The 55,371-nt window shown below is 67.4% G+C and carries 60 protein-coding genes, 1 tRNA gene and 1 other RNA gene (1 of these 62 cut by a window edge); 43 read left to right on the top strand and 19 right to left on the bottom strand.

Features of this window, described 5'->3' with window-relative positions; translation table 11 throughout:
* Positions 1 to 749, bottom strand: the 5' portion of a protein-coding gene (locus tag DAA40_RS04470; RefSeq protein WP_106849260.1) for an Mrp/NBP35 family ATP-binding protein. 391 nt of this gene lie to the left of the window's left edge; 749 of the gene's 1,140 nt are visible here — the first part of the coding sequence; it begins with the start codon at positions 747 to 749; the stop codon falls past the left edge of the window.
* A gap of 121 nt (positions 750 to 870) precedes the next feature.
* On the opposite strand from DAA40_RS04470, the gene DAA40_RS04465 reads away from it, so the two are divergent.
* Positions 871 to 1,371 (top strand): nuclear transport factor 2 family protein, encoded by a 501-nt coding sequence (locus tag DAA40_RS04465; protein WP_106848468.1) that lies wholly within the window; start codon positions 871 to 873, stop codon positions 1,369 to 1,371.
* A gap of 16 nt (positions 1,372 to 1,387) precedes the next feature.
* Here the strand turns inward: DAA40_RS04465 and DAA40_RS04460 are convergent, their stop codons facing one another.
* Positions 1,388 to 1,948, bottom strand: coding sequence for a DUF1003 domain-containing protein (locus DAA40_RS04460; protein ID WP_106848467.1), 561 nt, complete (start codon positions 1,946 to 1,948; stop codon positions 1,388 to 1,390).
* Positions 1,941 to 3,176: a magnesium transporter MgtE N-terminal domain-containing protein gene (locus DAA40_RS04455; protein ID WP_106849259.1), complete on the bottom strand. Its 1,236-nt coding sequence runs from the start codon at positions 3,174 to 3,176 to the stop codon at positions 1,941 to 1,943. Before DAA40_RS04455 ends, DAA40_RS04460 begins: the two co-directional genes overlap by 8 nt.
* Before the next feature lie 34 nt (positions 3,177 to 3,210).
* On the opposite strand from DAA40_RS04455, the gene DAA40_RS04450 reads away from it, so the two are divergent.
* The 3 genes from DAA40_RS04450 (at position 3,211) to DAA40_RS04440 (ending at position 7,904) form a co-directional block, all read left to right on the top strand.
* Positions 3,211 to 5,025 carry a serine/threonine-protein kinase gene (locus DAA40_RS04450; RefSeq protein WP_158716233.1) on the top strand — a complete coding sequence of 605 codons (1,815 nt, stop codon included), beginning with the start codon at positions 3,211 to 3,213 and terminating at the stop codon, positions 5,023 to 5,025.
* Between the two features lie 182 nt (positions 5,026 to 5,207).
* Complete coding sequence (locus tag DAA40_RS04445; protein ID WP_106848465.1) at positions 5,208 to 6,587, top strand: FAD-binding oxidoreductase; 1,380 nt, start codon at positions 5,208 to 5,210, stop codon at positions 6,585 to 6,587.
* 123 nt (positions 6,588 to 6,710) lie between these two features.
* The gene (locus DAA40_RS04440) at positions 6,711 to 7,904 is read left to right on the top strand and encodes an acyl-CoA dehydrogenase family protein (RefSeq protein WP_106848464.1); all 1,194 of its coding nucleotides are present in this window, start codon (positions 6,711 to 6,713) and stop codon (positions 7,902 to 7,904) included.
* 83 nt (positions 7,905 to 7,987) lie between these two features.
* Here the strand turns inward: DAA40_RS04440 and DAA40_RS04435 are convergent, their stop codons facing one another.
* A complete protein-coding gene (locus DAA40_RS04435) occupies positions 7,988 to 8,581 on the bottom strand; it encodes a TIGR03086 family metal-binding protein (protein ID WP_106848463.1) in 594 nt (197 codons plus the stop codon).
* A 70-nt stretch (positions 8,582 to 8,651) separates the two neighbouring features.
* Here DAA40_RS04435 and DAA40_RS04430 point away from each other — a divergent pair, with 70 nt between their 5' ends.
* Positions 8,652 to 9,575, top strand: a complete 924-nt coding sequence (locus DAA40_RS04430) for a helix-turn-helix domain-containing protein (protein WP_106848462.1) — start codon at positions 8,652 to 8,654, stop codon at positions 9,573 to 9,575.
* A 267-nt stretch (positions 9,576 to 9,842) separates the two neighbouring features.
* Complete coding sequence (locus DAA40_RS04425; protein WP_106848461.1) at positions 9,843 to 11,273, top strand: aldehyde dehydrogenase family protein; 1,431 nt, start codon at positions 9,843 to 9,845, stop codon at positions 11,271 to 11,273.
* 59 nt (positions 11,274 to 11,332) lie between these two features.
* On the opposite strand, the gene DAA40_RS04420 is transcribed toward DAA40_RS04425, so the two are convergent.
* The gene (locus tag DAA40_RS04420; RefSeq protein ID WP_106848460.1) at positions 11,333 to 11,929 is read right to left on the bottom strand and encodes a TetR/AcrR family transcriptional regulator; all 597 of its coding nucleotides are present in this window, start codon (positions 11,927 to 11,929) and stop codon (positions 11,333 to 11,335) included.
* Between the two features lie 62 nt (positions 11,930 to 11,991).
* Here DAA40_RS04420 and DAA40_RS04415 point away from each other — a divergent pair, with 62 nt between their 5' ends.
* The gene (locus tag DAA40_RS04415; RefSeq protein ID WP_106848459.1) at positions 11,992 to 12,501 is read left to right on the top strand and encodes a DUF4188 domain-containing protein; all 510 of its coding nucleotides are present in this window, start codon (positions 11,992 to 11,994) and stop codon (positions 12,499 to 12,501) included.
* A 268-nt stretch (positions 12,502 to 12,769) separates the two neighbouring features.
* Here DAA40_RS04415 and DAA40_RS04410 read toward each other — a convergent pair whose 3' ends face one another.
* Both DAA40_RS04410 and DAA40_RS04405 read right to left on the bottom strand, forming a co-directional pair.
* A complete protein-coding gene (locus DAA40_RS04410; protein WP_158716232.1) occupies positions 12,770 to 14,644 on the bottom strand; it encodes an HNH endonuclease signature motif containing protein in 1,875 nt (624 codons plus the stop codon).
* 92 nt (positions 14,645 to 14,736) lie between these two features.
* Complete coding sequence (locus DAA40_RS04405) at positions 14,737 to 15,279, bottom strand: CGNR zinc finger domain-containing protein (RefSeq protein WP_106848457.1); 543 nt, start codon at positions 15,277 to 15,279, stop codon at positions 14,737 to 14,739.
* Between the two features lie 75 nt (positions 15,280 to 15,354).
* Here DAA40_RS04405 and DAA40_RS04400 point away from each other — a divergent pair, with 75 nt between their 5' ends.
* The 4 genes from DAA40_RS04400 to DAA40_RS04385 are packed head-to-tail and all read left to right on the top strand — an operon-like array spanning position 15,355 to position 19,076.
* The gene (locus DAA40_RS04400; RefSeq protein ID WP_199849505.1) at positions 15,355 to 16,308 is read left to right on the top strand and encodes a DMT family transporter; all 954 of its coding nucleotides are present in this window, start codon (positions 15,355 to 15,357) and stop codon (positions 16,306 to 16,308) included.
* Positions 16,309 to 16,318: 10 nt separating this feature from the next.
* Complete coding sequence (locus DAA40_RS04395) at positions 16,319 to 17,377, top strand: biotin/lipoate A/B protein ligase family protein (protein ID WP_106848455.1); 1,059 nt, start codon at positions 16,319 to 16,321, stop codon at positions 17,375 to 17,377.
* A gap of 36 nt (positions 17,378 to 17,413) precedes the next feature.
* Entirely contained in the window at positions 17,414 to 18,151 is a 738-nt protein-coding gene (locus DAA40_RS04390) for an AAA family ATPase (protein ID WP_106848454.1), read from the top strand.
* A gap of 22 nt (positions 18,152 to 18,173) precedes the next feature.
* The gene (locus tag DAA40_RS04385; RefSeq protein WP_199849504.1) at positions 18,174 to 19,076 is read left to right on the top strand and encodes a rhodanese-related sulfurtransferase; all 903 of its coding nucleotides are present in this window, start codon (positions 18,174 to 18,176) and stop codon (positions 19,074 to 19,076) included.
* A gap of 20 nt (positions 19,077 to 19,096) precedes the next feature.
* Here the strand turns inward: DAA40_RS04385 and DAA40_RS04380 are convergent, their stop codons facing one another.
* Positions 19,097 to 19,555, bottom strand: a complete 459-nt coding sequence (locus DAA40_RS04380; RefSeq protein ID WP_158716231.1) for a Clp protease N-terminal domain-containing protein — start codon at positions 19,553 to 19,555, stop codon at positions 19,097 to 19,099.
* The gene (locus DAA40_RS04375; protein ID WP_106849257.1) at positions 19,552 to 19,752 is read right to left on the bottom strand and encodes a hypothetical protein; all 201 of its coding nucleotides are present in this window, start codon (positions 19,750 to 19,752) and stop codon (positions 19,552 to 19,554) included. The genes DAA40_RS04380 and DAA40_RS04375 overlap by 4 nt, the downstream gene beginning before the upstream one ends.
* A 99-nt stretch (positions 19,753 to 19,851) precedes the next feature.
* Between DAA40_RS04375 and DAA40_RS16090 the strand changes: the two genes are divergently transcribed.
* The 14 genes from DAA40_RS16090 to DAA40_RS04305 all read left to right on the top strand — a co-directional run bounded on the left by DAA40_RS16090 (position 19,852) and on the right by DAA40_RS04305 (position 30,894).
* Complete coding sequence (locus DAA40_RS16090) at positions 19,852 to 20,307, top strand: hypothetical protein (RefSeq protein ID WP_158716230.1); 456 nt, start codon at positions 19,852 to 19,854, stop codon at positions 20,305 to 20,307.
* 161 nt (positions 20,308 to 20,468) lie between these two features.
* Positions 20,469 to 21,710, top strand: coding sequence for a CpaF family protein (locus DAA40_RS04365; protein ID WP_234356235.1), 1,242 nt, complete (start codon positions 20,469 to 20,471; stop codon positions 21,708 to 21,710).
* The gene (locus tag DAA40_RS04360; protein ID WP_106848450.1) at positions 21,707 to 22,561 is read left to right on the top strand and encodes a type II secretion system F family protein; all 855 of its coding nucleotides are present in this window, start codon (positions 21,707 to 21,709) and stop codon (positions 22,559 to 22,561) included. The genes DAA40_RS04365 and DAA40_RS04360 overlap by 4 nt, the downstream gene beginning before the upstream one ends.
* Entirely contained in the window at positions 22,558 to 23,499 is a 942-nt protein-coding gene (locus DAA40_RS04355; protein ID WP_106848449.1) for a type II secretion system F family protein, read from the top strand. The genes DAA40_RS04360 and DAA40_RS04355 overlap by 4 nt, the downstream gene beginning before the upstream one ends.
* Positions 23,500 to 23,532: 33 nt before the next feature.
* Positions 23,533 to 23,736 carry a hypothetical protein gene (locus DAA40_RS04350; RefSeq protein ID WP_158716229.1) on the top strand — a complete coding sequence of 68 codons (204 nt, stop codon included), beginning with the start codon at positions 23,533 to 23,535 and terminating at the stop codon, positions 23,734 to 23,736.
* Entirely contained in the window at positions 23,708 to 24,130 is a 423-nt protein-coding gene (locus DAA40_RS04345; RefSeq protein WP_106848447.1) for a TadE family protein, read from the top strand. Before DAA40_RS04350 ends, DAA40_RS04345 begins: the two co-directional genes overlap by 29 nt.
* A complete protein-coding gene (locus DAA40_RS04340; RefSeq protein WP_158716228.1) occupies positions 24,127 to 24,588 on the top strand; it encodes a TadE/TadG family type IV pilus assembly protein in 462 nt (153 codons plus the stop codon). The genes DAA40_RS04345 and DAA40_RS04340 overlap by 4 nt, the downstream gene beginning before the upstream one ends.
* The gene (locus tag DAA40_RS04335) at positions 24,585 to 25,049 is read left to right on the top strand and encodes a pilus assembly protein TadG-related protein (RefSeq protein ID WP_106848445.1); all 465 of its coding nucleotides are present in this window, start codon (positions 24,585 to 24,587) and stop codon (positions 25,047 to 25,049) included. Before DAA40_RS04340 ends, DAA40_RS04335 begins: the two co-directional genes overlap by 4 nt.
* A 131-nt stretch (positions 25,050 to 25,180) precedes the next feature.
* Entirely contained in the window at positions 25,181 to 25,846 is a 666-nt protein-coding gene (locus DAA40_RS04330) for a hypothetical protein (RefSeq protein WP_106848444.1), read from the top strand.
* A 143-nt stretch (positions 25,847 to 25,989) separates the two neighbouring features.
* A complete protein-coding gene (locus DAA40_RS04325) occupies positions 25,990 to 26,211 on the top strand; it encodes a CsbD family protein (protein WP_234356234.1) in 222 nt (73 codons plus the stop codon).
* 76 nt (positions 26,212 to 26,287) lie between these two features.
* Positions 26,288 to 27,406 carry a peptide chain release factor 2 gene (gene prfB / locus DAA40_RS04320; RefSeq protein ID WP_106849256.1) on the top strand — a complete coding sequence of 373 codons (1,119 nt, stop codon included), beginning with the start codon at positions 26,288 to 26,290 and terminating at the stop codon, positions 27,404 to 27,406.
* A gap of 179 nt (positions 27,407 to 27,585) precedes the next feature.
* The gene (locus tag DAA40_RS04315) at positions 27,586 to 28,776 is read left to right on the top strand and encodes a TerC family protein (protein WP_106848442.1); all 1,191 of its coding nucleotides are present in this window, start codon (positions 27,586 to 27,588) and stop codon (positions 28,774 to 28,776) included.
* A gap of 113 nt (positions 28,777 to 28,889) precedes the next feature.
* Positions 28,890 to 30,071: an acyl-CoA dehydrogenase family protein gene (locus DAA40_RS04310; protein WP_106848441.1), complete on the top strand. Its 1,182-nt coding sequence runs from the start codon at positions 28,890 to 28,892 to the stop codon at positions 30,069 to 30,071.
* Between the two features lies 1 nt (position 30,072).
* Positions 30,073 to 30,894: an Fpg/Nei family DNA glycosylase gene (locus tag DAA40_RS04305; RefSeq protein WP_106848440.1), complete on the top strand. Its 822-nt coding sequence runs from the start codon at positions 30,073 to 30,075 to the stop codon at positions 30,892 to 30,894.
* 138 nt (positions 30,895 to 31,032) lie between these two features.
* Here DAA40_RS04305 and DAA40_RS04300 read toward each other — a convergent pair whose 3' ends face one another.
* Entirely contained in the window at positions 31,033 to 31,827 is a 795-nt protein-coding gene (locus DAA40_RS04300) for a thioesterase family protein (protein WP_199849502.1), read from the bottom strand.
* 162 nt (positions 31,828 to 31,989) lie between these two features.
* Between DAA40_RS04300 and ftsE the strand changes: the two genes are divergently transcribed.
* The 9 genes from ftsE to ssrA all read left to right on the top strand — a co-directional run bounded on the left by ftsE (position 31,990) and on the right by ssrA (position 39,749).
* Positions 31,990 to 32,679, top strand: coding sequence for a cell division ATP-binding protein FtsE (ftsE, locus tag DAA40_RS04295; RefSeq protein ID WP_106848439.1), 690 nt, complete (start codon positions 31,990 to 31,992; stop codon positions 32,677 to 32,679).
* Between the two features lie 61 nt (positions 32,680 to 32,740).
* Positions 32,741 to 33,658, top strand: coding sequence for a permease-like cell division protein FtsX (gene ftsX, locus DAA40_RS04290; RefSeq protein WP_106848438.1), 918 nt, complete (start codon positions 32,741 to 32,743; stop codon positions 33,656 to 33,658).
* A gap of 89 nt (positions 33,659 to 33,747) precedes the next feature.
* Positions 33,748 to 34,221, top strand: a complete 474-nt coding sequence (smpB, locus tag DAA40_RS04285) for an SsrA-binding protein SmpB (protein WP_106848437.1) — start codon at positions 33,748 to 33,750, stop codon at positions 34,219 to 34,221.
* Between the two features lie 74 nt (positions 34,222 to 34,295).
* Complete coding sequence (locus DAA40_RS04280) at positions 34,296 to 35,189, top strand: amidohydrolase family protein (protein ID WP_106848436.1); 894 nt, start codon at positions 34,296 to 34,298, stop codon at positions 35,187 to 35,189.
* Positions 35,190 to 35,294: 105 nt separating this feature from the next.
* Positions 35,295 to 35,870 (top strand): alkyl hydroperoxide reductase subunit C, encoded by a 576-nt coding sequence (gene ahpC, locus DAA40_RS04275; RefSeq protein WP_106849254.1) that lies wholly within the window; start codon positions 35,295 to 35,297, stop codon positions 35,868 to 35,870.
* 172 nt (positions 35,871 to 36,042) lie between these two features.
* Complete coding sequence (gene ahpF / locus DAA40_RS04270; RefSeq protein WP_106848435.1) at positions 36,043 to 37,635, top strand: alkyl hydroperoxide reductase subunit F; 1,593 nt, start codon at positions 36,043 to 36,045, stop codon at positions 37,633 to 37,635.
* A complete protein-coding gene (locus tag DAA40_RS04265; RefSeq protein ID WP_106848434.1) occupies positions 37,632 to 38,546 on the top strand; it encodes a LysR substrate-binding domain-containing protein in 915 nt (304 codons plus the stop codon). The genes ahpF and DAA40_RS04265 overlap by 4 nt, the downstream gene beginning before the upstream one ends.
* A gap of 10 nt (positions 38,547 to 38,556) precedes the next feature.
* Positions 38,557 to 39,285 carry an alpha/beta fold hydrolase gene (locus tag DAA40_RS04260; protein ID WP_106848433.1) on the top strand — a complete coding sequence of 243 codons (729 nt, stop codon included), beginning with the start codon at positions 38,557 to 38,559 and terminating at the stop codon, positions 39,283 to 39,285.
* Positions 39,286 to 39,377: 92 nt separating this feature from the next.
* Positions 39,378 to 39,749, top strand: a transfer-messenger RNA (tmRNA) gene (gene ssrA / locus DAA40_RS04255).
* A 438-nt stretch (positions 39,750 to 40,187) separates the two neighbouring features.
* Here ssrA and DAA40_RS16960 read toward each other — a convergent pair.
* The 3 genes from DAA40_RS16960 to DAA40_RS04245 form a co-directional block, all read right to left on the bottom strand.
* Entirely contained in the window at positions 40,188 to 40,643 is a 456-nt protein-coding gene (locus DAA40_RS16960) for an rRNA adenine N-6-methyltransferase family protein (RefSeq protein ID WP_370430641.1), read from the bottom strand.
* Between the two features lie 395 nt (positions 40,644 to 41,038).
* Positions 41,039 to 41,161, bottom strand: coding sequence for a hypothetical protein (locus tag DAA40_RS16845; RefSeq protein ID WP_255413445.1), 123 nt, complete (start codon positions 41,159 to 41,161; stop codon positions 41,039 to 41,041).
* Positions 41,158 to 41,769 (bottom strand): hypothetical protein, encoded by a 612-nt coding sequence (locus DAA40_RS04245; RefSeq protein WP_106848432.1) that lies wholly within the window; start codon positions 41,767 to 41,769, stop codon positions 41,158 to 41,160. Before DAA40_RS04245 ends, DAA40_RS16845 begins: the two co-directional genes overlap by 4 nt.
* A 168-nt stretch (positions 41,770 to 41,937) precedes the next feature.
* On the opposite strand from DAA40_RS04245, the gene DAA40_RS04240 reads away from it, so the two are divergent.
* A complete protein-coding gene (locus DAA40_RS04240) occupies positions 41,938 to 43,140 on the top strand; it encodes a sensor histidine kinase (protein ID WP_106848431.1) in 1,203 nt (400 codons plus the stop codon).
* Positions 43,133 to 43,774 (top strand): response regulator transcription factor, encoded by a 642-nt coding sequence (locus DAA40_RS04235; protein ID WP_106848430.1) that lies wholly within the window; start codon positions 43,133 to 43,135, stop codon positions 43,772 to 43,774. The genes DAA40_RS04240 and DAA40_RS04235 overlap by 8 nt, the downstream gene beginning before the upstream one ends.
* Positions 43,775 to 44,376: 602 nt before the next feature.
* Here DAA40_RS04235 and DAA40_RS04225 read toward each other — a convergent pair.
* From DAA40_RS04225 to DAA40_RS04210, 4 genes are all read right to left on the bottom strand, one after another.
* Positions 44,377 to 44,706, bottom strand: coding sequence for a hypothetical protein (locus DAA40_RS04225; RefSeq protein ID WP_106848429.1), 330 nt, complete (start codon positions 44,704 to 44,706; stop codon positions 44,377 to 44,379).
* Positions 44,703 to 44,891: a hypothetical protein gene (locus tag DAA40_RS04220; protein ID WP_106848428.1), complete on the bottom strand. Its 189-nt coding sequence runs from the start codon at positions 44,889 to 44,891 to the stop codon at positions 44,703 to 44,705. The genes DAA40_RS04225 and DAA40_RS04220 overlap by 4 nt, the downstream gene beginning before the upstream one ends.
* Before the next feature lie 84 nt (positions 44,892 to 44,975).
* Positions 44,976 to 45,644 (bottom strand): hypothetical protein, encoded by a 669-nt coding sequence (locus DAA40_RS04215; RefSeq protein WP_106848427.1) that lies wholly within the window; start codon positions 45,642 to 45,644, stop codon positions 44,976 to 44,978.
* Positions 45,645 to 45,835: 191 nt separating this feature from the next.
* Positions 45,836 to 46,384, bottom strand: a complete 549-nt coding sequence (locus DAA40_RS04210) for a sigma-70 family RNA polymerase sigma factor (RefSeq protein ID WP_234356233.1) — start codon at positions 46,382 to 46,384, stop codon at positions 45,836 to 45,838.
* Between the two features lie 70 nt (positions 46,385 to 46,454).
* Between DAA40_RS04210 and DAA40_RS04205 the strand changes: the two genes are divergently transcribed.
* From DAA40_RS04205 to DAA40_RS04175, 7 genes are all read left to right on the top strand, one after another.
* Positions 46,455 to 47,141, top strand: a complete 687-nt coding sequence (locus DAA40_RS04205) for a hypothetical protein (protein ID WP_106848426.1) — start codon at positions 46,455 to 46,457, stop codon at positions 47,139 to 47,141.
* Positions 47,138 to 48,868, top strand: coding sequence for a copper resistance CopC/CopD family protein (locus tag DAA40_RS04200; protein ID WP_106848425.1), 1,731 nt, complete (start codon positions 47,138 to 47,140; stop codon positions 48,866 to 48,868). Before DAA40_RS04205 ends, DAA40_RS04200 begins: the two co-directional genes overlap by 4 nt.
* Positions 48,858 to 49,421 (top strand): copper chaperone PCu(A)C, encoded by a 564-nt coding sequence (locus DAA40_RS04195; protein WP_106848424.1) that lies wholly within the window; start codon positions 48,858 to 48,860, stop codon positions 49,419 to 49,421. The genes DAA40_RS04200 and DAA40_RS04195 overlap by 11 nt, the downstream gene beginning before the upstream one ends.
* Positions 49,422 to 49,471: 50 nt before the next feature.
* Positions 49,472 to 50,104: an SCO family protein gene (locus tag DAA40_RS04190; RefSeq protein WP_158716226.1), complete on the top strand. Its 633-nt coding sequence runs from the start codon at positions 49,472 to 49,474 to the stop codon at positions 50,102 to 50,104.
* Positions 50,101 to 51,318: a hypothetical protein gene (locus DAA40_RS04185; protein WP_106848422.1), complete on the top strand. Its 1,218-nt coding sequence runs from the start codon at positions 50,101 to 50,103 to the stop codon at positions 51,316 to 51,318. The genes DAA40_RS04190 and DAA40_RS04185 overlap by 4 nt, the downstream gene beginning before the upstream one ends.
* 18 nt (positions 51,319 to 51,336) lie before the next feature.
* Positions 51,337 to 51,409, top strand: a tRNA-Ala gene (locus DAA40_RS04180).
* A gap of 22 nt (positions 51,410 to 51,431) precedes the next feature.
* A complete protein-coding gene (locus tag DAA40_RS04175; RefSeq protein WP_158716225.1) occupies positions 51,432 to 51,698 on the top strand; it encodes a hypothetical protein in 267 nt (88 codons plus the stop codon).
* Between the two features lie 62 nt (positions 51,699 to 51,760).
* On the opposite strand, the gene DAA40_RS04170 is transcribed toward DAA40_RS04175, so the two are convergent.
* Positions 51,761 to 54,964: an ATP-binding protein gene (locus DAA40_RS04170; RefSeq protein ID WP_106848420.1), complete on the bottom strand. Its 3,204-nt coding sequence runs from the start codon at positions 54,962 to 54,964 to the stop codon at positions 51,761 to 51,763.
* A gap of 68 nt (positions 54,965 to 55,032) precedes the next feature.
* Complete coding sequence (locus DAA40_RS16955) at positions 55,033 to 55,206, bottom strand: helix-turn-helix domain-containing protein (RefSeq protein WP_370430640.1); 174 nt, start codon at positions 55,204 to 55,206, stop codon at positions 55,033 to 55,035.
* Positions 55,207 to 55,371 lie beyond the last annotated feature (165 nt).

The raw sequence follows: 55,371 nt of genomic DNA, 5'->3' as shown, positions 1-55,371 counted from the left end.
ACGATGATCAGCTCGCTGTTGGGCAGCAGCTGGGCGATCGAGATCGCCACGTCGCCGGTGCCCGGCGGGAGGTCCAGCAGCAGGACGTCGAGATCGCCCCAGTAGACGTCGGCGAGGAACTGCTGCAGCGCCCGGTGCAGCATCGGGCCGCGCCAGACGACGGGAGCGTTTCCGGGGGTGAACATGCCGACGGAGATCACCGAGACGCCGTTGGCCTGCGGCGGCATGATCATGTTGTCGACCTGCGTCGGCTGGGTGGTCACGCCGATCATGCGGGGAACCGAGTGCCCGTAGATGTCGGCGTCCACGACGCCGACGCGCAGCCCCTGCTGCGCCATCGCGACGGCGAGGTTCACCGTGACGCTGGACTTGCCCACGCCGCCCTTGCCGGAGGCCACGGCATACACGCGGGTCAAGGACCCGGGCTGGGCGAACGGGATCACGGCCTCCGGCTGGCCGCCGCGCAGCTGCTTGCGCAGCTCGGCGCGCTGCTCGTCGTTCATCACGTCCATCTCGACCCGCACACCGCTCACGCCGGGCACCGTCGAGACGGCGTTGGTCACGTCGCTGGTGATGCGATCGCGCATCGGGCAGCCCGCCACCGTGAGGTAGATGCCGACGTCCACCTGGCCGGAGTCCGAGATGGCGACGTCCTTGACCATGCCGATCTCGGTGATCGGCCGGCGGATCTCCGGGTCGTTGACGGTGGCGAGAGCGGCATCGACTGCGCTGCGATCGACGGTAGACATGAGCACCTCAGGTCGGGGACGGAACACCTCATGGTACGCCGCACGAGCGCCGCGCCGGACTGGCGGTGCGGACTTCTTGTGAACGCTGGTCATTTGCGTGAATCTCGTTCATGATGGTGTCATGACGCCTGACCTGCACCCCACCATCGAGCGCTTCATCGAGGCCGACGAGCGGATGGACGCCGACGCGCTCGGCGAGCTGTTCACTGACGACGTCGTGCTCATCTCGCCGATCACCGATGCCTTCCGCTTCGAGGGACGTCGCTCGGTGAGCGCGGTCTACGCGAGCGCCTTCAGCCTGTTCCCCGGCATCGACGTCCACACGGTCACCGGATCGGGCGACACCTGGGCGCTGTTCCTGCGCGGCACGATCGGCGGGCGGCGCTTCGAGGAGTGCCAGCTGCTGCGGCTCGACGGTCAGCGGATCCGCGAGGTCACGATGATCGGCAGACCGGTCCCGGCCCTGCTGATGGTGATGTCGAAGATCGGTGGCGCGATGCACGAGCGCGGGCTGATGTCGCGCAAGGCGGCGATCGCCAGCGCCGGCGTTGCGCCGATGGCCGCGCTGCTCGGGGTGATCGAGAAGCGCCTGATGCCGCGGCTGGCGCCGCGCCGCCTCTGACCCGAGCCGAGGCGGCCTACTCCTCGGTCGGCGTGCCCTTGTCCTCGGCAGCCTTGCCCTTGCCGGATTTCTTCGGGCGCTTCTTGCCCTCGGTCTTCGTGTCGTCCTCTGTCTCGGCGAGGATCCGCTGCAGCTCCGAGCGCACGAAGTCACGAGTCGCCAGCTCGCCGATCGCCAGCCGCAGCGAGGCCAGCTCGCGCGCCACGAACTCGGTGTCGGCCTTCGCGGCGACCGCGCGGGAGCGGTCCTCCTCCAGCGAGATCTTGTCGCGGGAGTCCTGCCGGTTCTGCGCGAGCAGGATCAGCGGCGCGGCGTACGCCGCCTGGGTCGAGAAGGCCAGGTTGAGCAGGATGAACGGGTAGGGATCCCAGCGCAGCGTCACCGAGATGACATTGATGAAGATCCATACGATCACCACGACGGTCTGGATGATCAGATAGCGAGTCGTGCCGAAAAAGCGCGCGATGCTCTCCGACCATTCGCCGACCGTCTCGGCGTCCACCCGCAGCCGGGGGACTCCGCTCGACGTACCGCCGGGGCTGGAAAGGTCGCTCAATCGCCGGTTGCGCTCAGCCATCGTGTTCCCGCCAGTCCTCGGGCAGCAGGTGATCGAGCAGGTCGTCGACGGTCACCGCTCCGACCAGCCGTCCCGCGTCGTCCACGACCGGGGCGGCCACCAGGTTGTAGGTCGCGAAGTAGCGGGTGATCTCGTTGAGGTCGGTGTCGGGGCTCAACGGATCGAGGTCGTCGTCGAGGATCGAGCCGACCTGCTCGAACGGCGGCTCGCGCAGCAGCCGCTGGATGTGTACGACCCCGAGGAAGTGCCCGGTCGGCGTGATGGACGGCGGACGGGTCACGTAGACCTGCGAGGCCAGCGCGGGGCTGAACTCCTCGCGGCGCACGTGTGCCAGCGCCTCGGCGATCGTCGTGTCCGGCGGCAGGATCACCGGCTGCGAGGTCATGACGCCGCCGGCGGTGTGCTCGCCGTACGACAGCAGCTGCCGGACCGGCGCGGCCTCGTCGGGCTCCATCAGGCCCAGGAGCCGCTCGCGCTCGCCGGCGGGTAGGTCCCCAAGTAGGTCGGCGGCGTCGTCCGGGTCCATCTCCGAGAGGACGTCGGCCGCGCGGTCGTCGTCGAGCTGGGCGAGAATCTCGCGCTGGTCGCCCTCCGGCAACTCCTCGAGGACGTCTGCGAGCCGGTCGTCATCCAGCGCCTCGGCGATCTCCTGACGACGCTGGTCGGGCAGGTCGCGGATGCGGGCGGCGACGTCGGCGGCGCGCTGGTCCTCGAACTCCTCGAGCAGCGACGCGGTCTCCTGCTGGGGACGTTCGACGGCGATGCCGGAGACCTCGTCCCAGTCCAGCTGACGGACGTGCCCGCGGCTGAGCCGATGCGCTCGCTCGCGGACGGCGACCTTCTGCACCAGCCAGTCCCGGGTGCGGGTCTGCTCCATCGCGACGTCCACCAAGGTGACGTGGACGCCGTCCTCCTTGATAGTGACCTGACGGTCCAGGAGCTGGGCGATCGCCAAGACCTCGTGCGGACGCAGCTCGAACTTTCGCATGCTGACCGTGCCGGTGGACAGCCGGATGGAGGCGTGGTCGGCGGCCACGAGATGGCTGATGGGGACGAAGGACTGCCGGCCGCGGGTGATCTCCACGACCAGGCCGATGACGCGCGCCGGGGAGTCGTCGCTGCGTAGCGTGAGGACGACGTCGCGGACCTTGCCCACGATGTCTCCGTCCGGATCGCGGACGGTCAGCCCCGCGAGCCGGGTCAGGTACACGCGGGAGGCAGTGATCACGGTGCAAGACTATAGACAAGGCAGAATGGCTCCTATGCAGCGCGCGCCCGACATCCCCGGACTGACCGATCTTGTTCCGATCGGGCAAGGCGGCAACGGAGTCGTCTATCGGGCCACGCAGCGCCAGCTGAGCCGGGTCGTGGCGGTGAAGGTGCTCGGCGCTCGCCTGGACGACGTCTCCGCCGACCGGTTCGCCCGTGAGGGGCAGGCGCTGGGCCTGGTCTCGGGGCATCCCAACATCGTGCCGGTCTACACGGCCGACACCACCCCGGAGGGACGCCCGTACCTCGTGATGCTGCTGTGCGAGAACGGCTCGCTGGCCGACCGCGTCGAGTCCGGCGGCCCGATGAGCCCGCCGGCGGTGCTCGACCTCGGGATTCGGATGTGTGGGGCGTTGCAGACCGCCCACGATGCCGGGCTGCTGCACCGTGACATCAAGCCCGGCAACATCCTGTTCGACTCCTACGACGTCCCGCGGCTGGCCGACTTCGGTCAGGCCCGCTTCGGCGATGTGAATCTCACGAAGACCGGCGACGTCGTGGCCACTCCCGGTTACGCCGCTCCCGAGGTGCTCACCGGCGAGCGCGCGACCATCCGCTCCGACGTCTACTCGCTGGCGACCACGCTGATGGCGGCCCTGCTGGGGCACGGACCGTTCAGCCGCGATTCGGACGAGAACATCGCCGCGACGCTGCTGCGGGTCGTGCAGGACGCGCCGCCGGACCTGCGGCAACTCGGCGTCCCGCACCAGCTGGCCGCTGAGCTCGAGCGTGCGATGGATAAGACCGCCGGGCGCCGGCACATGAGCGCGGCCGAGCTGGGTCGCCGACTGCAGGAGGTGCAGGCCTCGCTGGGCCTGCCGCACACTCCGATGATCATCGCCGGTAGCCCGGCGCCGCAGTCACCGCTGCCGCCGCTCACCGGGGCCCTGCCGCTGGAGGACCGCGTGCGCGAGGGGGAGCGCACCCGGGTCGTCGGGGGCGCGTCGCCCCCGGGCTCCACCGCCGTCATCGGGCGGGACAATGCGAACAAGCCGGCGCGCTCGCCGCTACGCTGGGTGGCCGTCCTGGCCGCGGTGGCCGTCGTGGCGGGCCTCGCGATCTGGGGCGTCACCCAGCTGACCGACTCCCGCAAGCCGACCAACCCCACGGACGCCGGCGAGCTGATCGTCGGCTCCAGCGACTACGGGCCCGGCAGCTGGCAGGCCACTGAGGACATGGGACTGCTGACGGAGGTGATCGGCGAGGTGCCGACCGGTGCGGACGACGAGTCGTCGTCCTACCCGTCGGGCATGATCCTCTGTCTGGGCCTTGAGCCGGAGACCGAGGTGAGCAGCTCGAAGCCATCGGCGCAGTACGTCGACACGGATGCGACGGAGGTCTCTGAGGACGGCGACAGCGTGTCCTCCTACCGCTACGCCCGTTCGCTCGCGATGGTGATGGGCTCCGCCTCGGACGCCGAGCGTTATGTGACCGCCTTCGCCAGTCCGCGCTTCGACACCTGCCTCGACGAGCTGGACGACCTGGGCGTATCGGCGGGCCGTGAGCAGGCCATGTACGGCGAGTCGGCCAAAATCAGCGTGCCCGAGCACGAGCCCGACATGCCCGACGGCACGCACTTCCAGGCGCGGCAGATCGAGATCCCGCTACAGCGTGCCGGCGACAGCGACTCGACCGAGCAGGGCAGCAACGGCGAGTACAAGCAGCAGGGCTCGCGCTATGTGACGGTGCTGGCGATGTCGGCCGGCACGTCCGTCGAGTACGTCGTGATGCAGAGCAGCAGCGACGAGGTGCCCGACGAGATGATCGACTCCGTGACCGAGGCGTTCCTGGCCGTCGCCACGGCATGAGCGCCCCGGCGCAGAATCCGCCGGCTGGTACGCCAGCGGCAGGAGGACTGGCTGCGCCGCTCGGGAATGCCGCTGGTGCTCGCGCCGCGGGTCCGCTCGCTGAGCATCCTCGCCGAGCGGTGCTGATCACGCCGTACGCCACCGACTTGACCGCGCAGCCCACAACGCAATAGACAGGTGCGATGTCGATCCTGCCGTTGCTGCGCGAGCGTCTGCCCGACGACATCATCGTCACCGATGCCGACCTGCTCGCGTCGTACGCCGTGGACCGCGCTGCCTGGGCGCGCGCCGGCGTCCCGGCCTGCCTGGTGCGGGCCCGATCGACCCGGGACGTGCAGGACGTCGTCCAGGCGTGCATCGAGAGCGGCACACCCGTGGTCGCGCGTGGCGCCGGTACCGGGCTGTCCGGTGGTGCGAACGCCCTCGACGGGTGTGTCGTGCTGTCTCTGGAGGCGATGAACGAGGTCGTCGCGATCGACCCGGTGGAGCGCACCGCCGTCGTCCAGCCCGGGGTGATCAACAACGACCTGCGCGACGCGGTGGCCGAGCACGGCCTGTGGTACCCGCCCGATCCGGCGAGCTCGGCCTGGTCCACGATCGGCGGCAATGTCGCGACGAACGCCGGCGGGCTGTGCTGCGTGAAGTACGGCGTCACCCGCGAGTACGTGCTGGGGCTGGAGCTGGTCAACGGCCGCGGTGAGATCGTCCGGGTCGGACGCCGTACCGCCAAGGGCGTCGCGGGATACGACCTGACCGCGCTCATGGTCGGCTCGGAGGGCACTCTCGGCATCGTCACTGAGGTGACGGTGCGACTGCTGCCGGCCCGGCTCCCGGAGATCACTGTGGCCGCTCACTTCGACACCCTGGCGCAGGCCGGCGATGCGATCGCGGGTGTGGCGCGGGCCGGGATCATCCCGTCCGTGCTGGAACTGCTCGACAGCTTCACATTGAAGGTTGTCGATGAATGGAAGAACCTCGGCGTCTCCAGCGAGGGCAACTACATGCTGCTGGCGAACACCGACCTGCCCGGTGAGTCGGGAGAGCGAGAGGCCCGCGCGCTGCAGGAGGTCTTCGACGCGGCGGGCGCAGGCTTCACCGCGATCGCGTCCGACCAGGAAGAGGTGGATGCGTTGTTCGCGGCCCGCCGGCTGGCCTACTTCGCGCTCGAGCGGCGCGGTCCGGTCATCACCGAGGACGTGTGCGTACCGAAGGCGAAGGTGCCGGAGATGATCCGGCGTCTGGAGGAGATCGCCGCGGGCCGCGGCGTCTACATCGCCACCGTCGCTCACGCCGGCGACGGCAACCTGCACCCCTGCATGCCGCTGCCCGCGGACGCCAGCGAGGAGCTCCAGCAGGCCGCGCTGGCGGCCTTCGACGACATCATCGACGCCGCTATCGAGCTGGGTGGGACCGTCACTGGGGAGCACGGCGTCGGCCTGCTGAAGATGCGGGGACTGGCCAAGGAGGCCGGGCCCGAGGTGATCGCGATGCAACGCGCGGTGAAGGCCGCCCTCGATCCCCACGGCGTCCTCAACCCCGGCAAGGTCGTCGAGACGGCGTGACGCGCGGGTTCTGATGATGTGCAGGTTCTCACGCGACCCAGTGCCGTGGCGGACGCCGTCCGCCAGGTAACTTCATTGGCAACCGAATCTGGTTCGAAACGCTCATATCCACGGAGGCAGCGCATGGCTCGCTTGGCCCAGACCCCAGGCTTGACGGATATCCAGAAGGAGATCCTCGGCACCGTCCGGCAGTTCGTCGACAAGGAGATCATCCCGAACGCCCAGGCGCTCGAGCATGCCGACGAGTACCCCGAGAAGATTCTCGACGGCATGAAGGAGATGGGCCTGTTCGGCCTGATGATCCCCGAGGAGTACGGCGGTCTCGGCGAGTCGCTGCTCACCTATGTGCTGTGCGTCGAGGAGCTCGCCCGCGGCTGGATGAGCATCTCCGGCATCATCAACACCCACTTCATCGTCGCCTACCTGATCAAGCAGCACGGCACCGATGAGCAGAAGGAGTACTTCCTTCCGAAGATGGCCACCGGCGACGTCCGCGGCGCCTTCTCGATGTCCGAGCCCGGCTGTGGCTCGGACGTCTCGGCCATCACCACCAGGGCCGTGCAGGACGGCGACGAGTGGACCATCAACGGCCAGAAGATGTGGCTGACCAACGGTGCCTACTCCTCGGTCGTGGCCACCCTCGTCAAGACCGACACCGGTGCTGACTCGGTCTACAAGAACATGACCACCTTCCTGCTGGAGAAGGAGCCGGGTTTCCGGACCACCGGCGGGCTGACCATCCCCGGCAAGATCGACAAGATGGGCTACAAGGGCGTCGAGACCACCGAGATGGTGCTCGATGGCCACAAGGTGCCGTCGTCCGCAGTCCTCGGCGGTGAGGAGGGCGTCGGCCAGGGCTTCTACAAGATGATGGACGGCATCGAGGTCGGCCGAGTCAATGTCGCCGCGCGCGGCTGCGGTGTTGCGATCCGCGCCTTCGAGCTGGCGATCAAGTACGCGCAGGAGCGCGAGACCTGGGGCAAGCCGATCATCGACCACCAGGCAATCGCCTTCAAGCTCGCCGAGATGGCCACGGACGTCGAGGCGGCGCACCTGATGATGACCAACGCGGCGCGGCTGAAGGACGCCGGCACCCGCAACGACATCGAGGCCGGCATGGCCAAGATGTTCGCCTCGGAGGCTGCCGCGCGGGTGACCACCGAGTCGTTCAAGATCCACGGCGGCTACGGGTACTCCAAGGAGGCAGAGATCGAGCGGCTTATGCGTGAGGCGCCCTTCCTGCTGATCGGCGAGGGGACCTCGGAGATCCAGAAGCAGATCATCAGCCGTGGCCTGATGCGCGACTACAAGAACTAGAGCTAGCCGCTGATCCTTCCTGCAGCACGCTGTGCCGGGGCTCCCCGCGCGGGAGTCTCGGCACGATGCGTCGCGCGGCGGGGCTAGGACCCGCTCCACCCGGGGTCGCGGCCGGCGAACCCGACCAAGCGGTCCAGCGCGCCGGCGTCCTGCGGCACGTCGACCTCGGGCCCGAACCAGCCGCCCTCGCCGCGGGAGTCGGGCGTGACCATCGTGGTCAGGAACTCGCGCGCCGACTCCGCAGCGCCCTCGTCCGGCGTCCACCGCTGACCGGTCGCGGTGGCCAGATCCCAGCCGTGCACGAGGTACTCGCCGAGGATCATCGACAGGGCCATGTCGCCGGGCATGCCGGAGTCGCCGATGGACAACGGTCGCGTGGCCGCGCCGCCGCGGACGGCGTCCGCCAGGGTCTTCGCCGCGGACCGGATCCTGGGCCCGGCCTCGTCGGTCGCGACTCGGACGTCGCTCACGTCGCTGGACGGGCACTGCCCGTCGGTGCTGGCAAAGCCGGCGGCGAAACTCTCCAGCCAGCCGGTGATGTGGCCGGTGAGGGCCGCGACGTCGAACTCGGCGCAGGGCGTCGGTGCGGAGCGCTGGTCCTCGCGGACGCCGTCCGCTACCGCGGCGAGGTCGTCGAGGACGGGGATGAGTTGGTCGAGGGTCTGCTGGGGTTTCATGCATTCAGGATCGCGCCGGGCGAAGTGCCGATCTTGAAGAAACGCGACAGCCGCGCGCTACCGTGTGGGTATGTCGTCGTCCGTACCGGACTACCCCGCATCGGGCCACCCCGCGCCGGGCGATCGCGCATCGGACCAGATCACCCGCGACAGCCGCGGGATCCTGAATCCAGGCCGGATGCGCGAACACGCCGACTTCGTGCGGCTGGAGCCGACCGACGCGCTGGGCGGAATCGTGCAGTGGTTCTGGGCGGTGCGGTGGTCCATGCCGGACGGCGCGGAGTTCGTGCAGCCGGTGCTCTCCCATCCGAGCGCGAACCTGAGTGTCGGGCCACGAAGCAGCCGCGGGTTGGACGACGACTCCATCGGGGCCACCGCAGTGGGTGTGGTGACGAGCATCGATCGCAGGCGGCTTCGCGGTACCGGCTGGAATGTTGCGGCGAAGCTCGAGCCGGGTGCTCTCGGGGCCTTTCTCCACACGGACGCGACCGAGCTCACCGACCGGATCGTGCCGCTCGGCGACGTCATCGACGTCGATGGCGCGCACCTCGCCAGCGAGATGACCGCGGCGGGGGAGACGGGTTCGCAGGTCGCCGTGCTCGCCGACGCGCTCGCCGACGTGCTGGAGCGGGCCGATCCGCAGCGGCTACGGGGCGCCCGGGAGGCCGCTGCGCTGGGCTCGCTCATCGAACGGGATAGGTCGATCCGAAACGTGGCGCAGCTCAGCCGGGCTACCGGCTTGGGCGCCCGCACCATGCAGCGGTTGTTCCGCGAGCACGCGGGCGTCTCGCCGCTGTGGATGATCCGCCGCTACCGGCTGATTGAGGCGGCCGACGCTGCCCGGTCCGGACAGCCCCGGTCGTGGAGCGAGCTGGCCGCCAACCTCGGCTATGCGGACCAGGCGCACCTGTCACGAGACTTCAAGGCGACCGTCGGCATGTCGCCGCGGCAGTACGCCGCCTCGGTGACCGCCGTGGACGACGGACGCCACTAGGTCGAGTTGCGACGTCGTTCGCGGACGCGGGTGGGCTCCCGGCTGGTCCGTTCTGCGGTCATCGGCGAGGGAGTGCACGGCTACATGAGGACTTCTTTCATCGGGTGACCTGCGAAGACCGGCTCGTGGATGCGTGTATGCCGCTGTGCGTCTAGGGTGAGTAGAGGACGACGATTTGACATAAATGTCAGGCGATTTTCTATAGAGTCGTTGCTACTACGCGGGGAGTCCTGCCCGCGCTCCCACGAGATCAAGGGGAAACGAAACATGCGTCAGTACGACAAGTTCTACATCAACGGCGAGTGGGTCGATCCGGCCCAGCCGAAGTCGCTCGACGTCATCAACCCGTCGACCGAGGAGGTCGCCGGGGCGATCTCGCTCGGCAGCGAGGCAGATGTCGACAAGGCCGTCGCAGCCGCGAAGGAGGCCTTCAAGACCTGGGGGCAGACCACGCCCGAGGAGCGCGCCAAGGTCATCGAGCGCGTCATCGAGGAATACAAGAAGCGTTACGACGATCTCGCTGCCGCCGTCTCCGAGGAGATGGGCGCGCCTGAGTTCCTGGCTCAGAAGGCGCAGGCCGCGATGGGCGTGGCGCATCTGAGCACCGCGCTTGAGGTTCTGAAGAACTACGAGTTCGAGGAGGACAAGGGCACCACCCGCATCGTCAAGGAGCCGATCGGCGTCTGCGCGATGATCACCCCGTGGAACTGGCCGCTGAACCAGATCACCTGCAAGGTGGCACCGGCGCTCGCGACCGGCTGCACGATGGTGCTCAAGCCGTCCGAGGTCGCACCGTTCTCGGCGTACATCTTCGCGGAGATCATGGATGCCGCCGGCGTCCCCAAGGGTGTCTTCAACCTCGTGAACGGGGACGGCCCGACCGTCGGCACGGCGATGTCCAGCCATCCGGACGTCGACATGGTGTCGTTCACCGGCTCCACTCGCGCCGGCATCGAGGTCGCCAAGAATGCGGCGCCGACCGTCAAGCGCGTGCAGCAGGAGCTCGGCGGTAAGAGCCCGAACATCATCCTGGACGACGACATGTTCTCCAAGAACGTCGCTGCGGGCATCGGCGCCGTCATGCAGAACACCGGCCAGTCCTGCAACGCCCCCACCCGCATGTTCGTGCCGAAGGCACGCATGGGTGAGGTCGAGGAGATCGCCAAGCAGGTCACCGAGAAGTTCCAGCCCGGCGCGCCGGACTCGGGCGCCAAGATGGGGCCGGTCGTCTCGGAGACGCAGTTCGGGAAGATCCAGGACCTGATCAAGAAGGGCATCGAAGAGGGCGCGACCGTGGCCGCGGGTGGCGACGGCAAGCCGGAGGGCATGGACAAGGGCTACTTCGTCAAGCCGACCGTGTTCACCAACGCCTCGAACGACATGACGATCGCCCGCGAGGAGATCTTCGGCCCGGTGCTCACCGTCATCGGCTACGACGACGTCGATCACGCCGTCGAGATGGGCAATGACACCCCGTACGGTCTGGCCGGATACGTCGCCGGTGCCGACCACGAGCAGGCCATGAAGATTGCCTCGCGCCTGCGCGCCGGCCAGATCGCCGTCAACAACGCCGCGCCGGACCCGAACGCGCCGTTCGGTGGCTACAAGCAGTCCGGCAACGGCCGCGAGTGGGGCGAGCACGCGTTCGCCGACTTCCTCGAGGTCAAGGCGGTCATGGGCGCGACTGCGAAGTCCTAGTCCGGCTAGCTACACCATTCACGCGAGGGGCCCGCTTCGGCGGGCCCCTCGTCATTGTCTCAGGAGTGCGGGAACCAGGCCCGCACGATGGAGTCCAGGTGCGCGTAGTAGGCGGCGACGGATCGGCGGGGACCTTGCGGGGTCATCCCGGCCAGCTCGAGCGTCGTCCAGCCGTGCACGCCCGCCCAGATCGAGGTGCTGATCTGCTCGGTCGTCCCGGCCGACGTAGGGAAGAGACTCAGGGAGCGCTGCACCGCGTCGATGAGGGGCTCGATGGCGGCACCCGGTTGACCGAAGGCAGGACGTTGATCACTGGTCTGCTTGCGGTCGCCGAACATCACTGCGTAGAACGCGGGATGCTCCAGGGCCCAGGCGCGATACGCGAGCCCGAGCGCTCGTAGATCGCTCAGCGGGTCGGAGGTCCGGGGCACCCCCTGCTGGGATGCGGTGAAGCTCTCCGTGACTGAGGAGGTGACTGCCTCAATCAGGTGATCGCGTCCACCGAAGAGGGTGTAGATGGTCGTGGTCGTGCATCCGCAGGCCCGTGCCAAGGGGCGCAGTGCGACCGCTTCGGTGCCCGCCTGCGCGATTACCGCCGCGGCCTGCTCGATGAGCAGATCCCTGGTGGACTCGTCGTACTTCCGTGGGCGCGGCACTTGACGAGGCTAGCATAACGATGTTTCATAACAGTGTTATCGCTACGAGGGGGAGCAGCGCGATGGGAATTCTGGCTGGCAGGCACACGGTTGACTCCGACCGTGACGTGACGGTGTTCCTGATTGGGATGAGGGTCAACCAGCCGTGGAAGGTGCGTAAGTGGCTTCCGGTTGCCAAGGCGATGTCGCCGATGCTGAGGCATCTCTCTCGGGACAAGGCCTCGGGACTGCTCGGCTTCAACCAGTGGTTCGGCCGGACGACGATGCTGTTGTCGTACTGGGATTCCCCGGAGCACCTACAGCGGTTCGCCGCTGATGCGGACGCGCCGCACCTGGAGCCGTGGCGTCGTTTCGTTCGTAGCGTCGGAGACGATGGCACGGTCGGCATCTGGCATGAGACCTACGTGGTGCCCGCGGCCAATCGCGAAGTGGTGTACGTGAACATGCCGGCCTTCGGCCTTGGCAAGGCTCTCGGCGCGCGACCGGTAGGTAGCGGAATGCACACCGCCAAGCAGCGTCTGTCCCGTCACCCGGAGTCCCTGCCCGACCGACCGCAGGCTGCTCAGCCCTAGCCCTTACCCGGCGGTCGCTTCCCGGTGGTCATCACCCCGACTCCGGCTCCTGGTTTCGACTCGCTGGCGCTCGCTCAACCCAAGCGTCGCCGTCGCTCAGTACAAGCAACCGGAGGCGGAGGAGTACTCGCAGCAGGTCCTTCTGGTGGTCGTCGACCCCGGTGGTCATCGATCGGAGTGAGGCGAGGGAGGAACGACCGAGGCCGAGCGGAGCGGAGATGGCGGTAGCGGCGTGTGGACTCATCCCGGGATCGCTACGCGTCGCTGATTATCCGGTGAATGCCGGTGCTGGCTGTTCGCGCCCGGCGGCTGCGTCGAGGTAGCTGCCGATGAGGTCGGCGGCGTCGCGGTAGAAGGCGTCGCGTTGCTCGTCGGGTACTGATGCGGCGATGAGCTGGACGAGCTCGTCGATGTCCTCGGCCGGGTCGATGAGGCCGGTGAGGTCATGGTCTGTGGGCGGGCTCCCGCCGCCGCGGTCCCGTTCTCGTTCGGCGCGGTCGCGCTCGGCACGTCTGATTGCGTCGGCGAGGTCTTGGATCTCGTCTTGGCAGGGGATCTTGATGCGGGCGTTGATCTGCGGTTGCTGCTCACGGTCGATCCATGCTGGCGGGGTCCAAACCGGTATCCCGTTCACGATGTCGACGGCCCAGCCGCGTTTGTCGAACTCCCGGTGGTGGTATCCGCACACGAGGGTGAGGTTGTCGAGGTCGGTCTGTCCGCCGGCCCACCACGGCACCACGTGGTGCCGTTGGCACCAGTCCGGCGGTGCTTCGCACCCGGGGAACGAGCAACCGCCGTCGCGGGCGATGAGTGCGTGGGTCTGGGATGGTGATGCGGTGCGCCGCTCCCGGCCGTAGGCCACGATGCCGCGGGTGTTGCTGATCCAGACAGGGATCAGGACGGCGTCGCGGGCGAGGCGCATCAGCTCGGTGATCGTCAGACCATCACCGCCGGCAACGTGTCCGGCGGCCCGTTGGGCACTGCGTCCGGCGTGGTCGTCCTGCAGCCGGGCGAGGGACTCGATGAGCTGGTCGAGGTCGATGGTGATGTGCACGGTGGCGGCGGTCCCGCCGGTGGCGGGGACGCCGGCGAGGTCGAGGAGGCGCTGGCAGGCGTCGTGGAGTGCGTCGTGGGTGCGTTGCGCCGCGGTGCGGTCATCCGCCCCGGCCTGGTCGTCGGCGGGTCGGGGTGCGGCGAGGGGTCCGATGGCGGCGTCGAATAGGGCTTTCAGCTCCCGCGTGAGGAATCCGGTGAGCTTGTGGGTGCCGTCCCGGCCGAGCGGTCCGATGGTGACGCCGCGGCGCGCCTGCGCGACATGCTCACTCGGCACCGCGCCGTCCGGATTCACTGCCTGCTCGACGGCCGCCGCAGTGGTCTGCAGCTCGGCGTGCGTCAGACCGGCCGCGTGCCGCACCAGTAGTTGTTCAGCGAGCTCGCGCTTCTCGTTGTCGAGGTCGCCGTTGTCGTGGACGCGTTTCATCGCTTTGTTGATCACATCGACCTGGTCGGTCGAGACACCCTGCCCATCGCGGACCGCGTCCGCGAGCAGCGGGAGGCGCGGCGGGGTGATGCCGCTGCTGAACCCGTTCTGCGGCAACAACTGCTCGGCGCGCTTCACGCGGGCGTTCGCCTCGCCCTTGCTGATGTGCAGGGTCTGGGCGAGGGCGAGCGGGATCGAGGAGACGCACACGTGCGTGTGCAGCTGGTCCTCGGTCGCGGCCTCCACGACGTGTGAGTCGATCATGATCAGGCGGGTGCGGTGGGCCTCCAGGCGCTGCGCCATGGTGATCAGCCGGTCCGGGCCCAGGGCGCCCAGCTCGCCGGCCTCACCGATCGCCAGCAACTTCTCGAACCCGCGCTGCAGATGCTCGAAGGCTTCATCCAGATCGGCGTCCAGCTCGCGGGCCAAATCACTGGCCAGCCACAACCGCTCGGCATCGGCCGGCGACCCGGCTGCCGCGGTCACCCAGTCGGAGTCCGCCGCGGAGACTCCATAGACACCTGCGGGCATCTCCGCTGCGCTCGGCGTCGCTCGTTCCTCGCTCGCCTCACTCCGGTCGCTTGTACTGAGCGACGAAGGAGTCGAAGTGATGACCACTGGGGGTGGGGGCGTGGGGAGGTCGCCGGTGTGTTCGTTGTCCACGGGGCCACCTCCTCGGATCATGCTTCAATCGTACACACGTTCGAGTAGTACGTCAAGGGGTGGACGGGATTCGTTACGGGAGAAGGAGGGGGCTACTGGCTCGTCTTTGCCTGGCGAGCGCGGTAGGCGCCCACGGCTGCCCTGTTGCTGCACTGGGTGGAGCAGAAGCGGCGTGAGCGGTTGCGGGTGAGGTCCAGCACGATTCCCTCGCACTCCTCGTCCGCGCAGACGGCGAGCCGTGACAGCTCGTCGGTGCGGATGAGGTCGATCATCCCCATCGCGGTCTCGGCGGCAACGCGCTCGAAGAAGGGCTGGTCTGAGCGCCATGCGTGCAGGTGCCAATCCTGGTCATCGTGGCGCACCAGCTGCGGCTCGCGCCCGTACTCGCGGAGGATCTCATTGGCGAGCTCTGCGGCCTCGTCGCGACCGGCGAGCAGCAAGGCTCGAAGCCGTGGGCGCAACGCTCGGATCTGTTCGAGCTCGCGCTGGGAGCCATCGCGTCGTCCGGTGTATCCGAGGTCGGTGAAGAACCCCTCGAGCGACTCGGTGCTCGTGAGGGTGTCGGGCTCGACCGCCGAGTTCACCAGCGCCACAGCGCTGCGCAGCATGACCTCGGTGTCATCTGCGAAAACCATGTTGACACCTTACAAGGTCGGGTCGTAGCGTCATCGGCCATGAGGCTCGTAGGTAATGACGCTCGACGGAGCGTGATGACAGCGGGGCTGTTGTTCGCGCTCCTGTCCGCCGGCTCGTTCGGGGCGTCGGGCTCGCTGGCGCGTGGGCTACTCGAAACAGGGTGGACGTCGGGCGCCGCCGTCCTTGCACGCATCTCGATCGCGGCTGCGGTGCTCGCCATCCCCGCTGCCGTCGCGTTACGCGGCCGGTGGTGGCTGCTGCGCAGCAACGCGGGCATGATCGCCGCGTACGGGATGATCGCGGTCGCCGGTTGCCAGCTGACCTACTTTCTCGCCGTGGAGCGAATGTCGGTCGCGGTCGCGCTGCTGATCGAGTACACGGCGCCGGTGGCGGTCGTCGTGTGGATGTGGCTGCGGCACGGGCATCGTCCCTCCAGGCGCACTGTGATCGGCGGCGTGATCGCCGGCGCCGGGCTCGTTCTCGTGCTGGACCTCGCCGGCGCGGCGCGGGTGGATGGAGTCGGCCTGTTGTGGGCGCTCGGTGCGATGATCGGCGCCGCGACCTACTTCGTGCTCTCGGCACATCCCGCGGACGGCCTGCCGCCCATCACGCTCGCCGGGTCCGGACTGGCCGTCGGGGCCATCGCGCTCGCCGTCGCCGGTGTCATCGGGATCGTTCCGATGCGCGCCTCGACCAGTGACGCTATCTACGGCGGGAGCTTGGTGGACTGGTGGGTCCCGGTGCTGCTGCTGGGTGTGGTCACTGCTGCGATCGCCTACACCACGGGGATTGCGGCTGGACGGCGGCTCGGATCCCGGCTGGCCTCCTTCGTCGCGCTGTCGGAGGTCGTTGCAGCGATGGTCTTCGCCTGGCTGCTGCTCGGCGAGCTTCCGGGTGCCATCCAGCTACTCGGAGGCGTCCTGATCCTCGTCGGCGTCGTCCTGGTCAAGCTGGGCGAGAAGGACGTCGTGATCGACGAGCCGGAGGCGGCGACGGTTGCCCGTGCCGCGGTCATGGATCGGCCATAGCCTAGACCGCATGACCGACCTACGACGTGGTGAGTACAAGGTAGCCGGCGGCAAGCTCGTCGCGGCTGATGTTGCCGTCCGGAACGGCGCGATCACCGAGATGCACATCAACGGTGACTTCTTCTTGGAGCCAGACGAGGCCTTGCCGCGACTGAACAACGCGCTGGTCGGGCTTCCCGAGACGGCAACCGTCGAGACGATGACCCGCCATCTCGATGCCGCGGTGAAGGGCGCCCATCTCGTCGGGTTCACGACGTCCGCGGTGGCGATCGCGGTCCGCCGGGCGCTCGGGTTCGCGACCGGCTGGGCCGACCACACCTTCGCGGTGGTCCACCCTGCGCCCATGTCTCCCGCGATGCATCTGGCGCTCGACGAGGTCCTCACCGCTGAAGTGGGGGCCGGACGACGTCCGCCGACCTTGCGCTTCTGGGAGTGGTCCAGTCGTGCGATCATCATCGGCTCGTTCCAGTCGTTGCGCAACGAGGTCGACGCCGACGAAGCGGACGCGGCCGATGTGAGCGTCGTACGCCGGATCTCCGGCGGAGGTGCGATGTTCGTCGAGCCGGGCAATGTGGTCACCTACTCGCTGTACGTGCCCTCGTCGTTGGTCGAGGGTCTGAGCTTCGAGCAGTCCTACTCCTTCCTTGACGACTGGGTGCTCGGCGGGCTGCGCAGCATCGGCATCGACGCCCACTACCAGCCGCTGAACGACATCACCTCCCCGCTGGGCAAGATCGGCGGGGCCGCACAGAAGCGGCTCGCCAATGGGGGAGTGCTGCACCACGTGACGATGTCGTACGACGTGGACGCCGACCTGATGCTGCGGGTGCTGCGCATCGGCCGTGAGAAGCTCAGCGACAAGGGCACGAAGTCGGCGAAGAAGCGAGTCGATCCGTTGCGCAGCCAGACCGGAATGCCGCGAGAGCAGGTCATCGAGGCGTTGAAGGACCACTTTCGCGAGCGTTACGACACCGTCGACGGACAGCTGACGGACGACGAGCTCGCCCGCGCACGACGCCTTGCCGAGGAGAAGTTCAGCAACCCGGAGTGGACCGCCCGCGTTCCCTGACGCCGTCGTGTCAGGGGGCTTTTCTAGGCTGGCCTCATGGCGAACGACTGGGCGAAGCCGCTGCCGGTGCGCCAGCTGGCACCCGAGCGCAAGGCGGAGGTCGACCTCCGCCGGTGGCCGGCGACGATCCCCGCCGTCCGTCAGTTACTCAGTGACGGAATGGAGCTCGGGCACGCCACCGTGCTCGTCGGCGCCAACGGCACCGGCAAATCGACCATCGTCGAGGCGCTGGCGATGGTCTACGGGATGAACGCCGAGGGCGGGTCGACCGGCGCCGCGCACCGCACCTTCGACAGCGAGTCGCCGCTGCACGAATGGTTGCGCATCGTGCGGGGTCCGGGAGCCACCAAGTGGGGCTACTTCGTCCGCGCGGAGACGATGCACGGCCTGTTCACCTATCTCGAGCACAACCGGGAAGGCAGTACCGATCCGGTCTTCCACCTGATGAGCCACGGCGAGTCGTTCCTGCGAATCCTCGACACCAGCCGTTTCCGCGGCGACGGGCTGTTCGTGATGGACGAGCCAGAGGCGGGGTTGGCCTTCTCCGCGCAGCTCGTTCTGCTGGGAAAGCTGATCGCCATGTCCGAGCGCGACGGCACCCAGGTCGTCCTGGCGACGCATTCCCCGATCCTGGCGAGCTTCCCGGGTGCGAAGCTCATCGAGCTGGATGCCGACGGCTTCCACGAGACGACGTGGGAGAAGCTCGCCGTGGTAGGTGACTACCGCCGCTTCATGGCCGATCCGCAGCGCTACCTGCGGTACCTGACCGAGTAACAGGCCTCGTTAGGCTGGATGGATGCAGCCCAGTCGCACCAGCGACGGTCGTGTGGTCATGCCGAAGATCGTCCTGTTTTACCTCTTCACGCCGCTCGCCGATCCCGAGTCGATCCGGCTGTGGCAGCGCGAGCTGTGCGAACGATATGACCTGACCGGCCGCATCCTCATCTCCAAGGACGGCATCAACGGCACCGTCGGCGGCGCGATGGCCGACGTGAAGCGCTATGTGCGCCGCACCAAGGAGTACGCCGCCTTCAAGCAGATCGACTTCAAGTGGAGTGACGGCACCGGCGAGGACTTTCCGAGGCTGTCGGTGAGGGTCCGCGATGAGATCGTCACCTTCGGCGTCCCGGACGAGGTCAAGGTCGACAAGGACGGTGTGATCGGCGGCGGCACGCACCTGAGCCCTGAGCAGGTGCACGAGCTCGTCGCGGATCGCGGTGACGATGTGGTCTTCTTCGACGGCCGCAACGCTATCGAGGCCTCCGTCGGTCGGTTCCGAGGCGCCGTCGTCCCCGACGTGACGACGACTCGCGACTTCATCCGTGAGCTCGACTCGGGCAAGTACGACGATCTCAAGCAGCGACCGGTGATCTCCTACTGCACGGGCGGCATCCGCTGCGAGGTGCTCTCGGTGCTCATGAAGAACCGAGGGTTCGAGGAGGTCTACCAGATCGACGGTGGCATCGTCCGGTACGCCGAGGAGTACGGTGACGACGGTCTGTGGGACGGCTCGCTGTTCGTCTTCGACAAGCGGATGACCGTCGACTACTCCGACCATACGAAGGTGATCGGCGAGTGCGCGGTGTGCGGTGCGGCGACCAAGGAGTTCCTGGACTGCGCCCGAGACGACTGCAAGGCGCTCGAGGTCGTGTGCGGTACCTGTCAGGAACGATCGTCGTACTGCACGGCGCATCGCTGATCCAGCCGTCGGAGTCACGCTCAGGCGGTCAGCTCGTTGAGCAGCTTGGTCGGATCGATGCCGAGCCGCTCGATCAGCTCGCGGACGACGTCCGGACCGCCGACCAGTAGCAGCGCCTGCAGGATGTCGCGCGCCTCCATCTTTCGCGAGCGGCGGGCCTTGGCGGTTCGCTGCGCGGTCTCCAGAGTGCTTTTGGCGCCGTGGCTGAGATCCAGGTGTCGCTCGATTCCCGGGACCGCCGCGACCGGCAGGTCGACCGGCTCCACCCCGACCGACCGGAGTGCCTCCGCGTCGATTGCCGACAGCACTCGACGTCCCTCGTCGGCGGTCCGTTCGCCCCACAGAGGTGCGAGGGTGGGGTCGTGAAGCAGCGCGAGCAGCAGGTGCTCGTTGCCGAGCAATGCATCGCCGCGCAGGCGGCACTCGGTGGTGGCCGTCGTCAGGACGTCGCGGAGGACGCCGGTCGACCTGGTGATCACAGGATCCTCCCGTACTTCTTGTGCACCGCTTGCTTGCTGACGCCGAGCGCGTCGCCGATCTGCTCCCACGACCACCCCGCCCGGCGGGCCCCGGTGACGTGCTTGAGCTCGAGCCGGTCGGCGAGCTTGCGCATCTCGACCACGGACCGCAGCCCGACCGCCGGGTCGGGAGTGCTGGTGTCGACTGCGGTTCTCATGATGTCAACTATGGTTGACGTTGGATTCGGTGTCAACCCCGGTTGACCGCAGTTCGCTGCGGGCATACTGCGAGGAGACCGCGAACGAGGCAGCGAGAGATGACCCAGCCCGATGATGCGCAGTTCCTCGCCGACTTTGCGACGCTGAGCGCGTTCGGAGCCACCGGCAACGGCGGTGTCGAGCATCAGGCAGCGAGCGAGGCGGACGGCGAGCAGCGAGCCTGGATGGCCGGCCTGCTGGAGAAGTACGGGGCGGTGGTCGAGTACGACGAGGTAGGCAATCAGCTCGGGCGTTTCGAGCTGCGGCCCCGTGCGCCGTACGTGATGGTCGGCTCGCACCTCGACTCGCAGCCCACGGCGGGCAAGTACGACGGTGCCTACGGAGTGCTTGCCGGGGCGCACGTCGCGGCCCGGTTGACCGCCCGCTGGCGCGAGGAGGGACACACCCCGACGTACAACTCGCCGACGACCAATGCGCCGAGGACGGCGGCGGTGAGTGGCGAGAGCAGGACGAGCAGGGCGGTTGCGGTCACCGGGAGCATCCACAGGTCGTAGGCACGCATGCGCCGAAGGAAGCCGAGCAGGCCACGACGATCCATGCCGACGATCTGGTGCGGTCGACCAAATAGAGCGCGTCTGTGGACAACTGGGAAATGGCGGGCTGCCTGGTTATATTCCTAGCGACCGGTAAACGCTACGCACACGGGGAGTGCCTGGTGGCTCAGTCAGCTCAGGAGGTCGTCGACTCCGAAGTCCGCGAGCTGATCCGTCGCCGTGGAATCGACCCACTGGCGGACGCCACTGCGGTCCGTCATCTCATCGACGAGGTCATCAATGACTACGGGGACCGCGCGCTGACCTCATCCCTACCGCCGATCCCTGATGCCCAGTCGCTCGCGGCATCGCTGCTCAGCACGGTCGCCGGCTTCGGCCCACTACAACCGCTGCTCGACGATCCAGAGATCGAGGAGATCTGGGTCAACGCGCCGGACCGGGTATTCGTCGCCCGGCGCGGGGTGAGCGAGCTGACGACGATCATTCTGACGGCATCCGAGCTCGCCGATCTGGTCGAGCGGATGCTGCGTACCTCCGGACGCCGGCTCGACCTCAGCACGCCGTTCGTGGATGCGCTCATGCCTGATGGCTCCCGGCTGCACGTCGTCATCCCTGACGTCACGAGACGGCACATGGCTGTCAACATCCGGAAGTTCATCGTGAAGGCGCAACGCCTGAACGAGCTGGTTGCGCTGGGAACCCTGACACCGCATGCGGCGGCGTTCCTCGACGCGTCGATGATGGCCGGGCTCAACGTGATCGTGGCCGGTGGCACGCAGAGTGGCAAAACCACCTTGCTGAACTGCCTTGCCGCGGCCATACCTCCGAAGGAACGGGTGGTCACCGTCGAGGAGGTCTTCGAGCTCCGCGTGCCGCTGCCGGACGTGGTCTCCATGCAGACCCGCCAAGAGAACCTAGAGGGACAAGGCGCGATCTCGCTGCGTCGGCTGATCAAGGAATCGCTCCGGATGCGCCCTTCACGGATCATCGTGGGTGAGGTCCGCCAGGCGGAGGCGCTGGACATGCTGATCGCGCTCAACAGCGGCCTGCCCGGTGCATGCTCGATCCACGCCAACTCCGCGCGGGAAGCGGTGCAGAAGCTGTGCACGTTGCCGCTACTGGCGGGCGAGAACATTTCCGCGGCGTTCGTCGTCCCGACCGTCGCCAGCGCCGTCGACCTCATCGTCCATACGCGTCTCGAGACCGGTGGACGGCGACGAGTGTCCGAGATCGTTGCCCTCTCAGGCCGCACGGAAGGCTCCATCGTTGAGATGACTGATGTCTTCCACACGCAGCGCGGCCAGCTCGTTCGAGGACAAGGCTTCCCTCCGCATCCGGATCGCTATGAGCGCGCGGGGATCGACCTGCCCCGGTTGCTGGACCCGGCCGGTGGCCGATCATGACCGGCGCGCTGCTCGGGTTGACGTTGGGCGTCGGGCTGTTGCTGATCTACTCGTCCTTCACGACCGACCCTCCGTCGCGGACCCACCGAGGCACCTCCCGTCGTCAGCTGCTGCTGGCCGAGGCCGGGCTTCGTTCAGTCTCGAGCGCACAGCTCTGGATCGCTCAACTGTCCCTCGCGGTCATCGTGGCGCTGGTCGTGCTGCTCAGCACGACCTCGGTCGTGATCGCCTCTCTGTTCGGCATCTTTGGATTCCTGGCGCCCACGTGGTGGGTGCGTCGGCTGCATGCTCGGCGTCAACGCGATCTCCGCGAGGTGTGGCCAGAGGCCATCGACCACCTCACGAGCGCCGTCCGTGCCGGGATGTCGATACCCGAGGCGCTCGGCGCCCTGTCTGTTCGTGGCCCGGAGGCGCTCCGCGAGCCCTTCGCTCAGTTCGATGCTGACTACCGTACGTCGGGCCGCTTCACCGACTGTCTCGATGCACTCAAGGAGCGGCTCGCAGATCCGATCGGTGACCGGGTCTGCGAGACGATGCGCGTCACCCGGGAGGTTGGCGGCAACGAGCTGGGCACCGTCCTCAGGACGCTCGGCCGCTTCATTCGCGAGGAGTCTCGAATCCGAGGTGAGATCGAGAGCCGCAAGCAGACCGCGGTCAACGGCGCCCGGCTCGCTGTTGCCGCCCCGTGGCTAGTCCTACTGCTGTTAGGTACCCAGTCGCCGACTCTCGCGGCGTACGACACGCCCCTTGGCCTCGTTGTCCTCGTAGCCGGCGCGATCGTCTGTATAGGAGCGTATCGCTTGATGCTGCGGTTAGGCGCTCTGCCAGAGGAACGGCGGGTGCTGCGATGAGCCTCGGGGTGACCGGAGCCCTCCTCGGGCTCGTTGCCGGTCTTGGTCTGCTGGTGATGGTCTTCGGCTCGCCGCCGGCCCGGCGCGTCACGCTCGCCGATCGGATCTCGCCATTCGTGCGTGAGCAGCCGCGCCCCTCGAGTCTGCTCGGCGTCCCCGAGCCGTCGCGGCACGACAGCGGCATGCTCCGTTTCATCACTCCGAGCGCGCGATCGCTGAGCGCAGTCATCGACAGATGGGTCGGCGGCGCTGCCTCCGTACGTCGCCGGCTCGATGCCCTGGGAGACGGACGAACCGTCGAGGACATCCGCTTCGAGCAGGTCACCTGGGGAGCGATAGGGGTCGCGGTCGGCACTGGGCTCGGTGCGCTGGTCACGCTCGCGAGCGGCCGGTTACAGATCGCGTCGATCCTGCTGCTTGCGGCTGCCGGCGGGGTCGGCGGAGTCCTGGGGCGCGACTGGTGGCTCACGGTTCAGGTACGCAAGCGCAATGAGCGGATCATCGCCGAGTTTCCTGTCGTGGCCGAGCTCCTGGCGCTCGTGGTCACCGCGGGTGAGAGCCCGCAGGGAGCCCTGGAGCGCGTCTCCCGCCTCGTCGGCGGCGAGTTGGGTCGAGCGCTGCAGACCGCGCTCGCCCACACCCGGAGCGGTACCCCGCTCACCGAGGCGCTCGAGCAGATGGCGCGGGCGAGCAACCTCGAGCCGCTGTCCAGATTCATCGACGGCCTGGTGATCGCTCTCGAGCGTGGTACGCCCCTGGCCGAGGTGTTGCGCGCGCAGGCGGCCGATGTGCGCGAACAGAGCAAACGTCACCTGCTCGAGCGCGGGGCACGGAACGAGATCACCATGATGGTGCCTGTCGTCTTCCTGCTGCTGCCCACGACCGTCGTCTTTGCGCTGTTCCCTGGGCTGCTTTCCATCATCCAGCTGTCTCAATGACAATCGACTTGCCATACCACCAGAGGGGGCTACATGAGTAAGGCAATGTGGCTGATGCTCCGCCTGACGGCGTTGCTCGTCCGTCCACTGAACGGCCGGCGTGACCGTGGCGATGTTCCCGGCTGGGTCATGGTGGTCGTGATGACGGCGGCACTTGTCATCGCCATCCTGATCCCGTTCCGAGAGGCGATCGTCGAGGCCATTCAGAATGCCCTCAACTCGGTCACCGGCCAGTAACCACGGCCGCGAGGGCGAGCGCGGTTCGGCGATCGTCGAGTTCAGCATGGTCGCGGTGCTGCTGTCGGCGCTCTTCTTCGTCGTCCTGCAGGTCGGCATCTACCTCTACCAACGCAGCGTCATCTCCAGCAGCGCTCTTGCCGGTGCACGGTTCGCCGCCAACGCGAACGTCGACACGACGGCGGGAGGACCGCGCGCCGCCGAGCTGATCTCCGATGCCCTGTCGGACGGCGTCCTGGATGGCGTGAGCTGCACGGCGACCGAGGAGGTGGGGGCCGACGGACTGGTGCTGGTCGTTGTCGAATGCTCGGGCTCGGTCCCCTCCATCGTGAGCGCGCTGGGTCCGCTGCTGCCGATCGACGCCACCGCACGGGTGATCGAGGAGGGGCAGTGACACGGCCTCGTCGACTGGTCCGGCTGCGTGACGAGCGTGGCTCCGGCATCGTCGAGTTCGTGCTGCTGGCGGTCGTGATCTTCGTTCCGCTCACCTATGGGGTGTTGGCGTTCAGCTCTGTGCAGCGCACCGTGCTCGCGGCCACCGACGCCGCTCGTCAGGCTGGCCGGGCGATCGCCACCGCGGACTCGCCGGCGCAGGCTGTCACGCGAGCCACCTATGCCGCTGAGCTCGCCGCGGCGAGCCAGAACGTCTCCGCCGACGACCTCCAGGTCTGGACGGCGCCCGCTCACTCGGATTGCTCGTCGTCGACGAACACCTACTCCGTCGGGCTGCTCAGTGGCGAGACGTTCGCGGTGTGCGTGCAGATTCCCATTCGGCTCCCGCTGATGGCCGGCCTGCTGGACGCCAACACGGCAACCGGCAAGTACGTCGTTGCGATGGACTCATTCCGGTGAGCGTGATGGGCGGCCTGCAGCGCGATGGTGGACAGGACTGTCGCCAGCGGGCAGGCGAGCGGGGATCGACGATTCCGCTGATGATCGGCTTCTTCATCCTGGCGGGACTGATGCTCACCGGGGGAGTCGTTGCCTCGTCCGCGTTCCTGCAGCTGCGCTCGCTGCAGTCGGCCTGCGACGGTGTGGCGGCCGCCGCCGCGAACGGGTTCGAGCGGGGCGGGACCACCCTCGGTGAGGGCCTGCCCTTCGACCCTGCCGCAGCGCAGTCCGCGGCGACGGCGTACGCGGCTCAGGCGTGGGGCAGCGAGGCTGCCGATATCGGGCTGGCCGTGGCCGTCGACGATGACCGGGTCGTCGTCCAATGCACGAAGACGGCGCACGTGCCATTCGAGGCGGTGATCTCGCCTGGCGGTATCTCGCAGACCGTCACTGCTTCAAGCCGAGCGCCGCTCGAGGGTTGAGGCGCCGCTGCGGGTCACACGATGCGACGACTTGCCGGAACGACGGTGTTGCCGCCGGCGTCCATCGCTTATCTTCATGGCCGGCAGCACCGACCGCATCCGGCCAACCGCGCTCCAGAAAGAAGCACAACATGGCCACATCCATCTATCGGAGGCAGGCCCGCACGCGCCTCGCCGCACTCGCACTCGGCTCGGCCGTCGTCCTCGGGCTCACCGCCTGTGGCAGCGATTCCGGCGAGACCAGCAAAGGCTCTGATGAAGCCGGCGGCACGACCGCTCCCGGAACCGAGCTCTCCTACGGCGAATCCGCCACCATCGAACGCGAGACAGTCGGCGGTGGAAAGTACACCGTCACCATCACCGTCGAGGAGCCCGAGAAGGGCACCGCCGAGGACCTCGCGAAGATCAGCGAGATCGAGGACCACGAGTACGAGCCCGAGTACACGGCGTACTTCGTGGACTTCTCGGTCACCTACGACGAGATCGATGACAAGGCCCTCGCGGACCTCGTCAATGAGACCGGCATCCCCGAGGGGCTGGTGCTGAGCGGCGTCGATCAGGGGGACAACTGGCACCACGGATTGCCCAAGACAGGCGCGGGCGGCAGCAACGCGTTCGACAAGTGCGAGCGGGGCAAGATGCCCGACGAGGTCAAGGCCGGGACGACGGTCGAGGGCTGCCGCACCTTCGTGATGTACCCCGACAAGGAGATGGTCGCGGTCTGGTTCGCCGAGGACGACACCCCCTACGCGGAGCCCAAGGCCGACCCCCCCGGGGAGCCGGTCGTCTGGAAGTAGAGCCGCGACCCCGGCGAGTCCCAGATGTGTGGTTTGTGCTGGATTCAACCCGGGTATGCCCTTGCCATCACCCTTTTCACCGGAGGGTCAATAGGGTGGTGACCAGGGATGCTGCCGATCAGCCGGCAGCTCGACGAAGGGAAATGCGTATGTCGATGGGTGACAAGTTCGACGCCAAGAAGGACCAGGTCGTCGGCGGAGCCAAGGAGAGCATTGGCGACGCTACCGATAACGAGCGCCTCCAGGGCGAGGGCGCAGCCCAGGGCACCAAGGGCGACGTCAAGGAAGGCCTGGCGGGCATCAAGGACAAGGCCAGCGAGGCCATTGGGAACATCAAGGACAAGTTCGACGGCGACAAGCGCTGACGAGCAGTCCCGCCGCCGAGGGGCGTCGCACCACACGGTGCGACGCCCCTCGCGTGTTCGCGCAGTAACCTAGGTGATTGTGTCTGCCGATATCTCCACCGACCTCGCCGAACTCGATGCCACGCTGAGCAACATCGAGGCGGTGCTCGACCTGGACGGCAAGCGCGCTCAGATCACCGAGCTCGAGAAGGAGGCCGGTCGCCCCGACCTCTGGGACGATCCCGACCAGGCCCAGCAGGTCACCAGCAAGCTCTCCCGCCTGCAGTCTGAGGTGCGAGGCGTCGAGGAGATCCGTCAGCGCCTCGACGACATCTCCGTCCTGCAGGAGCTCGCCGAAGCCGAGGACGACGCCGACACCGCCGCCGAGGTCGGCCGCGAGCTGTCCGCCGTCCGCCAGCAGATCGACGAGCTCGAGGTGCGCACGCTGCTGTCCGGGGAGTACGACGAGCGTGACGCGCTGATCACCATCCGGGCCGAGGCCGGGGGGGTCGACGCTGCGGACTGGGCCGAGATGCTGATGCGCATGTACCTGCGGTGGGCGGAGAACAACGGCTTCAAGACCGACGTCTACGAGACGTCGTACGCCGAGGAGGCCGGCATCAAGTCGACCACGTTCGTCGTCCACGCCCCCTTCGCCTACGGCACCCTCTCGGTCGAGCAGGGCACCCACCGGCTGGTGCGCATCTCGCCGTTCGACAACCAGGGTCGCCGCCAGACCTCCTTCGCCGGCGTCGAGGTCGTCCCGGTCGTCGAGCAGTCAGAGGCGGTCGAGATCCCGGACGACGAGATCCGCGTCGACGTCTACCGCTCCTCTGGTCCCGGCGGACAGGGAGTCAACACCACCGACTCCGCTGTCCGCATCACTCATGAGCCGACCGGCATCGTCGTCTCCTGCCAGAACGAGCGCTCGCAGCTGCAGAATCGCGCCACCGCCATGGCGGTGCTGCAGGCCAAGCTGCTCGAGCGCCAGCGCCAGCAGGAGCAGGCGAAGATCGACGCGCTCAAGGGCGACGGCGGCAATTCGTGGGGCAACCAGATGCGCTCGTACGTCATCCACCCCTATCAGATGGTCAAGGACTTGCGCTTCGACTACGAGGTAGGCAATCCGCAGGCTGTCTTCGATGGCGACATCGACGGCTTCCTGCAGGCCGGCATCAAGTGGCGCAAGGAACGCGAGACCGCCTCGGCCGACTAACCTCCCGCCCGATACCCGTTGTTGTGTGACGCTATCGGGCGATGTCGCCCGAAAGCGTCACACAACAACGGGTGTTCATGGTGTGACATTTGCTGGTGAGTGCGCCCGGGCCGGGCGCTCTAGAGCCAACCGGGCGTAACGTCGATTCGTCGTACCGCCGGCGTGAAAGGAATGATCGAATGGGTGTGCCCGGGTGGGTCTGGGGAATCACGATCGCGTTCATCGCGGCGCTGCTGATCTTCGACTACGTCTTTCACGTGCGGGTCGCGCACACCCCGACGTTGCGGGAGGCGGCGGTCTGGTCGTCGATCTACGTAGGCATCGCGGTGCTGTTCGGCGTCGCGGTGTGGATCTTCGGCGGCGGCAACATGGGCGAGGAGTACTTCGCCGGCTACATCACCGAGAAGGCGCTGTCGGTCGACAACCTGTTCGTCTTCCTCATCATCATGGCCTCCTTCAAGGTGCCGCGGGCGGACCAGCAGAAGGTGCTGCTGTTCGGCATCGTCTTCGCCCTCATCGCCCGCACCGGGTTCATCCTGCTCGGCAAGGCGATCATCGAGCAGTTCGCCTGGGCCTTCTATGCCTTCGGCCTGATCCTGCTGCTGACCGCCGGCAACATGCTCAAGAAGGAGAGCTCCGACGAGGAGGAGCAGGTCGACAACTTCGTCATCCGCATCGCCCGCAAGATCTTCCACACCTCGGACCGCTACGACGGCGATAAGTTGTTCACCGTCGAGAACGGCAAGAAGGTCATGACGCCGATGCTGCTGGTGATGATCGCGATCGGCGGCACCGACATCCTGTTCGCGCTCGACTCGATCCCGGCGATCTACGGGCTGACGACGAACGTCTTCATCGTCTTCACGGCCACGGCGTTCTCGCTCATGGGCCTGCGTCAGCTCTACTTCTTGCTGGACGGTCTGCTCGACCGGCTCATCTACCTCTCGTACGGCCTGGCCGTGATCCTCGCCTTCATCGGCGTGAAGCTGATCCTGCACGCACTGCACGAGAACAACCTGCCGTTCATCAACGACGGGCAGCCGGTTCCGGTTGTCGAGATCACGACGCGGCTGTCGCTCACGGTCATCGTCGGCGTCCTGCTGGTCACGGTGCTGGCCTCACTGCTGAGCCCGAAGGGCAAGGCGCAGACCGCCATCCACAACTCCCGGCGGCTGGCCAGGAACTACCTCGACCTCGACTACGAGACCGATCCCGAGATGCGCGAGCGCACCTACCAGCGGATGGTCTCTTACGAGGCCTTCCTGCGCTCGATGTCGCCGGAGGTGCGCGAGCCGGCGCATCGCGACCAGGAGCTCACCGAGCTGCTGGAGAAGGCGCACGCCGAACACGCACGCGTGACGAGAGGCTAGTGGTTCCCGACCTCGACGGCGCCTTCGCCGTGCGGCGGGTGTCGGCCCGAGGACCTTCCGGCGTACGTTCAGGGGGCCGATGAACGAGAAACCGGCCAACGAGAGGTGCTCCGATGACCGCGCGATTCCCGCATCTGCAGCTCAATGCTGATCTCCGAGAGGCGGTGCGCGCGTTGACCTCGAAGTTCTCACTCGAGTACTGGGAGCAGCACGACGGCGACGACCAGTTCCCGGAGGAGTTCTTCCAGGCATTCGCCAAGGCCGGGTTCATGGGCGTGCTGGTGCCCGAGGAGTACGGCGGGGACGGCGGCCAGATCGCAGACATGTGCGCCATCCTCGAGGAGATCGCGTACTCGGGCGCGGCGATGAACGGCTGCTCGACGGTGCACATCCCGATGCTGAGCCTGGCCGCCATCACGGCCTTCGGCACCGAGCAGCAGAAGAACGAGGTCCTCCCGGCCATCGCCTCCGGCGAGCTCTATGTGACCTTCGGCGTCACCGAGCCGGACGCCGGAACCCAGACCACCAAGATCCGCACCTTCGCCCGCGAGACCGAGCCGGGCCGCTACCTGATCAACGGCGGCAAGGTCTGGAACTCCGGTGCATTGCGCGGCGACAAGATCATGGTGCTGACCCGCACCCACACTCCAGATGCCCAGGAGAACCAGGCGCTCGGGCTCACCCTCTTCCTCACCGACCTGAAGGCCGACACCGTCAAGATCCAGCCGATCAAGAAGATCGCCCGCAATGCGGTCGCCTCCGCCGAGGTGTTCTTCGAGGACCACCCGGTGCGCGATGAGGACATCGTGGGGGAGAAGGGCCGCGGCTTCTACCACCTGCTGCACAGCCTGAACTCCGAACGGCTGATGCTGGCCTCCGAATCTCTCGGCATGGGCCGCTGGGCGCTGGACGCCGCGACGACGTACGCCAAGGAGCGGATGGTCTTCGACCGTCCGATCGGCAAGAACCAGGCCGTCGCCCACCCCATGGCCGATTCCTTCCTCAAGCTGGTCGCCGCCGCCAACGTGCTGTACGAGGGCGCCGAGCAGTACGCAGCCCAGGGCGCCGGCGAGGTCGGGACCTACGCCAACGCAGCAAAGTACCTCGCCAGCGAGGCCGCGTTCGAGTGCGCGGACCGGGCGATGCAGACCTTCGGCGGCTACAGCTTCGCTCGCGAGTACCACATCGGCCGGTTCTTCCTCGAGTCCCGGCTGATGCGGATCGCGCCGGTCAACAACCAGATGGTGCTCAACTACATCGCCGAGCGCGAGCTCGGCCTGCCCAGGTCGTACTAGCGTGCCCGAAGGCCACACTCTTCACCGGCTGGCCCGCGAGCTGAACGAGGCGTTCGCCGGCACCATGCCACAGGTCACCAGCCCGCAGGGGCGGTTCGCGGAGTCCGCCGCGCTGGTCGACGGGCGCCTCTTCGAGCGCGCCTGGGCGCATGGCAAGCTGCTGTTCGTCGAGGTCGGCGGGCAGACCATCCACGTGCATCTCGGTCTGATCGGAAAGTTCCAGATCGCCCCTGTCGTTGGGATCGAGCCGCCGGTCAACGGCGTCGTCCGGCTGCGTCTCCTGAACGAGCATCGCGTGGCGGACCTGCGCGGACCGATGGTGTGCGACCTGGTGACGCCCGAAGAGGTCGATGCGCTCGTGACTCGGCAGGGCCCGGATCCCATTCAGCCCGGCGCGGACCCGGTACCGGCGTGGGAGCGGATCCACCGCAGCGGCAAGAGCATCGCGGAGCTGCTCATGGACCAGACCGTGATCGCCGGCATCGGCAACATCTACCGGTGCGAGGTGCTGTTCCGGCAGCGGGTCGGCCCGGCGTACGCAGGCAAGCGGATCAAGCGGACGTCGTTCGATGCGATGTGGAGCGACCTCGTGCGGCTGATGGCGGTCGGCGTCCAGACCGGGCGGATCATCACGGTCGAGGAGGACCTCGAGGCCGCCGAGCGGGACATCGCCACCGGGCGGATCAAGCCGGAGTACGACCGGCCGAACTACGTCTATCAGCACGATGGTGAGCCCTGTCCGCGGTGCGGGTCGCGGGTCCGCACCAGGGTGCTCGCCGGTCGGAATCTCTACTGGTGCGGCGGCTGCCAGCGCCGCACGTGAGCCGCCTACCCCCGAGCCGAACCAGAAAGCGGTCCAGCGTGGGGCGCGGGTCGATGTACACCGTCGTCTCGCTGCGCTCGACCTCGTCGAGGACGCACTGGCGTCACTGCTGCGTGACCGGCCGAGCAGTGGGGTGGATCAGGTCGGCGCGATGAGCAGAGGCTGGTTCACCACGCCGCACATCCCGTCGGCGTCCCCGATCAACCCGTTGGACAGGCCCAGCCCGTCGTCGGCAAGGGTGGTGACGGCCTCCATGTAGACCCACGGGCCGGACGGCGCCCGGAACGAGGTGAAGGTCATCGCGGGCGGGATGAACAGCCACTCGCCGAGCGGCAGCTCGTTCGACAGCCCGTTCGCCGAGTCGGCGACGACGATGGCGCGCTCCAGGCCGGTCATCTCGCGCCCAGCGACGAGCGGGACCAGGGGGCGGCACCACACCTGTGCCGGCCCCGGCGCGTCGTAAGCGCCGCTGGCGAACCGCCACTCGATCGACTCGCCGTACCCCCAGTCGCGCAACCCAGGGAAGTAGGACTGCTCCTGCTCGTCGGGCAGCGGGGGGACGTCGAAGTCGTGCACGCCCTCCGAGGGCGGCCTCGGCCCGGTCGCGAGAAACCAGGCGCTCGCGGCAACCGCCACCTTCCCGCCGACCGACAGGCTCGCCTCGGCGCGACAGACGCGCCGTCCGGGCTTGGTGATCCGTGCCTCCACCAGGCACTCGGCACGCGGAATCGGGCCAAGAAAGTCCACCGCCAGCCGGCCCAGGCGCATCGACGGCTCGACCAGCGCGGTCATCTCGTGGGCCAGCAGCGCCGACGGTGGACCGCCGTGCTGCGCGGTCGGCTCCCACGGGCTCATGGTCGCGTAGGTCGCCTGATAGGAACCCCCGCCGACGGGCAGATAGTAGGCCTCGGTGCCGCTCATGGACTCGCTCATAGGGACGATCGTACGTACGGCGTACGGCGTACGACGGGCGGGCCAGGCCTACGCAGCTGCTCGGCGGGTGGGACGGGTGGGGCGATATGTGAAACTGGGGCGATATGTGAAACCGCGCTCGTTTGACTACAAATTGATAACGGAACTGTAGGATATCCGGTTGTGATTCGCCTCGATAACGTCAGCAAGTTCTACTCGACGTCCACGCGCGCTGCGCTGGATGACGTCTCCGTGCAGATCGACAAGGGTGAGTTCGTCTTCCTCATCGGCCCCTCGGGCTCGGGCAAGTCGACCTTCCTGAACCTGCTGCTGCGCGAGGAGACCCCCTCCAAGGGCGACGTCCACGTCAACGGCAAGCACCTGAACAAGATGAGCCGCTGGCAGGTGCCCAAGCTGCGCCGCACCATGGGCTGCGTCTTCCAGGACTTCCGCCTGTTGAAGAACAAGACCGTCGCCGAGAACATCGCGTTCGCGCTGCAGGTGATCAACAAGCCCCGCAACACGATCCGCAAGGTCGTCCCCGAGGTCCTGGACCTCGTCGGCCTGGAGGGCAAGGCCGACCGGATGCCCCACGAGCTCTCCGGCGGCGAGCAGCAGCGCGTGGCGATCGCGCGCGCCTTCGTCAACCGCCCCCTGGTGCTGCTGGCCGACGAGCCGACCGGCAACCTCGACCCCGAGACCAGCCAGGACATTATGCTGCTGCTCGAGCGAATCAACCGCACCGGCACCACCGTCCTGATGGCCACCCACGACTCCAACATCGTCGACGCGATGCGCCGCCGAGTCATCGAGCTGGACAACGGCCAGTTGATGCGCGACCAGAGCCGCGGCGTCTACGGCGTCGGCCGCTAAACCAAGCCCGCTTCTTCCCGCTGGCTAGCGACTACGGTAGCCACCGACCCACGAGGAACCAATGCGTCTGAAGTTCATCCTGTCCGAGGTGGGCACGGGTCTACGTCGAAACCTGACGATGACCATCGCCATGATCCTCACCACGGCGATCTCGCTGGGCCTGCTCGGTACCGGTCTGCTGATCAAGCGCGAGATCGACGCGATGAAGGACATCTACTACGACAAGGTCCAGGTCTCGATCTTCCTGACCGATGAGGTCACCGATGAGGAGAAGAGCGCGATCGAGGCCAAGCTCGATGACCTGAAATCGAAGGACGTCGTCCGCGACGTGACCTACGAGTCCCAGGACGAGGCCTACGAGCGCTTCAAGAAGCAGTTCGAGTCGCAGCCGGATCTGGTGAAGAACACGCCCAAGGAGGCGATTCCAGAGTCCTACCGGGTCGGTCTGGTCGACCCGGAGAACTACGAGGCGATCGCTGAGGCGTTCACCGCCTCGGAGGTCGGTGGCGTCCCGACCTTTGATCCCGGCGTGGACTCGGTGCGCGACGAGGGCGAGATTCTCGACCGGCTGTTCTCGGTGCTCAACGGCCTGCGCAGCGCGGTCATCGCCATCGCCATCGCGGGCGCGGTCGCCGCGCTGCTGCTGATCTCGAACACCGTCCAGCTCGCCGCGTTCACCCGACGCACCGAGACCGGCATCATGCGTCTGGTCGGCGCCTCCCGGTGGTACACCCAGGTGCCGTTCGTGCTGGAGGCGATGGTGGCCGGCTTGATCGGTGCGGGTTTGGCGATCGGCGGCCTGTTCATGCTCAAGCGGCTGCTGTTCGAGGGCGCCTTCGCCAGCATCGTCGAACGCGGCACCATCCCGCCGGTCTACGCCTCCGACATCTGGGCGGTCTCGCCGCTGATCGCAGGTGCCGGCGTCATATTGGCTGCTATCACCGCGTGGCTCACGCTGCGGCTGTACGTCCGCACCTGAGCCACCCCACCGAATCACCCGCGACTGCCGCTGTGCCCCGCCAGGGCGCGGCGGCAATTGCGCTTTACGAGGCGTGGGAGAATGGCCTAATGCCCAAGGAGAGCGGAAAGAAGCTGATCGCCAGCAACAAGCGGGCGCGTCACGACTATGCAATCTCGGACGTCTACGAGGCCGGGATAGTCCTGCAGGGCACCGAGGTGAAGTCGTTGCGCGCTGGCCGGGCGAGCCTCGCCGACTCCTTCGGCATGGTCACCGACGGCGAGGTCTTCCTGCACCACGTGCACATCCCGGAGTACACCCAGGGCTCGTGGACCAACCACATGCCGCGCCGTACCCGCAAGCTGCTGCTGCACGCCAAGGAGATCGACAAGATCGCCCAGAAGGTCCGCGAGGGCGGCCTGTCGCTGGTGCCGCTGTCGATGTACTTCAAAGACGGCAAGGTCAAGGTCGAGATCGGTCTGGGCAAGGGCAAGAAGGAATGGGACAAGCGCCAGGACATCGCCAAGCGGGACGCCGAGAAGGAGATCCGCCGCGAAATCGGACGCAGGTACAAGGGCATGTGAGCCGCGCTCGATCATCGGGTTTTTCGGGTGGTGGCGTCCGCTGGCGGATGCGGCTCGGCCTATAGGTTGGGGTCATGAACCCACCGAAGAGCGACGGCGCGATCCCGGACTACCTCAAGCGGCTCGAGATCCCCGGGCTGGCGGACATCCACGTTCACTTCCTGCCTGAGAGCATGCTCGCCAAGGTGTGGGACTACTTCGACAGCGCCGATCGGCACTACGGCATGCGCTGGCCGATCCACTATCGGTTTTCCGAAGAGCGGCGTCTGGAGCTGTGCCGGTCCTTCGGCATGAAGGCGATCCCGGCGCTGAGCTATCCGCACAAGCCAGGGATGGCCGAGTGGCTGAACATCTGGTGCGCGGACTTCGCCAAGCGGGTGCCGGACGCCGTCCACTGCGGCACGCTCTACCCCGAGCCGGACGTCGAGCGATACGTGCGCCAGGCGCTGGGCCGCGGTGCGTGGTTGTTCAAGATGCACGTGCAGGTGGGCAAGTACGCGCCGGACGACGATCAGTTGTGGCCGGCCTGGGAGCTGCTTGAGGACGCCGGTGCCCCGGTCGTCATCCACGCCGGCTCCAAGCCGGTCCCGGGAGAGTACACCGGCAGCGAGCGGGTGCGCGCCGTCCTCGACAAGCACCCGAGGCTCACGCTCGTCATCGCGCACCTGGGCATGGGGGAGTACGACAAGTTCGCCGATCTCGCCGAGGAGTTCGAGAACGTCCACCTCGACACCACGATGGCCGGCACCGACTTCACCAACAGCTTCGCCCGGCTGCCGGATACCTATCTATGGCGGCTGGCCGAGCTCGGCGACAAGGTCGTGCTCGGATCGGACTTCCCGAACATTCCCTACCCGTACGCCCACCAGCTCGAGGCCCTCGACCGGCTGGGCTTCGGGGACGAGTGGCTCCGTCAGGTCCTGTGGACCAACGGCGCCCGGCTGATGAGGATAGGCGACGCTGGGTGAGCATTGGCACATAGCCAACGCCTCTCGATTGTCTCCATTTCGATATAGAGTGTTGATAGCGCCAAGAGCGCTCCGTCACTCAATCGAATGGAGACTCGCTTCACCATGTCCCTGATCAACACCAAGATCCTTCCCTTCAAGACCACCGCTTACAAGGCGACCGAGAAGGACTTCGTCGAGGTCTCCGAGCAGGACGTCCTCGGCAAGTGGGCGATCTTCTTCTTCTACCCGGCCGACTTCACCTTCGTCTGCCCGACCGAGCTGGCCGACCTCGCCGACTACTACGACGAGCTGCAGAAGATCGGCGTCGAGGTGTACTCCGTCTCGACCGACACCCACTTCGTGCACAAGGCGTGGCACGACGCCTCGGCCGAGATCAAGAAGATCGACTACTTCATGCTCGGCGATCCGAACGGCGTCATCACCAACAACTTCCAGAACATGCGTGAGGGCCAGGGCTTGGCCGACCGCGCCACGTTCCTGATCGACCCGGACGGCGTCATCCAGGCGATGGAGGTCACCTGCGAGGGCGTCGGCCGCAACGCCGCCGAGCTGGTCCGCAAGGTCAAGGCCGCGCAGTACGTGCGCAACCACCCGGGCGAGGTCTGCCCGGCCAAGTGGGAAGAGGAAGAGGCGGCGGCGACCCTGAAGCCGGGCATCGACCTCGTGGGCAAGATCTAGAGACCCGTACTTCAGCACCATCCGGTTCCGGGGCTCCACGAGAGCCCCGGAACCACCCCACCAGCGCCCTCGGATCTGCGGTGGGTTGCCCCGGGTTAATCCTCCTTGTCCCTGATCAACCCACGGCAGAACTCAGCACTCGCACACCCTGCGCCCGCCCTTGGAGATCACCATGCTCGATGCCGACCTCATCGCCCAGCTGACCCAGTACCTCGAGCTCGTCCGCGAGCCGATCGAGCTGCACAGCAGCCTCGACGACACTCAGCCGAAGTCCCGCGAGATGGCCGAGATGCTCGACCAGATCGCCGGCTGCTCCGACAAGGTCACCCACGTCCGCGTCGACGACGACGCCCGCAAGCCGTCCTTCGCCATCGTCCGCACCGGAACCGACATCTCGGTCCGCTTCGCCGGGCTCCCGCTCGGGCACGAGTTCACCTCGCTGGTGCTCGCGCTGCTGCACGTCGGCGGTCACACCATCAAGGAGGAGCAGTCGCTGATCGACGCGGTCAAGGACCTCGACGGCGACTACGAGTTCGTTACCTACATGTCGCTGAGCTGCCAGAACTGCCCGACCGTCGTGCAGGCGCTGAACACCATGTCGGTGATCAACCCCCGCATCAAGCACGTGGCCGTCGAGGGCTCGCTGTTCCAGGACGAGGTCAACGAGCGCAAGATCCGCGCCGTCCCGACCGTCTACCTCAACGGCGAGGAGTTCGCCTCCGGCCGCATGGACATCGCCGACTTCGTCGCCAAGCTGGACGAGTCCGCCGGCGCCCGCACCGCCGAGTCGCTGAACGAGCGCGAGCCGTACGACGTCCTCGTCGTCGGCGCCGGCCCGGCTGGTGCGGCCGCGTCGATCTACGCCGCCCGCAAGGGAATCCGCACCGGCATCGTCGGCGAGCGGGTCGGCGGCCAGGTGCTCGACACCATGTCGATCGAGAACTTCATCTCCGTCGGCCACACCGAGGGCCCGCAGCTCGCGGCCGCGCTCGGCGAGCACATGAGCCAGTACGACATCGACCAGGTCAAGAACGTCCGCGCGAGCGCGCTGCGCCCGGCCCGCGACGGCGGCCTGCACCAGGTCGAGTTCGAGGGCGGCGGCGTCCTGAGCGCCAAGTCGGTCATCCTCGCCACCGGAGCCCGCTGGCGCACCCTCGGCGTCCCCGGTGAGGACGAGTACCGCAACAAGGGCGTCACCTTCTGTCCGCACTGCGACGGCCCGCTGTTCAAGGGCAAGCCGGTCGCGGTCGTCGGCGGCGGCAACTCCGGCATCGAGGCCGCGATCGACCTGGCCGGCGTCGTCGACCACGTCACCGTGATCGAGTTCCTCGACGAGTTGCGCGCGGACGACGTGCTGGTCCGCAAGCTGCATTCGCTGCCGAACGTCGACGTCGTCCTCTCCGCCCGCACCACCGAGATTCTCGGGGACGGCGACGAGGTTACCGGCCTCGCTTACGAGGACCGCCTGACCGGCCAGGCGAAGCAGATCGACGTCAGCGGCGTGTTCATCCAGATCGGCCTGTTACCGGTCACCGAGTGGCTCAAGGACTCCGGCGTCACGCTCTCCGAGCGGCTGGAGATCGCCATCGACGAGCGCGGGGCGACCAACATCCCCGGCATCTTCGCCGCGGGTGACGCGACGACGACGCCGTACAAGCAGATCGTCATCTCCATGGGTGCCGGCGCCACGGCCGCGTTGAGCGCGTTCGATCACCTGATCCGCAGCGACGTACCGGCGGAGGCCGGGATCGGGGTTGCGGTGTGAACATCCGCGACCTGGAGTACCTGGTGGCTCTGCACGAGCACCGGCACTTCGGACGCGCCGCCGAAGCGAGCTACTGCAGCCAGCCGACGCTGTCGACGCAGATCCGCAAGATGGAGACCGAGCTCGGCGTCGACCTCGTCGAGCGCGGCTCCCGGCAGGTGCTGTTCACTGAGGTCGGCGAGCGCGTCGTACGGCGCGCTCGCCGGATCCTCGGCGAGGCCGCAGAGATCCGCGACATCGCCCGCAGCGCAAAGCACCCGCACTCCGGTTCGGTGCGGCTCGGGGCATTTCCGACGCTCGCGCCGTACCTGCTGCCGCACGTCATCGGCGATCTGCACCGCGCCTACCCCGACCTCGAGGTGCTCCTGGTCGAGGAGAAGACCGAGGTGCTCCTGAGGCAGATGCGCGAGGGCGCACTGGACGCAGCCCTCGTCGCGATGCCGGTCAACGACGAGTCGCTGCACGTCGAGCCGCTGTTTCGTGAGCAGTTCGTGCTCGCCGCGCCGGCCGGGCACCCGCTGGCGGACCTGCCCGCCCCGGTGCAGACCACGGCCGCCGTCAACGGTGATCTACTACTGCTCAGTGACGGCCACTGCCTGCGCGACCAGGCGCTCGAGGTGTGCCGGATGGCCGGTGTCCAGGAACGCAAGGGATTCCAGGCGACCAGCCTGGAGACCCTCCGGCACATGGTCGCCGGCGGGGTCGGTGTCACCCTGATGCCGCGGCTGTCGGTGATGCCTCCAGTGGTGGACAACCCGCGGATCGTGCTGCGCGACCTCACCGAACCCGTGCCCTACCGGGAGATCGCGTTGGTGCGCCGCCGCTCCAGCGTGCAGCGCGACCTGATCGACGACATTGCCGGCGTCCTACGCGACGCCCTGCCCGACGGCATCGAACCACTCGCCCAGTAGGTTGAGGGGCGTGACCGACAGCCTGCCCGTCGCCCTGCTGCACGGAATCCGGCTTTCCGGAGCCATGTGGCGGCCCACCTCGGCGATCCTCGGCCGTAGCCGCGACGTACGCTCTCCGGACATGCCTGGGCACGGCGCTTTGCGGGAGGAGCCCTTCACTGTCGAAGGCTGTATCGAGGCGGTCGACCGCGCCATCGCTGAGGTCGGTGGGCGCGCGCTGCTGGCCGGAGTGTCGATGGGCGGCTACCTCGCCCTCGCGGCCGGTGCTCGCATCGGGCAGCCGCGGATCGCCGGGATCGTGGCGATCGGCTGCACCGCGAAGCCCGGGACCCGCGCCGGCGTCGTCTACTCGGCGGCCGCAGCGCTCGCGCAGCGCGCACCCGATCGGTACGACAGAGCGACTGAGCGAGCGATGCGCCGCATGGTCCCGCCCGAGCTGTCGGACGCCGTGATGGAGGGTGGGTTCGCCACCGCGTCGTTCGGGGACGCCGTCCGCGAGATCACCGCTCTCGATTCGTTGTCGGACGTCGCCGCGTACGGCGGTCCGACCTGGTTCCTGAACGGCACCTTCGACCAGATGAGGCTGCACGAGAAGCAGTTCCTGGCGGCCGCGCCGCAGGGACGACTGACTGTCTGGCCGGGCAAGAACCACCTGACGGTGCTGAGCGACCCGCAGCGGCTCGCCACGTTCATCGACGATGCCTGCCGGGTGATCGAGCGTGACCCCGCGCCGGAATAAGCGCTCGCGTGCGGCGGTTGCACCGACGTACAATGAACGACCGACAACTCAATAGGGTGAACTGACGCTGTCACCAGCGTCATCCCCATCACGGGGGTGAATGGTCTCGACTGTGGACGTCGCGACAGGTGAAGCGGGCCGAGAAAGGCGACGATGATCTCGTTAACCATGCGTCGTAAACCAATAAGCGCCGAATCCAATCAGCGCGACTTCGCTCTCGCTGCCTAAGCAGTAGAGCGAGTCTGTCAGACCGGGAGGCCTCCGGCCCGGACCCTGGCATCGACTAGGAGGATCACCAACCGACCCGGTCACGGGGTCGCGCGGGACATCTCACAGTGACTGGGCCCGTCACAGGATCTTGTGCACATGAATCCTGGGGCCGAGCAGAGACAACGTGCACTGCGCCCGGAGAAGCCCTGCCAAACCGCCATAGGACGCGGGTTCGATTCCCGCCACCTCCACGTAGGATGAGAAAAACGAAACTTGCCCCGCCTGATGGCGGGGCGAGTTTCGTTTTCTGCGGTGACTTCCTCCAGGGCGTCGGTGTAGACGCGGGCAAGGACCTCAGCGGCGGGCTCGGCAGGGACGGCGCTGATGTCCTCGTCCTCGTCGATGATGATGCGGTCGAACAGGGCGCGGTTGTGGATGCGGCGTTCAGTGGGTTTGCATCGGTTGTGGAGATCGCCGAGGTCGGCGGGCATGCCAAGGATCCCCAGCGCGGTCTTGCGGACCCGCTCTCCGGTGGCCTTGGCGACCTCGGCCGGCTCGTTGCCATCCACACGCACTGCCCACGTGGACACATTCAACGCAACCGACTCGGCCTCGGCCTGGACCTCTCCGTTTCCGCCGCGCCTCGTCCGGGCCGTGCATCAGCACATGCCCAAGCTCGTGTACGTGGGTTTTCACCCGCGCGGCGGGCTCCATATTCTCCGGCACCGATACCGTCTTGGGCGTGTAATTGATGAGCCCGTTCGCGCCGTGGATCGACCCCTCGTGTTCGACGAGTTACAGCTTGAACCCTGCCGCATCGACCTGTCCGGCGAGGCCGTCCGAGAGCCCGACAGGCGCTTCCCCTTCGAGGGGCATGATCCCGTCCACGGCTCCGCCGCGTCCCGTGAAGAGGCGACTGACGAAGCGCTCGGACGGGGCGTGAATCCCCGGGAGGGTAGGCGTGCGTGGAGGTGGAAGCTGAACCAGGGGGCGGATTGTGCGGTCATCAGGGTGCTGCCGCCGACGGCGGCGTGTTTTCGTGCGACTTCCCATTGGGTGAGGAGGATCGCGCCCGACCATGTGCGGGTGTTCAGCAGTCGCCGCAGGAGCGGGGTGGTGAGGTGGAAGGGGATGTTGCCGACGATCACCGGCTCGTGAAGCTGGCGGGAGAGGGCATCGGCGTATTTCAATTTTCAATGCGACATTGGGCAGCTCCCGGGGCGAAACGGCGCGCGGTCCTCGTCGAGCTCGATGGCGGTGAGTCGAGTCCCAGCTGCGCCAGGGTTTGGTCAGTGCGCCGTCGCCGGCACCGATTTCCGGGATCTCACCGTCGGTGCGGCGGACAAGATCGACGACGAGGGCGATTGTGTGTGTGGGTGAGGAGGTTCTGGCCGAGTTCGTGTCAGCCAACGTGGATTGAACGAGGCATGAGTGCGCTCCATCGTGAGATTTGGGAACGCCTCGAAGGCGTGAAGACGCGGTTGACCTGCGTGTCAGAGGATCTGACTCGTCGCCACGGGGGTACCGCCTCACGGCGAGCAGCTCAGTCGTCTTTGCGGATGTAGTAGACGACGATTCCGATGATGATGACGAGGAGGATGATCGCGAAGGGGCCGGCATCGAATGACCAGGGGCCGATCCCGATGCGATTGTTTGCTGTGATCATGCGTTCTCCTTGGTGCGAGTCTCGGGTTCTTCAGGGACGTATCGTGATTGGAAGATGGTGGTGTAGACGGGGCCGGTGAGCAGCCAAACGATGTTGATGAGGGTGAGTCGCGTCACCCAGGACCACAGCTCGTCAGTCCAGAACTCCTCCATCGACGAGGGCCACGACCAGCCGGAGAACGCCTTCATGATCAGCAAGGCGGGCACGGCGATGGCCCAGGCCGTCAGCACGCGCAGCCAGTCTTGCCACTCGCGCCGGACCTTGGCGGGCCCTGTCCGTGGAGGACGTGAGGGTCTGGGGCCGCCGGCGAATCGATGAGCGAACCACGCATCGGCTCGGCTGATGATGTAGCGCCCGAATCCGACGCTGAAGCCCAGGTAGACCGCGGCAAGCCCGTGGACGGAGGTGGGCTCGGAACCGCGGGAGAGATCGCGGCCCACCAGGATGATCACCACCAGATCGGCGAGTGGCACGCTGAGCAGCAGGGCCGTGCTGGTCCGTTTCAGCTTGAGTGCGTAACGAGCGAGCAGCCCGAACACGAGCAGAACCCAGAACGCGATCTCGGCGCCGATGATGGCACCCACGATCCAGCTCCCAGACGAGTCCATGCCTCCACTGTGCGGGGCCAGCGCCGGGGCCGTCATCGACCAGATCGCCGCACTTCCCGAATCCGGCGTCACCCGTTCGGGCTACGCTGATCGGTGCTTGCCCGAGAGCCGCCATCGGGTTGAGATAGAAGGATAGGCACGGACGAGCTCGGTTCACGAGGTGATGACATGGCGGGGACAGACCCGATTCCGTCGCCGCGCCAGGCGTGGATCACTGTCGGGTACGTCGTGATCGCGATCGGCTTCTGCTTCGTGCCCGGCATCGGGATTGAATGGTTCGCGGCATCCCGCTCACGGGTCCTGATCGGCGGCATCGCCACCGCGATCGCCCTCGGCGCCGTGCACCTGTTCCGGAATCGGTGGCCCACCGTGGTCGTCGTGGCAGGACTGGCAGTGATGACCGCCGAGGCCCTCGCCACCGGGACGACATCGGTCGGCGCGATCCTGATCGAGTGTGACGCCCTCTACAGCCTGGTCATCGTTCGATCGACGGAGCACACCCGACGGCTCCTCCCGATGATCGCCGCGGCCTGCCTGTCCATCGGCGTCGCAGGATTGCTGCTACCGAACATCCTCGCCGCTCCGCTGCTGCAGGTCACCATCCTGCTGCTGGCAGTCGGGGTGACCCTGTGGTGGGGCATCACCGTACGGGCGCCGATGACCCGCGCCGAGGAGGAACGTGAACGCGCTGCTCTCATCGCAGAAGCCGCCGCGGCCAAACAACGACAGGCGCTGGTTGCCGAGCGACTGCAGATCAGTCGCGAACTGCACGACACCATCTCCGGGCACCTGTCCGCCATCACGATCCAGGCAGCTGGCGCCCTGGCCCCCACGGCACCGCCCACAGCCGAGGAACTGACCGAGCGCCTCGGGCGCATCCGGGCCCTCAGTCTGGATGCGATGGGCGACATGCGCACCCTCGTCGACGTGCTCCGGACCGATGCGTCCTCACCCGTCGCGCTGCCGCAGAACTGGTCATCGGTGGACTCGCTCATCGCGGGCGCACGCGAATCCGGCGCTTCCGTCGCCCTGACCGGCGACGATCCTGCGATGATCTCCCTGCAACCGCTGGTCTCGGTCACCGCCTACAGCGCCCTCCGCGAGGCACTGGTCAATGCCGAAAAACACGCCCCGGGCAGGGATGTGACCATCGATATCCAACGCGAGGCCGAGGCTATGAGTATGACGATCACGAACGGACAGCACCCACCTCCGCACGTCGGAGCGGTATCTTCCGGGTACGGCCTGATCGGCCTGGCCGAACGCGTCCGCCTCTGCGGCGGTGACCTCGACATCGACCGCTCCGACGACACCTGGGCCCTACATGTCCGTCTTCCGCTGACAGCCGGACGGGAGACGCAGCATGCCTAGCCTCGTCATCGTCGATGACCACGCCGCCGTGCGGGCAGGCGTCACCGCCATCCTCACGGCCGATCCGGACATTGCGATCCTCGGCGAAGCCGCGACCGGCCATGACACGATCCGGCTCATCGACAGCCTGGAACCCGACGTGGTCGTCCTCGATCCCCAGCCCCCTGCCCGCGACGGCGTCGATATCTCCCGCGAGATCCCCGCAAGGCCCGCCACTCGCGTGCTGATCCTCACCGCCTACGAGATCGGCGACAACATCACCGCGGCTCTAGATGCCGGAGCGGCGGGGGTCCTCGCCAAGACGGCCGAGCCGCAGCAGATGATCGACGCCGGGCACGCGGTCGCAGCAGGACAGGCATATCTCACCCCATCGGCGACCCGGCACGTCATCGCACAGGCGACAGTCAGACATACATCAGCACGAACAACCAGTGCTGGCGCGCCTGGCCTGACCGACCGCGAGCAGGAAGTCCTGCAACTGGTCGCCGAAGGCCTCACCAACAAGCAGATCGCTCAACGCCTCGTGATCTCCCCAGCCACTGCGAAGACGCACTTGGCGCGCATCATGCAGAAACTCGGAGTATCCACCCGCACCCAGGCAGCCATGCTCGTTAGAGCCGCCGACCATCGGTAGACGCCAGCGAGTGCTGGGTCACCCTTCTCTATGCGGGAGCGATCTCGTAAGTGATGCGTACGAGGCCCTCGCCAGTGACGCGTGACCCTCGCACACGAAGCGACGTCTCAGGCACGCCCTCCCCGAACAGCGATATTCCTGCGCCGAGGATGACGGACCGCAGCTCATGTGGACGCCATTCGGGGATGACTAGCAAACTCCTGGCCGAGGCACGGCAACGTATTGATCAGAGTTCACGTCGTCCGCAGCGCCCGCCTGATCGTCGACTCCGACAGGTACGCAGTTTCCGCCTCCTGAAGAGCAGCCTCATCCGGTCGAGACAGCTGAAGGAGGCTCCGCCTCGGCGGGTCTGGTGGACACGCACGCCTCCGAAGTGCCCTGTGGCTCGCGACCATCCGCGCCAGCGCTGGGGGCAAGTTTCGACAAGCCTCCCGCTAGGTCCACCTCGCGGCCCCTGCCGGTTCGTCGGCAGGGGCCTTTCATTGTCGTGGTCGCGTTCAGTTTCGGCTGAAGGTGCTGGTAGAACGCCCCGATCGAACCTCATCCTCGAACAACGCCTCTGACGTGCGCGCCCGGATGGGCGATTTGGCCCTCGGCGCGGATCACAGCACCATCCCGGCGATAAAGGCTGCATAGCAGATGGCAGCCGCGATGGCGGCTCCATCACGGACTCGCTTAGGCGCGCCCGCCGCGACGAGGAGGCCGACGGCGGCGAGGAGCGCCCAGCACGCCGGGTGGCCCCAGCGGATGGCGAACTCCTGTAGTCCGCTTGTCTGCTCGGCCTTCGCGGGCACCATGACCAGCCAGAGGCCGGTCATGCCGGCCGCTGCTGCCGCGAAGGTCAGTCCCAGTGGCCGGCGATGGCGATGCGTCCATGCGGTCAGCGTCGATGGCGCCTGGTCGGTGTTGATGTCAGTCGGTGGGTTCTTCACGTGTCCAGCTCCTCGCCTTGCTTGCCGAGTAGGGCTACCGTCTCGTCGACCCACACCAGTCCAGCCTCGTTCATTGCTAGGCCGTGTCGGATCGTTGCCAGCCAGTAGGAACGGTCGGGTGATCGCTCGTCGAGTACCGCGCGTTCGAACTTGCGATACTGCTCGCGGGCCGCGAGCCGTCTCACGCGCAAAACCCACCTGCGGTACGTCTCGCCTCGATAGCGAGGTGAAACGTACCGCAGGTGGGTTTGAGTGGTGATGCGTTCTGACTAGACCGGCTGGTCCGACCAGCCGTCCTCGTCGTAGTCGGTGACCGTGGTGTCGACGACCTGGTCGCCATCGGTGTCGATGAGGTAGACGTCGTCCACGCCGTTGCCGTCGGTGTCGTAGCCGATCTGATCGGCGACGCCGTCACCGTCGGAGTCGTAGTAGTTGCCGCCGCCCGACGAGGTCGAGGCCGCCGAGGTGGACGCCGATGCCGAGGAGCCCGAGTCGGCCCCGCCCGAGGAGGCGCCGGTGTCGTACTCGTTGTAGTAGGGGGTGGCCGAGCCGGCGTCCGCGACGCCGTCGCCGTCCCAGTCGGTCACCTGGGTGTCGGTCCACTGGTCGCCGTTGGTGTCGATCAGGTAGGTGTCCAGCTGGCCGTCGCCGTTGGTGTCGTAGCCGACCTGGTCGGCGACGCCGTCGCCATCGGAGTCGAAGGTGGTGCCGCCGCCCGGGGTGCTCTCGCCGCCCGCGTAGTAATCGCCGCCCGGCGCCGAGATGTCCTCGGTGCCGTAGCCGTCCGGCACACCGTCGTTGTTGAAGTCGGTGACGGTGGTGTCGGCCCACTGGTCGCCGTCGGTGTCGATCTCGTAGGTGTCCAGAACGCCGTCGCCGTTGGTGTCGTAGCCAACCGAGTCAGCGACGCCGTCGCCGTCTACGTCGAAGTACTCCATGATCGTGCTCCTTTGAAAGTGAAATGCATTGATGAATGTAGATTCAGTTGAGATGTTCTGATGTAGCTCTTCGCGTCTTCAATCGCGTTTCAAGCGCTACATAACAGTTGATGCTCGTCCGTGACGAGCGGTTCCTCAAGACCTAGAAGATTTTTTGCCAGAGTTTCCAGCCCGGGCTCTTGGGCCCCGTCTCAGGCCTCGTGGGCCTGGTCGGCGCGGCGGACGGCGACGGCCAGATCCTCGCGAGCGCGAGCGACGCGCGACCGGATCGTGCCGACCGGGCAGCCGCACACCTCGGCGGCCTCCGCATAGCTGAGACCCAGCAGCTGGGTCATCACGAACGCCTCCTTGCGGTCGGCGTCGATGTGCTCGAGCAGCTCGCGCAGCGCGCCGTACGCCGAGTGGTCGGCCGGCTCGGCCGGCTCGTTCAGCTCATCGAGCGGGGTGAGCGTCGGACGCCGCATCTCCTCGCGCACGTGGTCGGCGCAGACCCGGCGGGCGATGGTCAGCAGCCAGGTGCGCGCCGAGGACTCGCCGCGGAAGCGCGGCAGCGAGCGGTGGGCGCGCAGGAAGACCTCCTGGGTGAGGTCGTCAGCGGCCCACCGATTGCCCAGGTGGCTGCACACTCGCCAGACCTCGGCCTGGGTGGCCCGGACGAACAGTGCCATCGCCGTCATATCGCCCTGGCCGGCGCGCAGCGCCCACCGAGTCACTTCCTCAGTGGTCGGCTCGCCACTCACGTTGCCTCGCTCGGTCGGGAACTATCGGCGTCCGCCCGGCGACTACTTCCCTCCGAGGGAAGGGGGCGCCGTGCGAACCATCGACGACCAGGGTAATCCGCAGATCGACGTGACCTGCGCTACCTATCGAGAGTCGCTGTCGGCCGAGCTGGACGGCGAGCAGCCGCCGGTCCAGACCGCGCTGCACGTTGCGGGATGCGATGGGTGCGCGAAGTTCGCCCGCGAGGTCCCCGGTCTGACCCGTCCGCTGCGGATGCGCCCGGCTGACGAGGTGCCCGACCTGACCGAGCGGATCCTGACCGCGATCGTCGGCACCGTCCCGCGGCCCTCCCTCGCGCTCTCGCTGAGCCGCGCCGCCCTGATGGCGGTCGCCATCGCGCAGGCCGTCACCGGCATCCTGTTCCTGGCCGGAGGCACCGAGCACAGCGGACCGCACGCCGCCGCGGAGTCCGGCGCCTGGAACTTCGCGATCGGGATCGCGCTGGCCACCGCTGCGCTGCGGCCTCGGGTGGCGTACGCCGTCCTGCCAATGGTCTCGAGCCTGGTCGCCGTCCTCGCGTTCGCGTCGGCGCGCGACCTGCTCTCCGGCGACGTGACGGGCCAGCGGGTGCTCTCGCACACCCTGATCGTCGCGGGCCTGGTGCTCGTGGCGGCACTCGCCTGGCAGCTGCGCCAGCCGAGGTCCAGGGGCGCTCGGGTGCCGTTCGGTGCTCGGGGAGATTCCGTGCCGGTTCGGCAGGGACTGATGCCTCGGTGAGGACGCCGACCGGCGCGCTGCAGCGCGCCGTGCTGATCCTGCTGGTCGCCGTGGCTGCGGTGGTGTCCGCTGCCACGGCGGCGTCCGCGCATGCCACCCTCGTGACCTCCACACCAGGCAACGGGGACGTCCTCGACGCCGCCCCGGCCCAGGTGACGGTCGAGTTCACCGAGCCGGTGACCATCACTACCGGCTACTTCCGGGTGCTGGACGCCGACGGTGAGCGCGTTGACTCCGGCAACCCGGTCGTCGACGGCAGCAGCATCACCGTCGCCCTGCCCGCCGACCTGCCGGACGGCGGATACGTGGCGACCTGGCGAGTCGTCTCTGCCGACTCGCATCCCGTCTCTGGCGCGATCTCCTTCGCCGTCGGCGACGCCGCGCCGCCGCAGATCGACTCGCAAGGCACACAGATTGGGCAGGCCTCGGAGGATCCGGTGATCGGCGTCCTCTACCCGCTCACGCGCTGGGTGGGATACGCGGGTCTGGCGCTGCTGGCCGGTGTCTTCGTGCTGGCCCTGATCGACCCCGTGCTGCGCACGAGCATCTCGCTGCGCCGCTGGGCCTGGGGTGGGTTCGACGCCGCGCTCGGCGCGACCGTCCTCGGGGCGCTGCTGCAGGGGCCGTACGCCGCGGGCCAGGGCATCGGATCGCTCGTCGACCCGGCACTGATGTCGGCCACCATCGAGACGGACGTCGGTCGCATGGCAGCAGTCCGGCTCATGCTGCTCGGCGTGCTGGGCGTCGTGATGTGGGAGTGGTTCAATGCCGAGCGCGACAAGCGCGTCCTGGCGTGGGCCGGTACCGGTGTTGTCGTCGTCTGCGCAGCGACGCACGCCGCGAGCGGGCACGCCGTCGCCGACGACCAGCCGTGGCTGACCATCCCGCTCGACACCGCACACCTGGCCGCGGCGGCAGGCTGGATCGGGGGACTGGCGATCCTGCTGCTGTGCGTCCTCGGACGCCGCGGCCCGCTGAGTCAGGGCGAGCAGCGTGCGATCGCGCGTCGGTTCTCACCGGTCGCAGCGTCGTTCGTCGGGGTCGTAGTGCTGACCGGCGTCGTCCAGGCGTGGGTGCGGGTCGGCGCGTGGGGGGCGTTGCTGGAGACGACGTACGGCCGGCTGCTGCTGGCGAAGTCAGCCCTGCTGGTGCTGGCGCTCGGCGCAGCCCTGCTCACCCGCCGGCTCGTGATCGGCGGACGTCAGCACCCCGACCTGCTTCGCGATGGTGAGTGCCGGGGCGGCCGCGAGTCCGGGCTGGGCGACGCTGAGGTCCGGGGTGAGGGCGAGCTGGCGTCGTCCGCCCGACGCCCGGTGCTGTTCGAGGCGATCGCGGGGACCGCGGCCATCGCCGTCGCCGCCGTCCTGGTCGCCACCCCGCCGGCGAGGGATGTGTACGCCGTCGCGCGCGACGCGCAGATCGCCTTCGACAACGGATATATGGCCCAGGTGAGCCTGGATCCGGCCCGCACCGGCAGCAACACGCTGCACGTGTACCTGTTCGACCGCAGCAACGCGCTTGCGCCGATCGAGGAGGCAGAGGTGAGCCTGCGCAACGACGAGGCGCAGATCGGCCCGCTGGAGGTCGACGCGCGCAACGTCGGCCAGGGGCACTTCATCGCCTCGGGAGTAGAGCTGCCGGCAGCCGGCAGCTGGACGGTCACGGTCAAGTTCACCGAGCCCGGGTTCGGGGCCGTGAGCGCCGAAGGGAGCATCGATGTCGGCTGACCCCCAGGACCCCGGGAAGCTCTCCGTGCGGCTCGTCGTCGCGCTGCTCGCCGTCATTCTGGGCGCCACTGCGCTGGTCATCGGGCTCACCCGCGGCGACGACCCGCCGCCCGAGCTGCCCGCGGACGCCGTCCGCCAGGGCGACATCGCGGTGTACGGCGCCTACGTGCGCGAGCCGGCCACCGACACCGCGGCGGCGTACTTCACAATGCAGAACGTCGGCGATCAACCGGACACCCTGATCGCGGTGTCCAGCCCGGTCGCGGCGTCGGCGATGATGCACGACGTCGGCAAGAAGGCGCCCACGGCAGAGGACGGGATGGATACCGGCTCGATGGTGCCCAGCCCGACCGTCGTCCTGAAGGCGGGGCAGGTGATCGCGCTGGAGCCGGGCGGTGGCCACATGATGCTCGAGGGCGTCACCGGGACGATCGCGCCCGGCTCGACGGTCAACCTGATGCTGGTCTTCGAGAAGGCCGGGACGCTCACCATCAAGGCGCCCGTCGTAGGGCTGACCGAGCCTGCGCCGTCCACCCCGGCACCCGCGACCTGAGCCAAGACCGGGCCCGGCGCGGCCACTACGACCGAGAGAGAATGGACCCCATGCGCAACCGACGTCGATCCATAGCCCTGCTCGCTGCCGGCCTCATGCTGGCGCTCACCGGATGCGTCGCGTCGTCCGAGTCGGGTGGGGGAGTCGCCGAGGTCTCGCAGGTCGCGGACAACTCCGCCTACGAGGGGGTCGAGCTGCAGCCGGCGTGGGAGCGTCCGCAGTTCACCCTGACCGACCAGACCGGCCAACCCTACGACTTCCATGCCAAGACGCAGGGCATCCCGACGGTGCTGTACTTCGGCTACACGCACTGCCCGGACGTGTGCCCGTTGATCCTGGGGCAGCTGTCGGCCGCGATCCAGGAGGCGCCGGAGGAGATCCGCTCGGAGCTGCAGGTCGTGGTCGTGACCACCGATCCGGCGACCGACACCCCCGAGGTGCTCGGGGCGTACCTGTCGAAGTTCGACACCGAGCTGCCGGTGAAGTTCGTCGGGCTCACTGGCGACCTGCCCGCCGTCGAGGCCGCGCAGACGGCGACCGGCGTCCCGGTAGCCGAGGACGGCGGCAAGACGCACTCGACGATGGCGATCTACTACGGCTCGAGCGACAAGGCGAACGTGGCGTGGCTGGCCAACACCAACGCCGACGACATCGGGCACGACCTGCCGATCGGCGTGAAGTGACCCTCGGCGTACGCCGCGTTGCCCGCATCCTGTTCATCACGGTGGCGGCGATGCTGGTCGTCACCGGCGGCACCGACGCGGCGTACGCGCACTTCGCCGGCGGGCGGGAGCCGTCGAGCTACCGGGGCGAGATCACCAGCGTGTCACCGGAGATACCCGGGGTCACTTTCACACTGGTGGACGCCGCTGACCGCATCGAGGTGCGCTCGACGTCCGACACGCCGGTGATCATCTACGGCTATCAGCACAAGGAGCCGGGAGACCGCGACCAGTACCTGAAGGTCAGCAAGGACGGCGTGTGGGTCAACACCGAGAGCCAAGCCGGCTACCTCAACCAGACGCTCTACGGCTCGGGGGACGCCGTCCCGGAGCGGTTGCGCAATGACCTCGGTGATGGCGAGCCGGTGTGGGAGAAGGTCTCCGACGAGGGCGTCTACCGCTGGCACGACCACCGGATCCACTGGATGTCGGAGGACCCGCCGCCGCAGGTGGCGGCCGATCCCGGCAGCGAGCACCACATCATCCGCGACTGGGCGATCTTTGCCAAGTACGGCGACCACCCGGAGTCGACCCTGACCGGGCAGCTGTACTGGGTGCCGGCGAACCCGACCCCCTGGTGGATCGTGCTCGGCGGTCTGTCCGCCGCTGCCTTCGTGGTGGGCCTGGGGTGGCGGCGAATGCCCTTGATCGCACTCACCGGCTTGATGGGCGTCGCCGCGCTCGGGCAGGCGATCGTGACCCCGCTGCCGCAGGACGAGTATCAGGGCAGCTGGAGCTTCGTGCTCGCTGCGGCCGCCGTCCCCGCGCTCGCGGTCGCGGGGCTGTGCGCGCTGGCGATCCTTGCCATTCGGCGGGGTTCTGACTCGGCGCGCTATCTGCTCGGTGGCGCTGCAGCGCTCGCGGCGCTGCAGGGCACCTCCGATCTTCCGGTGATCACCCGCTCGCAGCTCGAGCAGCACGGGCCCGACTGGCTGGCGCGGTTGGTGATCGCCGTGGTCGTCGGCATCGGTGTCGGCTTGCTCGCGGCGGTCGTCGTCCGCTCGCTTCGCGCGCCTGCGTCGGACGATGCCGAACGTGGGGGAGGGGTCGACATCGCCAGCGACGAGGAGATGCGTCAGATCCACGAGAGCTGGTCGGCCGATCGCAAGCGGGGATCATGGGTGACGAAGCGAGATAGGCCACCCCCGCGTGCAACATCGGATGGAGGGGTGTAATGTGGTCTCTCGCAACAAGGGGCTATGGCGCAGCTGGTAGCGCACCTGCATGGCATGCAGGGGGTCAGGGGTTCGAGTCCCCTTAGCTCCACGTAAGATGAGAAAATCGAAACTTGCCCCGCCTGATGGCGGGGCAGTTTTGTTTATGCGGTGACGTCGGCTGGGGCATCGATGGTGGTGTGGGCGAGGACGATCGTGAGAGGCTCTTCCGGATCAGGCAGCAGGCGTCGCTGCTGTTTCCGCGGTTCACGACAATCATTGCCCAGCCAGGCCTGAGCATAGGGTCAGCGAGTGACGAGCAACTACGGCTCATCGCTGGTGCCGCCTCATACGTGCAGACTGTGACCAAGGGTGGGTTTGAGGTCTACGGATCGGACTGAGCGGCAATAGCCGTACGGATCTTCGACGAAGCAAACATCGACGCCCAGGTCGTCTGTACGGGCTATTGAACGAGTGCGTTGGACAGGTCTCGGAAGTAGTTGTGGCGCGCCCAAAAGGAGCGATCGCCAATGACGTAGAGGCGGCGTTTGGCGCGGCTGGCGGCAACGTTGACAAGGTTCGGGGTGCGTGCCCAGTTGGCGGGTGCTCCCGGTTTGCTGGGGTCACCGCCGAGGACGAGGATCACGACGTCGGCCTCGCGTCCTTGCGCTGTGTGAATGGTTCCGGCTTGGAGGCCCTGATATTTCGGGATGAGGCTGCGGAGGCGATCTGCGACGGCTCGGAACGGGGAGATGGCGATGACCTCCGACGGCGGGATGCCGTGGTCGTTCAAGTAGGCGAGGGCCTTCTCGAACCGCTCGATCTGGCTTGGTTGGAGATGGCTGCCTGCGCTGTTGGCCGGCTCGTCGGCCCAGTAGCTGGGGGCGATGAGTGGTCCGGTTGGGCTGTCGAAGCGCTCGTCGGGGTCGTCGAGATCACGGTGGACGCCGTTGACCATGAGGTTGTTGTAGGCGATCTGGTTGCACAGAGTGAACATCGGGTTGTCGCAGCGTCGGTGCACCAGGAGTGGCGCGCTGACCCAGACTTTGTCCTCGCCCTGATCGAGCTGGGTCCCGAACGGCGTGACGCGGTCGGCCAGGGTCTGGACGGAGGCGCGTGGCGGGATCCAGGTCGTGCTGAGGTCGTAGTTGCTGGCGATGTTGCGTTGTGCCTTCTCGGGGAGTGTGACGACGGGCTCGAGCTGGAGCGGGTCGCCCATTGCGACGATGCGTTGCGCGCGCCAGATCGCGCCGGCGGCGTACTGGGGTGAGGCTTGCCCGGCTTCGTCGATGAGGAGCCAGCCGATCGCCTCGGAGCCGATGCCGCTGAACATCCGGCTGGCCGAGGCGAAGGTTGTGGATATCAACGGGACGACGAGGAAGAACAGTTGCCAGGCAGCCCGGAGCTTCTCGGGCTCGAGGTCGCGGGGGTAGTTCCCAGCGACGACCTCACCGGCGGCGCGCAGCCCGTTCAGCATGTCTCGTGCGGTGTTGGCGAGGAAGTCTTGGTGTAGTTGGAGTGCCGCGACGAACAGATCCGACCGGGCGGTGTCAAGCTCCTTGTCGAGCCATGGGGCGTGTAGCTCTCGCTGGTCGCCCTGCCATGCCGGGCCGGGATAAGCCGCACCGAACCGTTCTTCGTCCTGCGCACACTGATCCTGAAGTCTGGCCCGTTGATCTCGGAGGCCGTTCAGGTCGTGTTGAGCTGATGACAGCCGTGCTTGGGCATGCCGCACGGCGTCGTGGAGCCGTTGCCCACGGTCACATACGTCTCGGTAGTGTTGCTCGGCGTTGTCCAGTGCTCGCGCGAGGTCGGCGAGGCGGGTGCGCCATGCTCGGACGGCTCGTCCGAAGGAGAAGATCGCCTCCAACACGCCGGGCTTAGTAGCGAGGTGCCGGTCGTGGCTGGCGGCAGCTTGCGTGCGGGCTGCGTCTGCCTGCTGCTGAACCGGCTGATGCTGGGACAGATCGTGTTGGGCCCGGTTCAGACCTCGGAGTTCCTGTTCGATCGCTGCTTCCAGACCGCGTTCACGTTCGGCCAGTTCTGGGACTTGCCGGAGCCGGTCTTGGGCCTGAGCGCGTTGCCGGATGAGTGCGTCGACGCGCTTTTCGGCAGCGTGGAACGCCTCGCGTGCTTGTGCCCAGGGCGTGTAGGGGACCTCGCCGTCGCGCCACTGCGTCAGCCTTGTCTGTATCCTCGGGACGCCGTTCTCGACAGGCTTCTTGGTCTTGGGGTCCTTTTCGTCGAACCAGAACGCTGAGTGGAAGGCCGAACGGTTCCTCTTTCTGCCGAGTCGGGCGGCGACGAGACCCCAGGCTGTTGGCGGTGTCGCGTTGCTGGTGGAGTTGCTGGCGGCCACGTCTTGGAGGATCTCGGTCGCGATATCACCGAAGTAGTCGATGTGGCCACGCCACGGCGCCTCGATTGCGTTCTCGTCGGGGATCTCGGTGGTGACGTTCTCGACAGCCGCATTGTTCGCCGAGGCGACGACCATCTCGAACCCTGTCAGCTCGGGTTTGAGCTGGCGAACGATCCGGTCGTGGCCTTCGCCATCGGACCATCGATGGGTGACCTCAGTGAAGACATGCGATGGCCGAGACAGAGCCGCGAGTCGTCGGGCTCGCTCGACGACGTTCCCTGCGAGGATGTCGCGCAGCATGGTCGTCTTGCCGGTGCCTGGCGGACCGTTGACGCCCATTAGACCACTGCTGTGCCCGAGGTCGTTCAGCGCTCGGTTGACGGCGAACTGCTGGCTCAGGGCCAGTGAGTGGCCCGGGTTGGCTGGCCATCGACCCTTGGGGAGGTGCTCGATCCCGGTTCCTGCGTCGACCGCGCCCGGGTGTGTGACGACATCGATCCGGTCGGACACAGGCAGTGTCTGGTCGCCGGTGAGATATGTGGCGAGGCCGGCGCCGAGATCTCCGCGTGCGACATGGTCGCGTACGGCCGCGAGGTCGTGGAGGTAGAAGCTGTTCAAGAAGTCGGTGTCCGTGCCGTCCTCGGCTCGTCGTGCCGACACCGCTACGCTCTCGATGACCATGCGATCGTCCGCGAGGTCATCGAAGCTGTCGACTCCGGCAACGACATGGGAGAGCTTCAGCAACTTGTTCAGCGAGTCCGAGTCGTAAGGCGGGGGTTGCTCTCCGCCATCGGCATCACGGCGGGCGCCTTCAAATGCGTCAATCGAGTCGACGAATCTTCCCGCGGTCTCGTCGAACCCGTCCATCCAGCGCGGGTTGCTCGGTCCTGGATCTCGTGTACGACCGGCAGCCCAGAGCGCCGAGGACAGCACCGCCGAATCGGTGACGAGACGACCGTCGTGATCGATCAGGAGACCGGCACAGGCGCTCTCACCCTCAGGCCGCTTGTCGTAGGCATCAGGATCCTCGCCGAACACACGACCCAACGCCTCGTACGTCGCCTCAAGCTTGTAGACGCCCAGATACACGGTGTGACGCCAGACCTTTCGCGTCCCGTTGAACGGCTCGGGCGGAGCCAGCACCTCCCAGGGAAGAGGATCCCCGGCCTGCCACGCGATCACCTGACGATCCGACGGGCGGGTTGCTCGACGCGTCAAGGCCGGCACCTGCTGTGGGCTGAACAACTCCAACATCCACCAGAACGACAGAATCCGCAGCCGCTCATCTCTGACCCGATCCAGTCCCATGGACCCATCTTGCCTGGTCGGGCAGCAACAGTTGCCTGGCGTCCGATCTCGGCGATCGACGTGGTTCGCTATCTTTCACGTCCGTGCGCATCACGCAGCACTATGCCGGCAGATCGGAGATGGTTGTGGACTGTGCTGGGTGAGAATCCGAGGTGCTTGCCCACGCGTTCGAGCGACTCACCACCAGCATAGCGACGAGCCATCTCCCGCACCTCATCCGGCGACGGTGTAGCACGCCGCATCCGTACACCCCGGTCCCGCAGCAGAAAGGCCAGTCGCTCCCGACCGATCCCGAGCTCGTTGGCAAGCTCTCGCAACGTGGCGCCAGCCTCGTACTGTCTCTGTGCCACGTCGAGCAGGTCCTTGCCGGCGCGAGGGAGCCTACGCAGGAGCGGCTCCTCGCGGCT

The sequence above is a fragment of the Blastococcus sp. Marseille-P5729 genome (assembly GCF_900292035.1).
GTDB lineage: Bacteria > Actinomycetota > Actinomycetes > Mycobacteriales > Antricoccaceae > Cumulibacter.
This window is presented reverse-complemented; position numbering and strand designations above follow the sequence as displayed.

Coding starts and splice junctions, on each gene's coding strand:
- DAA40_RS16955 (WP_370430640.1), bottom strand. CDS start 55,206: ATGCGGCGTGCTACACCGTCGCCGGATGAGGTGCGGGAGATGGCTCGT.
- DAA40_RS04400 (WP_199849505.1), top strand. CDS start 15,355: ATGACAGCGGGGCTGTTGTTCGCGCTCCTGTCCGCCGGCTCGTTCGGG.
- DAA40_RS04190 (WP_158716226.1), top strand. CDS start 49,472: ATGCGCAACCGACGTCGATCCATAGCCCTGCTCGCTGCCGGCCTCATG.
- DAA40_RS04310 (WP_106848441.1), top strand. CDS start 28,890: ATGACCGCGCGATTCCCGCATCTGCAGCTCAATGCTGATCTCCGAGAG.
- DAA40_RS04325 (WP_234356234.1), top strand. CDS start 25,990: ATGCGTATGTCGATGGGTGACAAGTTCGACGCCAAGAAGGACCAGGTC.
- DAA40_RS04415 (WP_106848459.1), top strand. CDS start 11,992: ATGGGAATTCTGGCTGGCAGGCACACGGTTGACTCCGACCGTGACGTG.
- DAA40_RS04440 (WP_106848464.1), top strand. CDS start 6,711: ATGGCTCGCTTGGCCCAGACCCCAGGCTTGACGGATATCCAGAAGGAG.
- DAA40_RS04435 (WP_106848463.1), bottom strand. CDS start 8,581: ATGAAACCCCAGCAGACCCTCGACCAACTCATCCCCGTCCTCGACGAC.
- DAA40_RS04460 (WP_106848467.1), bottom strand. CDS start 1,948: ATGGCTGAGCGCAACCGGCGATTGAGCGACCTTTCCAGCCCCGGCGGT.
- DAA40_RS16090 (WP_158716230.1), top strand. CDS start 19,852: ATGACCCAGCCCGATGATGCGCAGTTCCTCGCCGACTTTGCGACGCTG.
- DAA40_RS04430 (WP_106848462.1), top strand. CDS start 8,652: ATGTCGTCGTCCGTACCGGACTACCCCGCATCGGGCCACCCCGCGCCG.
- DAA40_RS04450 (WP_158716233.1), top strand. CDS start 3,211: ATGCAGCGCGCGCCCGACATCCCCGGACTGACCGATCTTGTTCCGATC.
- ahpF (WP_106848435.1), top strand. CDS start 36,043: ATGCTCGATGCCGACCTCATCGCCCAGCTGACCCAGTACCTCGAGCTC.
- ahpC (WP_106849254.1), top strand. CDS start 35,295: ATGTCCCTGATCAACACCAAGATCCTTCCCTTCAAGACCACCGCTTAC.
- DAA40_RS04405 (WP_106848457.1), bottom strand. CDS start 15,279: ATGGTTTTCGCAGATGACACCGAGGTCATGCTGCGCAGCGCTGTGGCG.
- DAA40_RS04345 (WP_106848447.1), top strand. CDS start 23,708: ATGCCCTCAACTCGGTCACCGGCCAGTAACCACGGCCGCGAGGGCGAG.
- DAA40_RS04315 (WP_106848442.1), top strand. CDS start 27,586: ATGGGTGTGCCCGGGTGGGTCTGGGGAATCACGATCGCGTTCATCGCG.
- DAA40_RS04350 (WP_158716229.1), top strand. CDS start 23,533: ATGAGTAAGGCAATGTGGCTGATGCTCCGCCTGACGGCGTTGCTCGTC.
- DAA40_RS04280 (WP_106848436.1), top strand. CDS start 34,296: ATGAACCCACCGAAGAGCGACGGCGCGATCCCGGACTACCTCAAGCGG.
- ftsX (WP_106848438.1), top strand. CDS start 32,741: ATGCGTCTGAAGTTCATCCTGTCCGAGGTGGGCACGGGTCTACGTCGA.
- DAA40_RS16845 (WP_255413445.1), bottom strand. CDS start 41,161: ATGATCACAGCAAACAATCGCATCGGGATCGGCCCCTGGTCATTCGAT.
- DAA40_RS04385 (WP_199849504.1), top strand. CDS start 18,174: ATGCAGCCCAGTCGCACCAGCGACGGTCGTGTGGTCATGCCGAAGATC.
- DAA40_RS04425 (WP_106848461.1), top strand. CDS start 9,843: ATGCGTCAGTACGACAAGTTCTACATCAACGGCGAGTGGGTCGATCCG.
- DAA40_RS04390 (WP_106848454.1), top strand. CDS start 17,414: ATGGCGAACGACTGGGCGAAGCCGCTGCCGGTGCGCCAGCTGGCACCC.
- DAA40_RS04170 (WP_106848420.1), bottom strand. CDS start 54,964: ATGGGACTGGATCGGGTCAGAGATGAGCGGCTGCGGATTCTGTCGTTC.
- DAA40_RS04195 (WP_106848424.1), top strand. CDS start 48,858: ATGTCGGCTGACCCCCAGGACCCCGGGAAGCTCTCCGTGCGGCTCGTC.
- DAA40_RS04375 (WP_106849257.1), bottom strand. CDS start 19,752: ATGAGAACCGCAGTCGACACCAGCACTCCCGACCCGGCGGTCGGGCTG.
- DAA40_RS04465 (WP_106848468.1), top strand. CDS start 871: ATGACGCCTGACCTGCACCCCACCATCGAGCGCTTCATCGAGGCCGAC.
- DAA40_RS04215 (WP_106848427.1), bottom strand. CDS start 45,644: ATGGAGTACTTCGACGTAGACGGCGACGGCGTCGCTGACTCGGTTGGC.
- DAA40_RS04330 (WP_106848444.1), top strand. CDS start 25,181: ATGGCCACATCCATCTATCGGAGGCAGGCCCGCACGCGCCTCGCCGCA.
- DAA40_RS04235 (WP_106848430.1), top strand. CDS start 43,133: ATGCCTAGCCTCGTCATCGTCGATGACCACGCCGCCGTGCGGGCAGGC.
- DAA40_RS04360 (WP_106848450.1), top strand. CDS start 21,707: ATGACCGGCGCGCTGCTCGGGTTGACGTTGGGCGTCGGGCTGTTGCTG.
- smpB (WP_106848437.1), top strand. CDS start 33,748: ATGCCCAAGGAGAGCGGAAAGAAGCTGATCGCCAGCAACAAGCGGGCG.
- DAA40_RS04240 (WP_106848431.1), top strand. CDS start 41,938: ATGGCGGGGACAGACCCGATTCCGTCGCCGCGCCAGGCGTGGATCACT.
- DAA40_RS04355 (WP_106848449.1), top strand. CDS start 22,558: ATGAGCCTCGGGGTGACCGGAGCCCTCCTCGGGCTCGTTGCCGGTCTT.
- DAA40_RS04395 (WP_106848455.1), top strand. CDS start 16,319: ATGACCGACCTACGACGTGGTGAGTACAAGGTAGCCGGCGGCAAGCTC.
- DAA40_RS04300 (WP_199849502.1), bottom strand. CDS start 31,827: ATGAGCGAGTCCATGAGCGGCACCGAGGCCTACTATCTGCCCGTCGGC.
- DAA40_RS04245 (WP_106848432.1), bottom strand. CDS start 41,769: ATGGACTCGTCTGGGAGCTGGATCGTGGGTGCCATCATCGGCGCCGAG.
- DAA40_RS04445 (WP_106848465.1), top strand. CDS start 5,208: ATGTCGATCCTGCCGTTGCTGCGCGAGCGTCTGCCCGACGACATCATC.